We start from the raw sequence: 55,968 nt of genomic DNA on the forward strand, positions 1-55,968 counted from the left end.
TCCAGGCCATGGATGTCTCTGGTGCCTGGCGATTTAATCGAGGCTCCAGTGATGTTGTCTTGGTTTCATTAGACAATGGCATTGGCGATATCGCTGACAATGCTTCAGACATTCACGATGAAATCAGCCATGTCAATAATAAAACCGCTAAAAACAATAGGGACAAAAGACACCATGGACACCAAGCCATGAGCGTGATGTCAGCCAAGCATGACAGCCAAAACTTAGCTGGCATCGCTCCTGGCAGTGAATTGTGGGCCTACAACGTCTACGACTCTGGAACACAACTTTATGATGCGATTGAAGGAGCAAAAGCCGATCGAGCGAGCAATCAACGTCTAGTTTTTCAAGGTGGAATCCAAGGAGATTGGTGGTCAAACGGAGCCAGCCAAGCAGATATGCAAACTGCCATTGATGAAACGGAAGATTACGGATTCTTCGCAATGGCAGCAGGTAATTATGGCGATAAAACTAGCGTCGCAGGAATTGCTCAAGCCGAAGCGACCAATGGCAATGTTGCAAGTATTGGTGCTTTAGAGCACAGCGGAGCAATTAACGATGTCGATGGAATCACAAACTACGACAATCATGAACTTGCCGACTACTCCAACGCTGGAGCAAATTTAACTCTGGTTGCCCCTACAGATAGTCCTTCCATTAATGGTGATGGTGACATCACCGACTTCGGCGGCACGTCTTGCGCAAACCCAAATGTGGCTGGTGTTGCTGCTTTAGTTTGGTCTGAAAATACTTGCCTCTCAGGCAGCGACGTACGTGATCTTTTGACCCACAGCGCCATGGATCTTGGAGATCTTGGCCGCGACATCACCTTTGGCCATGGCTTGGTCAATGCAGAAGCCGCTGTTCGCCGTTCTCATGCACTTGCAGAGAACTATGAACTGGCAAGTTTCTACACCAACGATCAGTTCCTGGCCTGATTGATCAACAACCCATCACACACACAGCAGGGATCATCCCAATGGGGTGGTCCTTTGTTCATGCAACAGAACCTTAAGCAAGTGCGGGTTAGTTGCCGACGGAGAAAGAGTCGCTCGACACGGGGGCGTCATGACATCCTCGAAGCCAGCCCACAACATCACCGCCGCACGATTGAACCTTAAGCATGGATCGCAGCGCCTGAGTGGATCTAGAAAAGCAGGCTCAACGTAACAGCTCAGGACTGAGCCCCAGCAACCAAAGCATGGACTCCGATGAGCGGAACAAGCGTTCAAATGACGCGCAGCAGCATCGGAGGGTTGATTCAGATCAGAACCTCAACAACGCTGATTTCAGGCCATGTCAACGGTCAGAGCTGAATCGAGTCACGTTGTGAGCAAAATCACAGCTGTCGTTGATGTCAATCAACGCATCAACCTGCAATTAGAAGGATGGTGAAGTCTCCGGAGATTCAACTCCACAATACTCTCCTCCAATGTTCAACACCAATTCGTTTTTTCTGAACCAATTTAAATCCTATTTTCAAGCCCCGAGAGGACGACGCTTCCAAACAAACCGATTCAACAAAGCGGAGCGTCTCGACAACACCCGCGGCGAGCAATACGGCCAGAAAGCCAACGATTTCGTGTCAAGAGCACAGACCGGTTTCAACCCTCGACTTAATGATGAAGAACGCTTTGAGGGTGATGCAACACAGTGGTCAAAAGTTGGTCACGGGCAACCAAGTGAAGCAAAGCCATGGTCAAGATCATTCAGAAGCATTGGACTTGACAGGGATCCAATTGGGTTCAAAAGCGCAGGAAATACAGACTTCAAGAAGTCAGGCAAGGCCTCGAAAAGCTTAGGACAAGGCTTTGAGAAAGCAAATATTCAGGATCAGCGCGATCCGTTCAAAAGCAATGTCTTAATGCACAACAAAGCCAACGGAATAGAAACCGAAACAGAAGGAGGCGTTTTCCCTGAGCTCAGCCGAGGAATCATTGATGATCGTGTTGCCTGGAGAGAAGAGTCCAGCAATGGGATCACACAAGCTGGCATCGGTCGAAACAACCTCCAAACAAATCTCATCAGAGGGGAACATTTCTTTGACCGCAATCTGAACCTGGGTTCAGTATTCGGGCTACAACGCATCTTTGACGCATCAGGTGATGCATCCAAAAAGGAAGTCTTTGAAGATGGTGCACTGGAAATCAGCTACAACAGGAATTACCTCAATAGTCTTAAAAACGAAATCGCACCCACTATCAATTTCCCTGGGAGGGGATACGAATCAAGCCGGTTGTCAGCAACAGTTTCTGCAACCAAATCATCTACTGGCGAAGTAGTCGATCTTGGTAGCACTACTCTCAATCTAGATCAAAACAGCTTCTATGTGAACCTCAAGGATCAACTGGAAGCGTCTGACAACTTACTTGACCGGCGCAGCATATGGAATATTGACGTCAATATTGATGCAACCTACGACAACGGGCTCAACATCAATCTCGAAGAATTCAACGAAAATATCACGATGATTGATGCCCTGGATGTCGGAAGTGGTTATCGGGGAGATGTCACGGCTAACAATTTTACCTATCAAAACTACACCAGCACTTTCTTAGGCGATTGCTTCGGCTCCGGCAGAATTTATCACGGTCGTGGCGGCACAGATACAATCGTTCTGGATGGCATCAACAAAAGCGACATCCTTAAGTTCAACGGTAGTTCTGTCCACCAACTGGGGCAATCGGCAGCGGGCGGCGCGGCGCTTGGCGAACAAGCCTTCTACGGCGGCACTGTCTTCGACGTTCTCAATCTCAATAACGGAGACGAGCTCTATCTACAGGGCATTGAAACAATCTCCTGCGAAGATGGTGATATCCGGATCCGCGCCAATATGAGTGATTCCACCAAAGAGCAGTGGAACCTCCAGGCCATGGATGTCTCTGGTGCATGGCGCTTCAATAGGGGAAGCAGTGATGTTGTTTTGGCATCACTAGATGCAGGACTTGGCGACTTAGAAGATCATCCAACAGATGTGCATGATGAAATCAGTCACGTCGTCAATCAGACCAATAAAAACGATACTGGAACTCAACATGGACACAAAGCCATGAGTGTCATGGGTGCTAAACATGGCAATGGTGGAATTGCAGGAATTGCACCAAATAGCACTCTTTGGGCATTTACTGGTGGGGAATACAGGGATGGCCAAAGCCATCATCAAAATATTCAGGATGTCATTGGCCTGAGGGATGAAGACCAGAGGGTTGTATTTCAAGGTGGGTATCAGGGTGATCACTGGTGGAATACAGGCACTCACACAGAAGAGCAGATGCAAGCATCCTTGGATGCCACTGGCGAGTGGGGTTTTCATGCAATCGCATCAGGCAATTTCAGTGATTACAACAGTGTGTCGGGAGTTGCACAGGCAGAAAGCACCAATGACAACATTGCCAGCATTGGCGCACTTGAATTCACAGGCACTGAAGAAATTGATGGGATCACAAACATCACTGGCTACCAAATGGCTGACTATTCCAATCGTGGAGACAATTTGACTTATGTCGCACCGACAGATAGTCGCGCCATTAACGCCAACGGTGACATCAGCATCTACGATGGAACATCCTGTGCCAACCCCAATGCTGCTGGGGTTGCTGCTCTTGTCTGGAGTGAGAACACTGACCTTGTTGGCGGTGAGCTGCGCGAAATCCTGACCCAAAGTGCAATGGATCTCGGAGACGTTGGCCGGGACAACACCTATGGCCATGGCTTACTCAATGCTGAAGCAGCAGTCCGCCGTTCTCATGCACTTGCAGAGAACTATGAACTTGCAAGTTTCTACACCAACGATCAGTTCCTGGCCTGAGTGATCCACCACGTATTGGTCACATCGGCAAGGACCACCCCGATGGGGTGGTCCTTTTTCATTGCATCCTCGGAGCAAGGAAATACCATTTCCGCCCGCACGATTGAACCTTAAGCATGGATCACAGCGCCTGAGTGGATCTAGAGAAGCAGACTCGACGTACCAGCTCAGGACTGAGCCCCAGCAACCAAAGCATGGACTCCGATGAGCGGAACAAGCGTTCAAATGACGCGCAGCAGCATCGGAGGGTTGATTCAGATCAGAACCTCAACAACGCTGATTTCAGGCCATGTCAACGGTCAGAGCTGAATCGAGTCACGTTGTGAGCAAAATCACAGCTGTCGTTGATGTCAATCAACGCATCAACCTGCAATTAGAAGGATGGTGAAGTCTCCGGAGATTCAACTCCACAATACTCTCCTCCAATGTTCAACACCAATTCGTTTTTTCTGAACCAATTTAAATCCTATTTTCAAGCCCCGAGAGGACGACGCTTCCAAACAAACCGATTCAACAAAGCGGAGCGTCTCGACAACACCCGCGGCGAGCAATACGGCCAGAAAGCCAACGAGTTCGTGTCAAGAGCACAGACCGGTTTCAACCCTCGATCTGATGGTGAAACACACTTTGAGCGTGATGCAACACAATGGTCAAAAGTTGGTCGCGGGCAACCAGGTGAAGCAAAAACATGGTCAAGATCATTCAGAAGCATTGGACTTGACAGGGATCCAATTGAGTTCAAAAGCTCAGGAAATACAGACTCCAAGAAGTCAGGCAAGGCCTCGAAAAGCTTGGGCCAAGGCTTTGAGAGAGCAAATACTGAGAAGCAGCCAGATCTTTTCAAAAGCAATGTCTTAATGCACAACAAAGCCAACGGAATAGAAACCGAAACAGAAGGAGGCGTTTTCCCTGAGCTCAGCCGAGGAATCATTGATGATCGTGTTGCCTGGAGAGAAGAGTCCAGCAATGGGATCACACAAGCTGGCATCGGTCGAAACAACCTCCAAACAAATCTCATCAGAGGGGAACATTTCTTTGACCGCAATCTGAACCTGGGTTCAGTATTCGGGCTACAACGCATCTTTGACGCATCAGGTGATGCATCCAAAAAGGAAGTCTTTGAAGATGGCGCGCTGGAAATCAGCTACAACAAGAACTACCTCAGCAGTCTCAAAAACATCCATGCCCCTAAATTCAATCTCTGGGGGGGCATGAGCTTCAATTTGCCTGGCTCGGTATCGGCAACAGTTTCTGCCACCAAATCATCCACTGGCGAAGTTGTTGATCTTGGCAGCACCACTCTCAACCTTGATCAAAACAGCTTCTACGTGAATCTTAAGGATCAACTGGAAGCATCTGACAGCTTACTTGACCGACGCAGCACATGGAATATTGACGTCGATATTGATGCAACCTACGCCAACGGGCTCAACATCAATCTCGAAGACTTTAGTGAAAACATCACCATGATTGATGCCCTGGATGTGGGAAGTGGTTATCGAGGTGACGTCAGCGCAAATACATTCACGTATAACAATGTAAGCTGGGCCGATTCCTTCGACACCGGCAGGATTTATCGTGGTCGTGGCGGCACAGACACTCTTGTGCTCGATGACATCAGCAAAAGCGATATCCTTGAATTCAACGGTAGTTCTGTTAATCAACTGGGGCAATCGGCAGCCGGCGGCGCGGCACTTGGCGAACAAGCATTCTACGGCGGCACTGTCTTTGACGTTCTCAATCTCAACAACGGAGACGAGCTGTATCTGCAGGGCATTGAAACAATCTCCTGCGAAGATGGTGATATCCGGATCCGCGCCAATATGAGTGATTCCACCAAAGAGCAGTGGAACCTCCAGGCCATGGATGTCTCTGGTGCCTGGCGATTTAATCGAGGCTCCAGTGATGTGGTGATGGTTTCTCTTGATTCTGGCATTGGTGATATTGCTGGCAATGCTGATGACATTGACGATGAAATTGATCATGTCGTCAACAAAACAAGCAAAAACACTTGCGCCTTAGCCAAGGACCGTGATCATGGCCATCACTCAATGAGCGTCATGGGAGCGCGTCACGATTCGCAGGGAATTGCGGGGATCGCTCCAGGCAGCCAAATGTGGGCTTATCAAGTCTGGGATCCAGGCTTTCACGGAGCAATCGAAGATGCAAAAGCTGACAGAGAATCTCATGAACGGCTTGTGTTTCAGAATGGTGCGAGTTGGAGTCTTGAAGGGCGTTGGGGACCCAGTGGAAACACCGACTCGATTACCGAAGAACAAATGATGGAATCTCTGGCTGAGACAGAAGATTATGGATTCTTCTCAGTAGCAGCAGGAAATGACTGGTCCAGAGATGGTGTCAGCACTTACAATCTTGCACATTTCCAAACCGACTTTGGGAACATTGCGAGCGTCGGCGCTGTTCAGTTCACAGCAACTGATGAGATCGACAACATCACCAATGTTACCGACACTCAAATCGCTGGATATTCCAATCAAGGCGATGACCTGACCCTCTCCGCACCCACTGACAGCAGAGCTGTCAATGGAGACGGTGATATCAGAGACTTCGGTGGAACGTCCTGTGCCAACCCAAATGTGGCCGGTGTTGCTGCTTTGGTTTGGTCTGAGAACACCTCTCTGTCGGGCAGCGATGTGCGTGATCTTTTGACCTATAGCGCCATGGATCTTGGAGCTGCAGGTCGCGATGATGCTTTTGGTCATGGCATGGTCAATGCAGAAGCTGCAGTCCGCCGTTCTCATGCCCTTGCAGAGAACTATGAACTGGCAAGTTTCTATACCAACGATCAGTTCCTGGCCTGATTGGTCCACAACCCATCGCACACAGCAGCAAGGACCACTCCGCCGGGGTGGTCCTTTTTTAAATGCATCAGATTGGAATGCATCAAAACTCTCAGCCCAGCAAGAGTCAGTCTTCGACTGAGGAACAGTCGATCAGCACATGCCTGTCATGACATCCTCGAAACAAAGCAACACCATCACTCCCGCTCGATTGAACCGTGAACATGGATCACAGCGCATTACTGGATCTAGAGAAGCAGGCTCGGCGAAGCGGTTCAGGACTGACCGCCAGCAACCTGGTGGGGTGCTGGCAGCTGAACACCATCTGGGCCAAGGGACAAACCAAAGCCAGTGTCCTCAACGGCTGGCTGCTGCGACGCATCGGCGCCTGCCTTGAGATCAGCAATGGATCAGGCGATCGTCTTCAACTGCGCAACGCCGTGAACCTGTCAGGTCTCACCCTCCAGTTCACAGGCCCAGGCGAACTGAATGGCCGCCAACCACTGCTGAAATTCCGCTTTGAGCAAGTGGAACTGCTGCTCGGCCGCTTGACGCTGTTGAAGCGTGAATTGCCATCACCGGAAAAAGGTCGGGAGCCGTTTTTTGCCCTGATTAGCCGCAGCCAAGAGGGGTGGTTGGTTGCACGAGGCCGGGGCGGAGGGTTGGCCTTGTGGACCCTCAGGGATTCAGACGCTGCTCGGACCAGCCATCTTGAGCGGTCCAGCAACGGCGAAGGTGGGGATGGGGCTTGAGGTCGAGCTGCTCCACACGATCCAGGGCAATGCGCATGATCAGCAGATGATCGGAGATCGGCTCGTCATCGGCAACTTCTTGCGGCCAAGGCCCTTGCGAATGAAAGGGTTGACCAGGAGACGGCCAGGCCCAGACCATGCGACCGGACGGTGACAGGCGTTGCCAATGATCGAGCAACGTCTCCGGTTCCTGCTCAGCACTGACCAGAACCGCCGTGCCACGCAGACGAAACTGCTCTCTAGCCTTGCGGAACAGCCAGCAGAGTTCAACCCTCGGCTGACTCAGCAGCTCAGAAGGCTTATCACTGCGCACGTCGGTGAGCAGCTCCAGTTCTCCTGCAGAACTCCAACCTCGAAACACCAGGGTGCGCACGCGGGGCGTCCCGTCTGATGCAGCAGTGGCCAGCTGCAGCCAGGTGGCTCCAGGTGATCGTCCCTCACGTTGACGAGCTCCACGCACGACTGCGCGCCAGGGAGGCAGACTCATCACAGTGTCCTGATCAATCGGCATCATTCAGCCAGGGATCGAGAAATGCAAGTGGGCGCTGCATTGTTGCCGAAAATCCAAGGATGCCACGATCGCGGTAGACGTAGAGGAGGGAATCGTCGCTATCCAGCAGGAAGGTACCGCCGCGCTGCGTGATGAAGCGATCATCCGGCACGTACGTGCTCCAGTGACGGAGCACCTCATTCATGTTGCGCAGGCGAACCGTGGCCAGCTCAAATGGGCGCTGGAAACCCTCGCCGCCAGCCCGCCGGAACAGAGCGGCAGGAATCGGAGGCAGAACTCCTGTCGACACGGTTTCATCAGCATCAAAGCGTTGAGCCGCTGAACGGTCGCCGGTGTAGCCACGCAACACCTCGGCCAGAGTTCCTGGGGAACCAACGCCGGCACACATCAGCAGAAGCGATGGCCAGGGCCCTCCTGGAGCCTGAAGACCGGGAGATAGGCCAAGAGCCTGATGCAACTGGGAATCAGGCTCCACCTGAAGCAACTCCTGCGGCATCCCCGTAAACGAGCAGAAGCGCTCTGCCCCTGCCTGATCGCCAATCGCAATGGCGAGGGGGCGAATCCCTGCCTGTTCGAGCCTGGGCAGCGCAGGGACTAACGCCTGGGCATATTCCATCGAATCAAAGTCACCAAGCTGTGTCAGCAGCAGAATCAGACGCTTGAAGCCCTGATCATGGACTTGACTCTCTGCAATACGTTCCAACAGTGCTTCTGGTGCTTTCATGAAAGGGCTGTCAACAGTGCCTCGTAGAGGTCCGACCTGCATGACAGCATGGTCTGTTTGGCCCGCAAACGGTGAGCGATGACTCCCACTCTCCGACGAGTGGAGCTTGCCGACAAGCCGTGCTCTGTGCAGCGTGGGGACAGCACAGACAAGTCTGACCATGGGACGGGTCCAGAGGTTGGCAGCTCAGCGGCAGGTCACGCCCTACGAGCTGTCGCGCAACATCCTTCAGGAAGCTGGTTACGGAATCACGCGCAGGGAATCGAAGACCCCTGCAGGGCATCGAGGCTATGACGTGGTCTTCCCCTGCACGATTGATGGACAGCCACATCAGAAAATGATGCGACGAACATGGCTGATCGAACTGGCTGAACTGGTTCTAGAAGGATTCAAGCCAGAGGAGATTGCCGTCAACTATTTCAAACGAGAATTTGACTCATAAAACGAGATTGACTCATACCCCTCCCACGACATTGTTCAATTCAACCAGCGAGCAAGACAAACCTCATAATCATTCATGGAGGCATGATTTCAACGATCCCAAGCTAATATAAAAAGTGTTCGTACCACAAAAACTATCGAGAGCGATAAGCTATAGAAGACAATTAATTTTCAGAAACAATCAACTAAAGGGAAGTCCCATTACAGAGCCTTACAGCGACAGCACGTTTTTCTGAAAAAGACATTTTCTCTACATTGCTTTCTCGAATCACTTCATCAACGCAGTGATTGAAATAGCGCGCTTGATTCGCCATTGGAGAAATCTGAATTGCTCCATAGATCACAGCAAAGATGAAGAGCACTGGGTAAAGGTGTGCGTTGATCAGCTCACGTGCTTGTGACATTGATGAATCCATCACTAACTGCGCAGTAGCAACGAACACACCAACGCGTCAAGCAAAATAAACACCTTACACAGCCTGAAAGCCGAGGCCTAAGAAGGAATAACGTTGCAGCCGCCCCCCCCCCAAAACAGTCATCAGCTCTTGTCAAAGAGGGCAATCAACACGCCGGGCAAAACAGTCAAATCACAACATCAACACAGGAGTGATCTATCACTGTCAAGCCAAGTCCCCGAAAGCCGTCTGAGCTACTTCGATTCACCAATGTGAGCAAATGGGCAACCGAGTCTCATCTCCCTTGTCTCTGGACATGAAAACGGCTTTGATAACAATGTGTCACCCGGGAGCCCCCGCCGTGATCGGTCAAACCAGGATTTACTGTCACCAGGGACAAGAGTTTCGCCTTGTTGAGGTTCCATCTCAGGAGGCACCAGTGCAGATCCAGGAACTCACGGATCAAGGCTGGGAAATTGAGGCTGAAATCCCTGTTTGAATGGCTGCAAAAGATCGGAGACACTCACTTCAGAGTGTCAACTCCGAAAGCCAGCCCCCAAAACCAGACCTCGGAGCTGCCGTGATCAGCGGGGCTGGCTTTGGTCATCGTCGTCAAACTTCTGTACCGCCGAATCAATCAATCCCCTGGTATCGGTGTTCAAGGAAGCCACAACAAAAAACACCAGGGACAGCACCCCTGCGGCAACAATCACAACGACACTGAGATTGCTCATCTCAAGATTGCCGTAACGGAACGCGAGATAGATCATCGTGGGCGAACAGCTCGAACCCGATGGGCTCAAGCCCATTCTCTGGATCATCAATGTACGCGTGAACCGAAACGAACCGCTTCCCACAGAGGCAGGAGCACGGCCAAGCCACGCGTTGACACATCTGTACTACTCCACTAGAACAGGTGTATCAGCAGAGGATCCATGGCTCCGAGCTCCCCCTATGCACCGTTCAAGGCTGAGGAGTGGATGCGTGCGTCCCTGATCACCCCACGCAAACGATGCCAAGCCATGGTTGGATCCAGGATCCCAGCACCCAGGACACGAAACGGTTCCATGCCGACGAAAAAAGCTGGAAATGCGAGCCGAGGGTGTTCGTGGATTCAGGGCGACCTTTTCCAAACCAAGCACCATTGCTGAGCACACGCGTTCATCTGAGCCAGCACACTGCTGAACGCCTCTGGGGTGAACTCCTGCGCGTTGGTTGGATCCCATGTAGGCCTCAGTGGGCCGCTGACGCTGAATTCTGAGCAGTGAATCCTTGCCTGACACAGCGGTGTGGTCAGCCGAACTGGTAATGCTTACGAACGGGTTGATGAACCTGCCAGGTGCATGACAGTCCTGCTGGAAATTCAACAAGGTCACCAGCACCGAATCGAACCGGCTCACCGTTTTCAGGTGTCACCGTGACTTCACCCTCCAGCAGCAGACAGGTTTCCCGCTGGTCGTAATGCCAGGGGAACGAGCTGATTTCACAGGCCCAGACCGGCCAGTCGCGAACGCCAAGGGCCAGGATCACACTCTCCGGGCAGTTGGAGGTCACACAGATCATCGCGGGGTCGGTCGCGGCATCAGCAAACCATGATTACTCGGCGCCGGCCCCAGGCATCGAGCCTTGGCAATAGAACGCGTGATTGGCCAGCGATGATCGCTGCTGTGATCAAGTCTCTGCAAAAGCAGCCCATGATCGACTCTGGCGACTACGGCTATCCACCAAGCACCCGAAGACATGACTACGTACTCGTTTTGCTGCAGCTGCTCTGGCGCATGCGCTTTGACCTGCTGGTGCTGCTGTTGATCACTGTTCTCGTCCATCAGAACTGGATCCCCCGCAACTGGACCGCCAATGAAAGCGTGGTGCGGATTATGGGCATCGCCGCATCGATTTTTCTGGGCTTTCGCAACACCCAGGCGATCGGACGCTGGTGGGAAGCCAGGAAACTCTGGGGCAGCGTTGTCAATGTGAGCCGAAGCTGGGCAGACTCATTGCGGGCCCATCTCGATAGCAGCAGGCCGCCCGGACGTCAGGAACGTAAGTTATTGCGTTTGCAGGTTGCCATCATCTGGCAACTGAACTTTCAACTGCGCAACTTCTGGCAGCGAGACCTAAGGGAGATGCAAGATCAATTGCTGCAAGATCTGAAGTTGCCCAGTACCACCAACCTGCGCCAGCTGGGACAGCTGAGGGGGGTGTGGATCGGGGATCTGCATCGCCAAGGATTGACCGATGGATTCGGACGTCTACAGCTGATGCAAGTCGGCAACGCCTGCACCGATGCCATTGGTGGCTTGGAGCGAATCCGCAACACACCACTTCCAGCGTCTTACGCGGTTTTCGTCAGACTTCTGAATTGGTTATTCGTTCTGTTGCTGCTGTTGTACTTCCACGACCTGGGTCCTGACTCACAAAGTCGTTTTGGAAGTGTGGTGATCGTGGTGCTGTTCCTGATGGCGGAACGGATCGGTGCCTATGTGGAGGGTCCGTTTGACGCAGATTGCAGCAGCTTTTCCCTGCCCCTGGACAGCATCTGCCTCACGATCAGTCATGACCTGCTCGATCATGCGACCGATCACGTGCAACACCTCAAATCGGATGATCCCGTGCGCTGGACCTGAGCAGAACAGGGCAAGGTGGAAAACCACAGTTATGGTGCTCCCAGATATTGATTGCTGAATTCCCAGGCCACAGAACAGCGATACTGATAATTCAGGCCAGCGATGCCAATCCTTTTGCAGGTTGCATCGGTGATTGCCGCCCCTTCCGGAACTTTTGACAGCAATTTGTTCAGCGTCACCTCTCTGTTTCTTCCGCTACCAGAGATGGACAAATCAGTTGCAATCGCACCAGAACCAAAACCAAACAGAAGGAAGCTCAGCAGAATTGCACTTAGGATTCTCATGACCAACAGGACTGCTTTCCAAGAAATAGCCACACAGAGAAACATTGACCTGATGCTTGACACATCCTGATCAGGATTGGATTGCGCCTAGACAAGCCGATCATTGAACGTTGCTGCTCCTGTCTTGATCACTGCCCATGACTTGGATCAGGGAATGTTCGTCAGTGGGAGCTCATAAGATGAATGAAAGCCTGGACTTTTGATCAGCATGCCTTCCATTCTGGTTCAAATCACCATCCCGTTCGTTCTGGCCCTGTTCCATTTTGTTGGCCCCTTGCCCACCGACCTGGGTACTGATGCAGGACACCTGAGTCCTTGCCCAGGCCCTGAGCACTGTGCAAGCACCGTATGGAAGGTTGCCGATTCCTCCGCAGCGCTGAAACAGCTCTCTGAACGGATCGAGAACTCTCCACGCACCGAGATTATCGAACAGAGCACCAACTACCTGCATGCCACCTACAGCAGCAGGATCTTTGGTTTCGTCGATGACGTTGAACTTCATACCAACGATACGGTCACTCTGGAGGCACGCTCCATCTCGCGCCTCGGAGAGTCCGACCTCGGCGTAAATGCACAACGCCTGGAGAGCCTCTCCAAGACGGTTGAAACATCGGAAGCTTGAAAAAATAGTCTCTGTCGAGCAATCAATGCTCTAAACCTCACCAGCAAATCAACTGCCGGCACGAACGCATCCTGCTCATTGATGAAAGCCTGAATCTCCAATAGTTCAAGCTGAGATGATTCCAACGTCTCGCGCATAGGTCACAGTGCTCTAAGCATTGACACCAGTCTCAGCTTTATTGGTGGTCGGATCTATTGGAGAACCTGAACTTATCAGCTCAGCATCGATCAACATCAACAGAGTGCGTTGCTCAAAAGGGTTTCAACCTAATACAAACAGCTACACATTAATATTTCGCCTGACTCAATAAAGAATTATTCTGATTTACAGCTTGCCTGGAAGTGCATTGCTATTGAATAAAAAAGCAGATTTGACCGTGCCGTCACGCTTACCTTCTCGTCGCACATTTCTTCGCAATTCAATTGCCGGCATGGCATCGGTGCCATTTCTTACAGAACATTGGTCTCACGCAAGATCCACTCAAAATACACGTCAGAAAAAAATTGACCGCCAGAAGGTACTTGTTTTAGGAGCAGGCATGTCTGGATTGACAGCTGCCTTGGCACTACACAGAGCAGGGCATGACGTGAAAGTCATTGAATATCAAGATCGTGTTGGAGGTCGCTTACTATCCATACCTTTGAAAGGCGGACAATTTTCAGAAGCTGGCGGAGGACATTTTCGCTCAAATATGCCCTACGTTCTAAAATACATCGAGCATTTTAAGCTACCTCTTCTTAGCCTCAATGATGGCCTTCCACGCTATTTGTATGACGGCAAAACAGCAGAATCCGCTTCATTATTCAATTGGCCATTTGATTTAAACAAAAAAGAAAGAAACGTGACTGTTTCCTCTACCTTAAATCATTACCTGTTTTTAAATGGTCTGGATACTGATACCGTCCTTGCCGCTGAATGGCCTGATTTTGATACACGCAAACGGCTTGACAAGCTAACAATCGGAGAGATGCTCAAGCAAGTCGGAGCTTCGGATGCGTTTCTCAAGGTTCTCGACGCCCACGGGGGAACATTTACATCAAGCTCGCCCGCTTTAAGCACGATTCCTGACTTAGCTTACCATTTTGGTGATCAGAATCTTTTTCGCATAAAAGGTGGCAACGATCAATTACCAAAAGCACTAGCTCGAGAGCTTGAAGGGCACATTATTCTTAATTCTCCGGTGGTGGAGATCAGCCAATCCACCAACAAAGTAAACATCCGGGTTGCTGATGGACGTGAGTGGTCTGCAGATCACTTGATAACCACGATTCCATTTACAGTCTTAAAAGACGTTAAAGTGACCCCGAACTGGTCCTCAAGAAAAAGCAAGATGTTTAATGAAATGGAGTGGGATAAAACAGTAAAAGTAGTTGTTCAAACTAAAACGCCAAAATGGCTTAGCCATCATATTCACGGCTGGCCCCTTGCTGGCTCTGATCAACCATGGGAAAGAGTAATTGATATCACGGGCAACGAAGAAGGTGGTTACGGTAATACTTTTTTCTATCTTAATGGTGCAAACGCCGAGCGACTTCTCGCAAGACCACGTGCCATTCGTGCGCAGGAAATAGTTGATATGTTCAGAAAGGATATGCCTGATTTGTTTGATCAAGTAGAAATGATCAAGGAGTTTGCCTGGTCTGAGCAACCTTGGGTCAGAGGTTCCTTTGGCAGCCCTCCTGTTGGGGGAGCTTGGATGATCAACGAATGGGAAAAAGCAGAAGGCCGAATTTATTTTGCCGGCGATTTCACCACGATGAAGAGTGGATGGGTGGAGGGTGCAATTGAATCTGGATTACGAGCCGCGCGTCAAATCGATCCACAGGCAAAACCTGAGGCAGACCCATATTCTTGGCTAAGAACAAACGCGGAAGCCTGTTGAATGGGGGAGCAAAAGTTGTACGGAGAGAGTATGAGGATATTGCATAAACTGCATGATCTCCTATCCATTACGGACGCTCTCAATCCCTGACTCTCGTCGTACAACAAAACATATTGACCCTCCAAGAACACACGCCGATATTGACTTTATTCACCATACATTTCGATAATAGATATTACAACTGGGTGCCTGGTGAGTGGAACAGGTGTTGACTGAAATCAAACCCTGAGCAGACTCAATTCACATTCACTGTCAGTGCTCTCTAAGCGATGACAGCAATGTACTGCTCGACAGAGACAGCTCACTGCCTTGAATCCCTCCAGCCTTCGCAGATTCATCTTCACTCTGATCACCGGATACTTGGCGATCTTTGGAGTTCAGCAAATTCCCTACGAGTTTGAGAATCAGTGGCTTGTTCTGATCCCAGTCCTGATCGTTGTTTATATCATCACCGTGTGGCTGGATGGGATCTTTTTCAAAGATTCTGCTGTGACCACGACAACTGAGCCCAGAACAAAGAAAGTTCAAAAGCAATCATCGAACAAGGGTTTTGGCCAATAACCAGCCAACACTCACAACGGAACGTCAACCAGCTTGGTCTTGCCAATCAATGGCGATTGTGTGTCCATGCATACGACCGCATTCCGACAATGAGGAGAAGGTTGATCTGCGTCTAAGCCATGGGTGGCACGACGAGAAAACTCAGGGGCAGAGCTGGCACTCTGCCTCTTTTTCATGGGCGGCAAGCATAAACATCCAGAACCCGACCGAGATCGGTACTCCGGGTTCCAACCCGATGACAATGGGCCTCGGCGGGTGGAGTTCTTAAACCCACGTGAATCGTGAAATCGGCATTCACTCCACTCGCCAAAACAAAGAGACAGGTGGCCAGGCAAAGCAGTGCTGCGATCCACTTTGGCATTGCCTTGAATCAAAGCACTCGATTCTGCCCACTGTCGCCCACTCCCGGAGCGTCAGGTGAAAGCTCGTGGGGTTCAAACACCATGGAGAGTGCATTGAAAAGCCCCCGGTCTCGCCTCCGAGGGCTGATTGAGCACCCTGCACCCCATCACCTTGACGCATCAACACGAGGCTTAGATCCCCCGAAATGGGGATCTTGCCCAAAGATGATCAGAAGCTTTTCTGAAGCCACTTGACCCCACAACGCTTCGCGCACTAGTGCAGATGCACTAGCTGCCAAGTGATCCGTGGATGAATGGGACTACGTTGATGAAGGAGGGCTTCAGAACTGGAAGGGAGCCCGAATCTGCCTCACCTGTCAGCACTTCACCTACGGAGTAGATGCTCACTGCCGCAAGAAGGTGGCCTGCAAGCTCAGACAATAGCTGCTCCACCAGGGACACCACCTGACTAAACGCTGCCAACACTGGTGTCCAACCTGGCAAGACCAGGCTGGCTTGTGTCCAGAGTACGGCTGATCACAAATGGAAAATCACGTACCTCCAACGCTTCAATGATCAGGATCGAAACATTGGGTGATCCTCAAAGTGAATCAAGCCATTGCTGAAGTCTGATCTGAATGGCAACGCAACCAATCCAGATCACTAGTGATAATCGACGAAAACGCTTATCAGGAACCCGTTGCAGCCTTGAAAAGGCAAGAAGGAAGAGGCTTGAGCTCACCGGCAGGCATAAACAGAACAATTCGCCTTAGCCAATGGCTTGGTCTGAGTGACCATTTGGGTCAAACGACGACGCAGGGCCACACAGTCTTGGCACTGGCACGGCTCATCATCATGAACACTGGCATGAATCCGGACAGGCTGAAATCGGCTGCGCATGGGAAACGACCTTTTCTCTGTTGTGACGCGCTCTACGGCATCCGGCCAGCACTTATCACAAACCTGTGATTCTTATGCATGAACCGACGACGTGTAGGGGCCCATCAGAGGAGAGTCGCCATTCAGGACGCGATCAACTCGGCCAGATCTAGACCGCTCTGGAGGGCCCCCTCCGCCATGCCAAAACCAGATCCCGCAATCCAGTCGCCACAAAAACCCACACGGACTCGTCTGCACCACTGCAGTGCATTTGGCATTCCTTGGTCCAAGGGTTGTGCAGCTCCCCAGCGCATTACACCAAGTGAATGAGCGTTGGAGACCAACCCCTGTAGTGATGGCCAGGGCTGCAGAATCTCTGGCAACAGGCTCAGCAATCGCTGTTCCTGAACAGTCATCAACTGTGGCTGTGTTTCGGGTGTGATCAACGCACCATCATCAAGGCCATGCATCACCAGGCCAAGACCACCCTGTTGCTGTCGCTGAAGCACAATGCGTTCCACTCCGAATTGCTGCTGAGCGCGAGGCGTTAGCCAGATCTGCCGAGGCAATGAATCGGAATCCATCGCTGGAAACTGAACCATCAGATTCCAACGGATGCTCGCGTTGAGGTTGGCAATCCAGGCGAGTGCTTCATCAAGTACAGAATCGTGCCCCTCAGGGACAGCCTCACGCAGGGGCACATCTCTCCAACCAAGCATCGCTAACGAACGAGGATGTGCGAGGAGCGTTCCGCTCAGGATGAGTCCCCGGCCTCGAAGCCCACCCGGAAACACCCAGCGCTCATCAACCCTGGAGAGTGTCTGAATCCGCTCTCCAAAACGGGCGTCGACAGAATTTCCGCCATCAGAAAGCAACGTCTCCACCACGGTTGCCATCGTGGGGATGCCTCGCCAGCGCGGCCCTCGCAGCAGAGGGTGATCAGGAGGCGCAACAACGGCACCAAGATGGTCCAGGCCAACGACTGGATCGCGGTCAACGCGAACAACGCCACGTTGCTCAAGCGATGTCATCAACTCCCGCAGCTGCCCACAAGGCTCGGACTGAAAGCTCAGGGTCGGAGTTCCATGATCCAGTCGCCATAGAGGGGAGTCGCGTCGTCGCCTAGTCGCCGAGCGTCCTCCAGGTCCCCGACCAGCTTCCAAAATCTGAATAGTGCCGCACCAGCCCTTGCTCTTCAGAGCTGCCACCAACGCGCAACCGGAAAGCCCAGCACCGATCACAACAAGATCAACATCCCTGCCAGGCATGGAAACCAATGAAAACGTTTTGATTCTGAACGAGACAACAAAAAAAGACGGGTGGCGACCCGTCTTGACTCTCCCTAAGCGCTTCCCGGAGCAGAACTCCGTGCTCACCACTTATCGCGTAGATAGGGCACTGACGCCGTAGGAATCGATACTCAAATCATTGAACACAAAGCATCAAATTGAAAGCCTTGAAGCAAGCACAGTGCAGGCGCCTGAGATCGCAAAAGAAAACCGCAACAGCAACCAGACTGAAAGCAGCACCAGCACTAACAGCGCAGCCACCGCTTGAACCACGATCATCGACAGTGACTTGCCCGAAAGATGCTCTCTCGTGATCAGTCACTGCAGAGGCGGATTGAAGATGCAGAAATGCAATACCGATAGGGAGACGCTGATTAACAGGATCGCCTGAAAAGATCAGCCTCTTCAAAGAGCATGCGATCAAGACGGATGAACTTCCATATCCATGTTGATGCGTGCAAGTATAGAATTGATACGTTGAGCAAAGCGTGACCAAGCCTCAGTGAAAATCCTTCTCAAGGAGAGCTTCGACGAATGGCAGAAGATGATCAACCAATCAGATTGGGGGCACAAAATTTTAATCTGCTGCGGTCATAAACCAACAGCTATTTCCATAGCAACGCTGTTTGCCATTGACCCAGAATCCAAGACAGATCACTTGATCGGTGTCTGCACCTCTCAGAGCGAATGCCTTGAACTAATTCAACAATCCCACGATCCATTGTTGATCTTCATCAGCGGGCGATTGGACGACGGGTCAGGCATCAGTCTGATCAACGCCATCCACGATCAAGCCCTGAGCGCATCAGGCGAAGACCACATCACCGTCCTGACATTGAATACGGTCAATCCATTATCGCTCAAGGAAGCGATAAACTCAAGCGCAAATATTATCCTAACCCATCGCGGATTTGAAACACTTACAATTTATCACGTGCTTCATTCAGTCAAGGAGAAAATTAATTACGTTGACCCCTTGATTCACCACATTCTGGATCCCAGCCATCTGAGAAAGAGCAATCTTCTATCCAAGCGAGAGCTTAATGTTCTCGAATTAGTTTGCGACGGCATGACCAATCATGAAATCGGGAGTGAATTGCACATTGCAGATGTCACAGCACGACAACACGTGCAGGCAGTCATTAGAAAACTCCACGCAAGGAACAGAACAGATAGCGCCGTCAAAGCCATCAGAGAAGGATTGGTTGAATAATTGAAGTTCAACTCACAAAATCTGAGTCAAAAACGCTTGAAAGGTGATTAATGTCATATCGACCACAACAAAACGCTTTAAATCGATACCAACTACTTTTAAACAAAATATTAAAAACAAATTTGAAACCCCTGGCACGTTTTTCCATCCAATAATCCTCACATATTCAAAAAAAAGCCTCAACAAACTCTAGGTTCAAAATGATCGCAAGTTACTCATAACAATGAAAATGACAACTATGAACCAGCCTCAAGATTCTGAGCAGACGTCATCCTTCGCTCTTCGCTCGCCAAAAAGTCAGACCACATACCAACAAGAAAACTCAGTGTCGACAACGCACGAACCTGCTCCTGGGAACCAGGCCTGGTGTATTTGAAATCCATGAACATTTGATCAGCAACAGACTGCTGCTCTTTACAGCGTGAATCAATCGACATCAATCAGCCCCTTGCCTGAACGGAAGGCAGATCAGTGGACTGTGCCAGCACATCAATCACACTTGACGTCATTCCAGCGCCAGAAGCGACGAACACGTCATAGGCCTTCAAGCAGTCAATCATCGATAAGGCTATTAACTTCTGTAAAGAACTTTAGTCCATTTGTAAAGCTGTGTAACTAGGTGGTTTTGCTCCTCTTCTACACCCGGCGGCAGGGGGCGTCGGGGCCACTTCTGCCATCCCCCCCCCCTAAACAGATCAGGTCTTAGGGGCGAGGACTGATGCTGAGCTTTGTGGCTAGGTTTCGTGCTCGCATCTATCGGATATGACGCGCACGATTGCCATAAGCGGTGCCTCGGGCAAAACAGGCTTCCGTGTTGCCGAAGAAGTTCTGGCTGCGGGCGATCAGGCCAGGCTGCTCCTGCGCCCTGAATCCCAGATTCCAGCATCACTAGCAGGCTGTGAGCAGCACCGGCTCAGCCTGATGGATGCCAACGCCTTGGACAACTCTCTACGCGGAGTAGATGCTCTGGTGATCGCGACAGGAGCCCGCCCATCCGTTGACCTGACGGGGCCGATGAAAGTCGATGCTTGGGGCGTCGAACGCCAGATCGAGAGCTGCAAGCGTGTTGGCGTCAACCGGGTAGTCCTGGTGAGTTCCTTATGCGCAGGGCGTTGGAAACACCCTCTCAACCTGTTTGGATTGATCCTGGTTTGGAAGCGTGTGGGTGAACGCAATCTGGAGAACAGCGGGCTCGACTGGACAGTGATCAGACCCGGTGGGCTGAACGAGCGCGAAGAAGACCTGGAAGGGGAGGGCGTGGTTTGGACTGGAGCTGACCAGCAGGAAAGCGATTCAATTCCTCGCCGTCTGGTTGCACGCTGCTGCCTCGAAGCCTTGAACACCTCCGATTCAATCGGCAAAATCCTTGAGGTCACTAGCTCAAAGCAACAACCTGTGGTGAGCTTGCAGGAAGCGATTACCAGCTGCTGAGCCTTCGGATTCAACCCAACCCCGATAGGGGCCAGGCTGCAGAACGCAAGGCATGATCATGATCTTCACCTTCGTCGAGTAGATCTGTGCCCTGGAAGCCAGCAGAAGCCTGGACCAGCCTCACCCCTAGAGCAGGACGACGTCACTTCCGTTTGATTTTGCAAGGGGGGCGCGGTGCTGAACGCTGGGTGGAGCTGGCTTCACTGCTGGATCCGCAGGTGCGACTTAGGGAGAGCTGGAAGCAGCTTCAGGACAAATCGCAATGGCAGAGCGGCTGGCAGCCCATTCCCTCTAATGACTCAGACGGAGTCTGAAACCAAGGGTTTGGTGGCAATCACAGCGAAAAAAGGATCTCCCTTGGCACCGACCCAACCAAGAGGGCCCGTTTGCTGCGTCTGTTCAGCAACAAGCTCAGGCTTGGGCCATCCCTGAGCCATCATCACCTCCGCCACGTAGCGCAGATGATCGCCGTCACCGCCATCGGTCCAGATCTGAGGTGCCTTCGTGAAAAACATGCGATTACTGAAAGCGCAGATGACCTGCCCCCTTGGTCGGGTGATGCGCAGCAGCTCAGCGGCCACCGCTTCGGGCTGCTGCAGATACTGCCAGCCGGCCACGATCAACGTGCAGTCAACACTGGTGTCGTCGAGCGGCAGTATCTGATCACGGTTGAGGTTCTGCACCCAGTGACGGTCGAGTCGCGGATTGGCCTGTAACTCCTCAGCATTCAGGCCATGACCGATCACCTGCTCGTAGCGCTGTTGCTCCGGCAGGTGACTGACCCAGCTGCTCATCAGATCCAGCACAACGGCACAACTGGGAATGCGCTCGCTGTAGAGCTGCGTCAAGCGCAAGCGGAACGCTGCATCGAGATGCTGAACAAAACGGGGATCGCTGTAGAACAGCGCATCATCGCTGTCATCGAGCTTGAAGCGCTCATTGTCGTTCAAGACCTGCACGACCACGGGTAAATCCTTCTGTCCAAGGGAACCGGAACCTAAAGAAACCAGCGACGAAGCGCGTCTCTAGAGGCTCACCAACACGCAGCTGGTACAGGTTTGTTGTTGATTAAAGAGACAGGCTCTCCAGCAGTTGCTTCTGAGACCGCTGTCCAGTGATCGCATGGGCGGCCATCGCTCCACTGGCGGCGACAGGCGGAATACCAATACCGGGGAAGGTGCTAGCACCGCACTGAAGAAAACCTTGCAGGGGTGTCTGCACACCCGGGAACAAACCTTTAGCAGCCGACAGCGCTGGTCCATAACTGCCCTCATGCACTGACAGGAAATGACGGTGGGTCAGAGGCGTCCCCTCCATCACGATTCGGCAGCGACTGCGCAGATCTGGGATGCGCTGCTCAAGCACCTGCCAAAACACCGAACAACGCTGCTCACGCTGCTGGTCATAAGCAGACGTGGACCGTTCCAAACCACGCCAATGAAACCAAGGTTCATTGGCCGGTGTATAGGCATGCAGAACGTGCTGACCAGGAGGAGCCATCGATGGATCCAACGCCGAAGGAATCGACACCACCACGGCATTGCGTTCGGCATCAATCCCCCGTGTCCAGTCTCCAACCCACACCGTGTGAATGGGCAGATCCTCCAGGCCAGTGGCATCAAAGCCCAGATGCAGATGAAGAAAGGAGGCGCAGGCGGGAGTCTCCAAACGTTGACGGCGCCAGGAGGGTGATGTTGCTTCAGGCAACAGCTTTGCCGTACTCCAGGCATCAGCATTGCTGACCACATAATCCGCAGCGAACTGTTCACCGTTGACCAGTTGGACGCCGACAGCCCGATCACCATCCAGCAAAACTCTCTTCACACGGGCGCCAAGGCGCAGGCAGCCGCCATGTTTCTCAAGTCCACGCACCAGAGCCTGCACAACAGAAGCACTCCCGCCCTTAGGAAAATCGAGGCAGGCCTCAGGTTCAAACCATTCACCGAACAGTGTTGCCATCGCAGCCGCATTGGTATCGGCCATGGGCATTCCACTGATCAGAAAGCAGAGCAGATCAACCCAATGGCGGAGGAAGGGATCCTGAAGGTGGCGGTCCACCAACGGACCGAAGGCTCCGCTGAGATGGCGCAGTGCCGGCAGGTGGGGGAGCAAGCGACCGCTGCGTCGCAGGAGTGGTCCAAGACCATCGAGTCCACCCGGCGGTAGTGCCAACAGCGGCAGTGCGTCCGCCGCCGCTGCGATGGGCTGCAACACTTCAGCGAAACGACGCCACTCCTCAACCACCGCCGTTCCACGCAGATCAGCGACAACCTGTTCGAAGCCATCAGCGCCAACCCCGATGCGCAGATGCCCTTCAGGAAACAGCACATCCCAGTCCCGATAGGGAATCACATCCAGAGGTTCATCCAAGGCCTTGAGAATCTGAGCCAACGGGTTGCTACTTGGCCATCGGCCCAGTCCGCTCCAGAGAGAAGGGCCTGATTCGAAATGATATCCCTGCCGCTCAAAGCCATGAGCAGCACCACCCGGATGGCCATGAGCTTCGAGAACCATCACCTCGTGACCGGCCCTGGCACACAAGGCAGCACAACAAAGACCACCGATACCGCTGCCGATCACGATCACCTCACACTTGGTGGTCATGGTGTGATCCGCTCGGTGACTGGTCAGTTCATAGCGGGTCGGAGCTGAATTCCGACACATGAACACTGGCTGTCATCAATAAAGCCAACCGGGATCAGCCAAAAACTGCTTCAGTGATCGCAGAGAACGTGTTGAAGCATTGATCGCTCTGCCACTGATTCTGCTCGGCTTGGCCTGGCTTCAGGAACTGGTTGATCAATTGTTTTTCGGCGGTCGCTGGAACCTGGCAATGGGGCCTGGAACACCCTGGTGGACCTTATTCACAGCACCATTTAGCCACCAAGGTTTAGGCCATCTCATCACCAATAGCCTGGTGTTCCTTCCGCTCAGCTATCTGGTGCTAGCAAGGAGCCAGAAGGCCTATCTGAGCGTTTGGATCGCAGTGTTTGTGCTGGAGATTCCGATCTGGTTGTTCTGGCCGGTAGGCGCCCATGGATTATCGGGTGTGGTGTACGGACTACTGGGCTATTTGGTGCTGATCGGTTGTCTGGAAAGGCGACCTTTATCAATTTTGCTGAGCATCATTGCCCTGCTGCTCTACGGAAGCGCCTTACCAGGATTACTCCCGTGGGCATCTCCCGCTGGAGTGAGCTGGATCGGACATGCATCCGGCTTCGTAGCCGGATTAATGGCCGCGCTTGCGGTCTATCGAGCACCAGCTCAGCTGGATGTCTGATCTCCATCTGCGCCGTCTTCAGCAGCCTGGATTTTGAACAGAAAGCGACTGGAAAGACGAACCGCAAGAACGGAGGCAGCAGCTCCGTAACCGATAAAAGTGGCGGCCTGACCAAAGCTCCCTTCTTGATAAAGATCTGCGTGGAGAAGCAACCAGTCCACGAGTGAGGAAGCCGTGCCCCAAACCACGACCCAGACCGAGACGTAAATCACTCCCCTGGAGGTGTTATTCAAGACGAGAGAGCATGCGCTGGGTCAACGCTAAGCGAACCTCAGTCACGTCTCAGCCAGGAATCGGCCCCCGCGAACCAATCACCGAGGTCATCAGCCTCGGGGCTCTGCAGCTGGTCAGGTTCTGCACTGCCGAGATCAAGACCATCGAGAAGGCAGTCGATACCTTCAAGAGGGCCTGCTGCAAGTTGTTGTCGGCGTGCACGACGAAGCCATGATGAAACCGTGCGATCTCGATCGGCGAATTTCTGGAGGTAAACACGATCCGACAGACTGACACTGGAACCCTCAGCCATTCGCCGCAGGATTGACTGCAGTTTTAGACGGGTGCTGGTGGTGAGCATGGACCGAACGCTCCGAACTGGCGACGTTATGGCTTGTCATAGCGACAACAATGCCAACGATCAAATCTATTTGCGCAAACAGACAAGACAACAACCAATGGCTACAACCATGTCAGTGATGAACCATTCGAGGAGAGTCAATGAGTGATCAGGAACAACAAAGGCCTGTCGTGATCCAACAAGGGGGCAACGGGATCGGTCTTGTTCTTGCTGCATTGATCGTGGGTGGTGCCATTGTCTATGCCGTCAACATTTGGTCCAATACTCAGCAACAGAAGCTCAGAGTGCCCGCAGAAGCGATCCAGAAAGGCGTTGAATCTGTCAAGGAAGCGATCAAACCAGGGTCTTGAACGAGGCTCATTGAGCAGGTGCTTAGGAGAAAACATGCAGACAATGCAAAAAGCCATGCAATAAAAAGTTCTGAAATGATCAAGCCCCTTACATAAAACATCTAATTTCAAATCAGCCATCCGCACATGAAGAGATTTGTTGCCATCGTTCTTTCAATCTCAACCCTGTTAGCAGGTTGTACGGCATCGGATCGGTTTGAAGAAAAAACATTTCTGAGCAATGGACCTTACCAACAAGGGACCATCAGTATCGACAGATCAAAACTGCAGACAGTCGTGACATGGTGCAGCCCAACTCTTCTGCAAATGGCGGTTTACGACAATGTTCAAGAAAGCTACCCCACGGAGTACACGCAATTGAAAGGGAAGGACCATCCTCTACAAATGTCTGTCACTGTTTTTCCACAAGACTTACCGTTCAGCTATGCCGCGGAGTACAGCAAACCAAAAGATGTCACCAGTATCTGCAGTCCTGCAAGCATCCAGACAACCCTAAGCACTGAGACGGGCAATTCACCGACTCTCAATAAAAATCTGGGGCAATCATTTGAGGTAAGAAGCGATAAAATGGTGGCCGTGAAAGTGGACTGCAACGCATGCAAAGCTGGCTATTCAGAACTTGACCACTTCAATGGCCCGGATTATGGAAAGGAAGGAGGAGTAGCATTAATCCCTGCGGGAGAAGCTTCAGACGTGATAGGAGAATGCAAGGACAATATTTTCTCGATTCAGATCAACCCAGCGAATTAATCATAATCCGAGGCAACGATTGAAAGCAATTACTCGCACAACAGATAGCAGTCAGCACCGAAAGACATACAACCCAAAAAATCAACGGCCATCAAAGGCCTTTAACACCTTATCAAGCACAATGATGTTCCGCATGTGCTGAACCTCAGTTAGTCCGTTCACCTTCATAAACTCAGCGAGACGGTCAGGAAAATCTATAATTTCGCGACCGGTATCAACAAATTGACGAAAAGCCTTAAGCAACTCATCCTTATTATCAGCACGCTGAATAGCACAGCAGCACCAATTGATTGCCGCATGTTCCTGAAGCTGATATTCTCGGAGCTGATGCTTTAAGGTATTGATCGTTGCTTTTGTTTTTCTTGCATAAAAAGCCCATGCCAAACTAAGAAAGGCCAGAATAATTGTTTGTACCACGCACGCAAGGCGACTAGATCAAGACTAATCAAGCCGGAACGGAGTGTCAAAACAGATCAGCAGTTCATCAACAGAATCGACAAATCAAACAACGCCTGGGGCACGGAATAAAGACCAGCAACCCAGCATTAATGCCAAGCCAATCAGGTCACAAAAGACATTCAGACCCAGCACAATCTAGACTGTTGTCTTATCAGACTTTAATGTGTAAACTACGAACTAATTCAACATAGCTCTGTGAAATATTTACTTCTGCTTGGCCTACTGTTTGTGATCGCAGTTTTGGGAGCTTATTTGAATGGTCAAACAGATACCCCAACAGAAAACCAGGACAATGTTAGAGGAATCTCTGAGTTGCGATTCACAACTTAGCGACAGCAAGGCCTCAGGCCCTTAGGCCTGAAATCCCATAAGCCAATTTTCTTGCTAACAATTTCCAGCTCTTGTGCGAGGCATGTTCAGGCGTCTTGGGGCATGGAATCGTCTGTTATTGAGCAACGGTTTTCTCTTCAGAGGAAGTCCCATCAATCACCAGTGACTTTTGATTCGACTCTTGCTCTTCAGCCGATTCCTGAAACACGATGTCGATTTCAGCAACCCAAGCAATAATCGCAATTAGACCCACAACGGTGCCGATCCATAAAGCAGTCCGTCGACTCGACATGCGGTTAAAGGCCTAGTGCGTTGAGACTAGTGCCAAAAGACAAGCTGCCAATGCTCGGGACAGGCCTTGTAGCAGTTTGGCCAGGCGTACCAGAGAGAAAAGCCAAGAGGCAGGCTATGGGAGCAAATCAAACCACATAATCAAAACAAAGAAAACAGCCGCAGAAGACAGAGCTGTTGACAAGAATGAAAGCAACAGCGTATCGCTCAATCCATGCTGAACATCATATTCAACAACAGTTGACATGGGCTATTAATGAACCTTCTACTTGAATAGCGGCCAGCGAAAAGTCGAGCCTGAGCACAGACTGAGAAATTAATGAATGTTTTTGATCGGCATTACCTACGATTCACAAGCATAATAGAATAAGCATTAACACATAACAGTTAAACAACGTCCGATGATTCAGAAGAAAATCGATTACAACCTGACTTGGTCAAGGTCAAGGTCAAGGTCAAGGTCAAGCAACAATACAAATGAACAAGGATTCCTGCTGATCGATTATTTGCAATAGACCGCAATCAAACTTCTCTCGAATCAACATAAAGCCTGAAGGCCCTGATCTCACCCACCTTCCATCGATTGTTGATGGCTGTGCTGACGAAAAAGATCACTGGCCTCATCAATCTCAGTGATTTCAGCATTCTTCTCCATGCTTTCGTCTTGACGACGCTGCTGCTGCTCACGCTCCTGTTGCTGCTCTTCCCTGCGAACAGCCCGTGCGTAGGCGTCGCTTGAATCAGAACCGGTTCGGCGCTTTTCCGAGCTCATGAACCCACAGTTCGAAGCTCTGCCAATCTCTCATCCCAGGCACGGCGCTGCAATCATGGCTGTCGACCCCAGGGCGTGATGAACAAGGGCGAAAGAGCCAGAGTGATCCTCGATCGGCTGAACGAGCAGTACCCCGAGACGCCGATTCCCCTGGATCACAGCGATGCCTTCACGCTGCTGATCGCCGTTCTGCTCAGTGCTCAGTGCACCGACAAAAAGGTGAATGAAGTCACTCCAGCCTTGTTTTCTGCTGGGCCAACGCCCGCTGCCATGGCAGCACTCGACGAAACAGAGATCCATAGCCACATCCGTCAGCTGGGACTGGCGAAAACCAAAGCGCGCAATGTGCACAAACTCGCCCACATCCTGGTGAATGTCCACGACGGAGCAGTGCCACAGAGTTTTGAAGAGCTTGAAGCTCTACCGGGTGTCGGTCATAAAACCGCCAGCGTGGTGATGGCGCAGGCCTTCGATGTTCCCGCCTTCCCAGTGGACACTCACATACATCGTCTGGCCCAACGCTGGGGGCTGAGCAAGGGCGACAGCGTTGTGAAAACGGAAGCCGATCTCAAGGCTCTCTTCCCCAGGGAACACTGGAATCGACTGCACCTACAGATCATTTTCTACGGCCGCGAGCACTGCACCGCTCGCGGCTGCGATGGCACGGTCTGCAAGCTGTGTCGAGAGCTCTATCCGAAACGCCGCAAGCCGGTGATTTGGCGTAAACCCTGATGCAGGCCCAACACATCACTCCACCGATCGCCCTCACCATCGCAGGAAGCGATTCAGGAGGAGGTGCCGGGATCCAGGCCGACCTGCGTGCGTTTATGGCTTTCAGAGTTCATGGCTGTAGTGCCCTGACCTGCGTCACTGCGCAAAACACTTGCGGAGTGTCTCGAGTGGATCCAATCCCGCCCGCAGGCCTGGAATCACAGCTGCGAGCCATCCAGAACGACCTACCTGTCGATGCACTGAAAACTGGGATGCTGCTGAATACCGAACTGATTCAAACCACTGCTGAACTACTCCGGCACTGGACCATTCCCAAGGTGATCGACCCTGTGATGGTGAGCCGCACAGGTGCAGTACTGCTTGAAGCTGACGCGATCGCGGCGCTTCGCTACGACCTGCTGCCGCTGGCAACCCTGCTCACCCCGAATCGCCATGAAGCCCGTCTGCTCAGCGGCCATGAGCTGAACAACGACAGTGACACCGAGAAAGCAGCCGCCGTAATCCACGCTCAGGGCCCCGCAGCAGTTCTGATCAAAAGCGGCAGTGATCGATCCATGGGTGGCCGGGATTTGCTGTTTAACGGCCAACCCCACTGGCTTGAAGAAGGAAGGTGGGTGGACACGCCAAATACCCACGGCACAGGCTGCACGCTGTCAGCAGCCATCACCGCAGGACTAGCTCTTGGCAAGGATCTCGACGAGGCGATTGCGCTGGCACGTGCGTACGTCAAACAAGGCCTGATGCAGGCCCTAGCCATCGGACAGGGTCAGGGACCGATCTGCCACTGGGTGGAAATCAGAGACATTAAAGAAAGTGATTGAGAACAAAAGTCAATGTGCTGTTACATTGCTCAACATTCGCATCGGTTCCATGAGTCAGCAGCAGGCAACCAACAAGTGGTTTCAGGATTCAGCCGCCCGCGCCATCCATGAACAACAGCTCGAACAGGTGGAACGTTTCAACGGGCGTGCCGCCATGTTGGGCATCGTGATTGGCGTCTTGACTGAAGCCATCACAGGTCAGGGAATCGTCCATCAGATCGGACTCGGACCACTCGTTGATGGATACGTCGCCTGCAGCGCCAAATATCTTCCCTTCTGTTTCTGACTCGCGTGCAGACCTGCAAGTCTCAGTCCGCCTGCAGGTCTCACTCCTAGGTTGAAGTCAGTCGACCCAGAGGCATGGCTCGCAAGCGTCGCAAACTGAGCAAGGAGATGGAGGCTGAGATCAAGGCAGCCGAGAAGAAAGTGGAATTTGTCTCGGCGATGATCAGAGACATCCGCGAGGAAGACGTACAAAACGAGTACGCGGAAGCCTTTGCCCAGGTTCATGCCGCTTGCACCCACCTGGCAGCGCTTTACGTCACCGAGGGGGTGACCGAAGAAAGCGAGGGAACTCTTGCTCTCTACAAAGGCCTTTTGGCGCGCTTCGAAGAGGAATACGAGCTCTGAACTTGAGCCGCAGGTCACAGTGCCACCCATGGCCGAGCCGCTGGAAGCCGGTACAACCGGTGCATCAAGTACATCCAAGCCATGGCAGACCAGGGCCCAAAGACCCCACAAAGCTCGGACCCACGTTGGTTCGTTCTGATGATGGCCAGCCGCTGGCCGCTGGCTGTGGTCATTGCCGCATGGGCCATTGCCGTGGCTGCCATTCAGATTCTTCGCCAACCGATTCCCATTGGCTTGCCACTCAATCAGCCATTTCCCGTGCGGCTCGTCGGTGGCATCACCGTCGACAAACTCTCTGCACCGGTCAGCGTGAAAGGCGAGGAGCCCCTGTCGATCGAAGCTGTCAAGGTGTTACCCGTCAGTGGTGACGTGGGAGTCCCCAAAGGTGTAGCTGTGACTCAACCAGTCAATGTCGAGGGCGGAGTCTCCGTGGATGGTTCCGTCACGGTGGGAGAGGTCACCGCTCCTGTCAGCGTGAATGGCCCCGAGGGAGGCCCAGTGCTGGTCGGCACTCCCGACGGGGAACTGCTGAATGTGACCGGAGGAGTGAAAGTGGATTCTGTTGGAGGCAAGATCAACGTGCAGCTGCGCGATGCCGCCAAATCCGTCCTGCCAATCCCCTGACGCAATGCCCACGCCTTTGGACCGCGAGTTGAAATCTCTCAAACTGGCGGTGGTGGGGCATCAGGAATGGGTCACCTTTCTGGAGGTCGATGCACTGCCCAGGCCTGGCAGAATCGGCAGAGCATTCCGAGACCTCGAAGAACCGGCCGGTGCCGGACCTGTGATTGCTGTCCAGCTGGCACGCCTCACTGGTCAAAGAGTCCTCTTTTTCACAGCACTCGGCCGGGATGCGATTGGCCAACGCAGCGAACAGCGCCTCAGAGAGCTAGGCATTGAACCGGTGGTTGCCTGGCGCGACAAGCCCAGTCGCCGTGGAATCAGCCTGATGGATCCCAGCGGTGACCGCGCGATCACGGTCATTGGAGAGCGTTTGATGCCTACGGCTGAAGATGAACTCGGATGGGAAAGACTTGCCGACTGCGACGGCGTTTTCGTCTCGGCTACCGACTGCGATGGCCTCCGCCAGGCTCGCCAGGCAAAGGTCCTGAGTGCAACACCACGGCTGGGCCTCTCGGTTTTACAGCAAGCATCCGTGCCACTGGATGCCTTGATCGGCAGCGGTCTGGACCCGGGTGAACAGGTTCCCGACAACTGTCTTCATCCTGCACCCACCGTTCGCATCGCCACGGAGGGTGAGGCCGGAGGCCTGATGATTCCCGGCGGACGTTTTGATGCTGTGGAACTGCCAGGCCAGATGGTGGAGACCTATGGATGTGGTGACAGCTTTGCCGCAGGTGTCACCGCAGGACTAAGCGCAGGTTGGAGCACCCATCAGGCCGTTGCGCTTGGAGCGCGCTGCGGCGCAGCCTGTGCTACACGCTTCGGGCCTTACGGCTGAAGCAGATCCGTTCGGCGTCCGAAAAGATCAGCAACGAACACCCCTCTTGATTCAACGCGTTTTCACTGATGCTCACATTGATGCATCAGGCTCACATTGAGAAGAGGTGGAAGAAATCATTCAAATGTGATTTGGCAGCGGTAGCGATAGCCCCTGCCTGTTCCAATTCTGATGCAGGATGTGTTTGTGATAGTTGCACCCTGTGGCACTTTTGACATGAGGTTGTTCAATGTCACCTCTTCGCTTGTGTGACCGAGTCTGATCAAGGTTTTGGGCTCTGCTTGAACCACGGGAACGCAAGCAAGCAAACCCATGAGAAGCTTTATCGAGATCGACTTGAAGAGGATTTTCGACAACACCACAAATCGCTGCTAAGACTCTTGAATAACAAGTTCGGCATCATAAACGGATGAAATTTGAATTCACAAAGGAGGAATTTGATGAAATAATTGCTGCTGCCAAAGAGGCAAGGATTCGCTGGAAAAAAGCCAGAACATTATGGAGAGTGGGACATCACGCTTATCTCAAGCACAATGAACAGGAGCTTGAAGAAAACATCGAACGATTTAAGCAAACTGAAAAAATGCTGATTGATCGCTACAAAACCGTCACTGGCGAAGACTGGCATCGGTGAGTCTTGCAACGGCAGGTTGGATCAACTCAGGAATGCCGGTGCCAAAACTCTGGCACGCAGCAACCAGTCATCGACACGCTCAATGGAAGCTGCCTTGGCCTTTCCCACTTCGACATCGCGATAGAGATCAGCGATCTTCCATGCGCTGGTGCGTGGATCATCACCAGAACGCGGGATCAAATGCAGATGAAGATGTCGGGCACCCTCTCCAAAGGCAATGGCATAGACGCGATCGCAGCCTGTGACCTCACGAATTAACTGGGAGGCTCGTTGCACAACATCGCCCCACTGCCGCGCTTCGTCGGGGGCAAAGTTCATCGGACCACCAATGTGTCGCCGGGAATCCAACAGACACCAGCCGGTCAAGGGAGCAGGGCAAGGATGATGTCGCAGCAACCAGAGATCACTTCGCCAAACCTCATGGGACGTCAGCTCAGCCTCGTCGCCATGCAAGGAACAGATTGCGCAGGAGGCTTTCGGCTCCAGAGAAACCATGGACTTGAGGGAACGACCTGAGCTCACTCTGTCTGCGTCCCAGAAAAGGAGGGGGTTTTCGATGGCAATGGGCTCTATAAATCAGGGAAGAAGAAGGGCTTGCCTTCATGTCCATCCGTATTGGCATCAATGGCTTCGGACGCATTGGGCGTCTTGCCTTCCGACAGGCCATGGCCTGCCCCGACGTGGAAGTGGTTGCCATCAACGACCTGATCGAACTCGACTACCTCGCCTACCTTCTTCGCTACGACTCAACGCATCGTCGATTTCCGGGTGAAATCAAAGTCATAGATGGTCATTTGATGGTGAATGGAAGCCACATTCGCGTCACTGCCGAACGGGACCCTCGCCAGCTGCGCTGGGGTGATGTGGGAGCGGACTACGTGCTGGAGAGCACTGGATTCTTTCTGACCGACGACACAGCCCGCCAACATCTGGAGGCAGGCGCCAAACGCGTGGTGATGAGCGCTCCCTCCAAGGACGACACTCCGATGTTCGTCATGGGAGTGAATCACAACTGCTATGCAGGAGAGCAGATCGTGTCGAACGCAAGCTGCACGACCAACTGTTTGGCACCACTCGCCAAAGTGGTGAACGACCACTACGGCATCGTCAGCGGCCTGATGACCACCGTGCATGCCACTACGGCAACCCAGAAGCCTGTGGACAGTCCCTCTCTGAAAGATTGGCGGGGTGGACGGGGAGCCGGGCAGAGCATTATTCCCAGCTCTACGGGTGCCGCAAAAGCGGTAGGCCGCGTAATTCCAGAACTCAATGGGAAACTCACGGGCATGGCCTTCCGAGTACCGACACCTGATGTCTCCGTAGTCGACCTGACCGTGAATCTAGCCAAACCAGCCAGTTACGAAGAGATCAAAAAAACAATGAAAGACGCCTCACAGAACGGCCTATCAGGCATCCTCGGCTACACCGAGGATCCGATCGTTTCCAATGATCTTTTAGGAGAAAGCTGCACCTCAGTGTTTGACGCAGGAGCCGGCATGGCACTCAATGACCAGTTCATGAAACTAGTGGCGTGGTACGACAACGAATGGGCCTATAGCTGCAAATGCATTGACCTGATGCAACACATGGCCAAGCACTCCGCCGAGTGAACCTTCTCAGGTCTTTCAGCGCAGCTCAGTTCCGAAAAGAATAATGAGCTACTTCTTGGCGGTGGCAACTTGCTTTTGTTGATCTAGAAGATTAGCCAAAGATTGTTGACAAGTCCAACGAAGTGGAACCCAGGCGGCAGTCTTGGAGAGTTCGTCCAATAAATCCATCTGGTCGAAAAGCTGTAAATCAACACAAGCCCAGGCAGCCGCAATTCTCGACTTGGTGTATTGAGGAGTTGTCTCCGCAAGAGCTGACCTAATCAAATCACCTTTCTCTTGTATTTTGCGCAAACCTATGATGCAAGTTAAATAATAATGAGTGACATAATCAGACCATAATCTTTCCTGCATACTTTCAATCAAATTCAAACATTGATCACGCTCAATTCGCATCATACTGGCCGCAGCTCCATATTGTCGAGCCTCATCACGGTGACTGAGATTTTGCTCAATCTCATCAGGATTATCACCACACTGCCACTCCTTCTTTATATCCAACAACAGAGGATTATCCCGCAAAAGCTGTTTTAATAAAACCTGATTCTGTGGCTCAGAGACTGAGTTGTTGGCATCAACAATTTGAAAGAAACTTTTAGCTCTCAACGACATGGATACCGGAGCACGAATCAAATCAGGAAGAAGAGCTTCATCACCAGAGTCTCCAATATCGATAACCGCGGAACGCCGCTTACCAGCAACAAGATCAGTGAGACATGCCAGCAAGGGCTTCATCAGCTCGACTTCACCGTAAAGCAGTGCTATGCAGGCCCTAGCTGCACCAGAAACCAAGAGACTTTCGTGATCGCATAAACCGCCAATCCGCTCCTTTGACTGAGCACTTTTAATACGAAGCCTCGTGAAAAGCTGAATCACCGCACGTGCTTGTGTGACTTCTCCATCCAACAGATTGAGAAGATGATTTTCCTCGTCTTCACTTGGCGACCAGCCAATTCTGATCAGTGCAGATAAGGAATTAATCACTGCCTCCGTATCAGTACACCTCAGGACTTCAACCAATGCAGGAATCGCCTTTGCATCCTTCCTTCTACCCAGTGCTTCGACAGCCTTACGTCGAGTTATCCTATCGAACAATTCATCAACTTTGAGATCACTAGTCGCCCTGATCAAAGCATCAAGAGTTTCATCGCAATCACACAAGCCTAATCTGGTGGCCGCAAAATAGCGATCAGCAGGTCTTTCAACAGAGTCTGTTTTGGCGAACAATAAATGAAGTGCATCAGACTTTGATATTCCTTGAACCAAAACATCGAATCGCTCTGCCATACCCCTACAACATTAAACAAAGAACCTTAAACTATCGCCAAGCCAAGGGAAGAGAAAACATTCAAGCAAAGGCGTTACAGTTTTTAATTACATCTTCTCTCAAAACAATAACTCGGAAAAACAATACTGTTGCCAGCTTAATCAGACTGGCTCAAACCCTCTTACTTAAACCAACAACAGCAAAATCACAGGAGACTCCATATCACTAGAGAAACAAAAAGCGATCTTGAATGAAACAATCAAAAAGATTACTTGGCACGATGGTCAACCAATTCAATAAGATGAGCATCATGCTTATTACAGAAATCAGAAACACACTCTCGCAAAATATGCCCAATAGAAACCCCTTCGGTATAACAGAGAAGTTTTAAATTCTTATGGAGTTCATCGCTGAGCTCAAACGTGACTCGTTTCATCTAAAGACAGCGGACATAATTAGGAGCGTAAAAAAGAAAAAGCCCTAATCCATTTATCCTAGATCTTTTAACAAGAAATGGATTCAGAAAGCTATTCAGTTTACAAAGCTCAACAGCGACGACCCATGGTGCAAGCAAATATTGCAATCACAAGCTTGATGGCAATCAGAGAATCTCAGAGCAGTAAATTGATGGAAACATCCAGGAGCCCAATGTCTAAGGCTGCGCTGCATGCTTTTATTGACAGAGCAAGAGAGGACCAGACATTCCGAGACCAATTAGCCGATCTCGGACCGCAACAAATCATTGATTATGCGGCTCGCAATGGGTTCATGTTCTCCGACGAGATTAAAGGCCGGTTCATCAATCGCTGGGCTGGTGTTTACTTCTGCCCTCAAGCCATTGAGGTTGGCACCCTTTGCCCCAAACTGGTTCCTGAAGGTTACAAGAATTTGATACATTATGCCCAATCAACCTGCAGCTCTTCAGAACTCAAAGAAGAAGAGCGTGATTTCAGATCGGGGCATAAATACTAATCAAATCGGTTCAAACTGAAGGTCTTAAGCCATACCTTTTCGGCAAGTCGGCTGATCACACTTAAGTTCAAAGTCAGGCTTAAACGCAACTAAAAAATAAAAGTCCCTCAAACCCACTGCCTCGAGCCGCCTAGCATCACGACTGCGCTAAAACACAACAAAATCAACATTATGGCATCCAATATGCCGTAAATCACAGCCCAGTCTCTCTGTAAAAACTTTTATTTGGAACGACAATTTATGCAATAATTGCACCCAAACTTCCACGAAGACCATCGACTTGACAATTGACTTCTCGCCCATTCAACAGGTCAAAGCTATCTATTTTTTAGCATTTAATATCCGCGATAAGCACTCATTGTTGATTGTTGATTGTTGATTGTTGATTACTGATCTGACAGAAAGCCAACAAAAAACCCCCTCGTGAGAGGGGGTTTTCCGATTCAGCTCAAGCTGAATCTCTTAGAGACTTCAGCCTCAGGCTGTCTCGATCAACCGATGGCGGGAGCTTGCAGAGCCACAGGTGTGGACTCAGCAGCAGCCAGGTCGAGGGGGAAGTTGTGAGCGTTGCGCTCGTGCATCACTTCCATGCCAAGGTTGGCGCGGTTCAGCACATCAGCCCAGGTGTTCAGGACACGGCCCTGACCATCAAGGATGGACTGGTTGAAGTTGAAACCGTTCAGGTTGAAGGCCATGGTTGACACGCCCAGGGCGGTGAACCAGATGCCGACAACGGGCCAGGCAGCCAGGAAGAAGTGCAGGCTACGGCTGTTGTTGAAGGAGGCGTATTGGAAGATCAGGCGACCGAAGTAACCGTGGGCAGCCACGATGTTGTAGGTCTCTTCCTCTTGGCCGAACTTGTAGCCGTAGTTCAGTGAATCGTTTTCGGTGGTCTCGCGGACCAAGGAGGAGGTCACCAGTGAACCGTGCATGGCGGAGAACAGTGAACCACCGAAGACGCCAGCCACACCAAGCATGTGGAAGGGGTGCATCAGGATGTTGTGCTCGGCCTGGAACACCAACATGAAGTTGAAGGTGCCGGAGATGCCCAGGGGCATGCCGTCAGAGAAGGAACCCTGACCGAAGGGGTAAACCAGGAACACGGCGGAGGCAGCAGCCACAGGTGCGCTGTAAGCAACGCAGATCCAGGGGCGCATGCCGAGGCGGTAGGAGAGTTCCCACTCGCGACCCATGTAGCAGAAGATGCCGATCAGGAAGTGGAAGACAACCAGCTGGTAAGGACCGCCGTTGTACAGCCACTCGTCGAGAGAAGCAGCTTCCCAGATGGGATAGAAGTGAAGGCCGATGGCATTCGAGGAGGGCACAACAGCACCAGAGATGATGTTGTTGCCGTAGATCAGGGAGCCAGCAACGGGCTCACGGATGCCGTCGATGTCGACCGCGGGAGCGGCGATGAAGGCAATAATGAAGCAAACGGTGGCTGCAAGCAGACAGGGAATCATCAGCACACCGAACCAACCCACATAAATGCGGTTATTGGTGTCGGTGACCCACTGACAGAAATTTTCCCAACTGCCGCGGCGACCGCTGCGGATTGCAGTAGCCATGAAAGAAATGAGAACGGAGATGAACCAGGCCTTCCAATTGGTCGGCGAAGATTCGAACCAAGGCTATGGAAATGTCGACTCGTGACCTGGCAATCACATCATTCGAGTCAACTCGCAGCATTGATTCATGACAACTTCATGAAGGCTTCATGAACAAACTTGAAGCAGCTCCGATTGCACAAGCTCAGATCGTCTGAGTCATGCAGTTGTGCAGCTGTTGCGTGCCTGGATCCACTCACGGGCCTGCTGAGCAAACCCAGCGAGATTGAGGCGCTCCTGCTCTGCAGCACGCGCCACTAAGAGTGGTGCCTGTCGCTTGAGCTCCTCCAGATCGGGCTCTGCAACGCCCGCATTCAGCGCCATCCAGTCGGCCATGGAAACGCCCACCACCCTGGTTAGGTAAGCAGCGCTCAACCCTTGCATGGCACCTGCTGCAATCCAGCTGGCTCCATCAAGCTTGGCGAGTCCGAGCAACGCCTGACCGCTCAATTCCACAACGCCCTGAGCCAGGGCGGCGCTACCCAGCTGCCGGGCAACAACCTGGAGCACCTCGGCACTCCAGGGACAGCTCCAGATCGTTGCCATCTCCTTCACCATCAGTCCATTGCCCACGGCAACAGCCAACAGATCAACAGAGGGAACAGGTGAAGCGATGACAACCCCAGCCACGATCCACTGACTGCGCTGCAGCAGCAGGCGGAATCTCTCCCTTCGCAGCGCTTCAAGATCAGCCTGCCAGCGCTGATGCAGGTTGCTAAGCAGGCGTTGACGCGTGGCCTGTCGCACCCGTTCCGAACGCATCAGCTGTTGACGGACCGGCTGGAGCACACCACGAAGCTCCATTACTTCACCGGACCAAGGGAGCAGGCATGGATGCCAGCGCTCCGGCAATTGACAGCGCAAAGCCTCCAGATGGTCGTCAGCAGACCTGTCGACTGACGACTGCAGAAGAAGCCAAACCGGACGATCCGCAGGCAGCTGGTCCAACCAGAGCAAATCCGCAGCCCGCAGAGGCAGGGGAAGAACATGCAACAACACATCCAGCTCCTGAAGATCGTCAGGCCAGCACCAGGCCGAGGAGGTCACCGGTAGTGGGTTGGCCAGACAGAGATCGAGCGAGCTCACTCCCGCCAACGCCTGCTGCAACTGGACAGTGGCGGGAACTACGGATCCCTCAGTGGCCACAACACCGAGCGTGAGCGGCGCATCAAAACCTTCGATTCGTCGCAGCTCAATTTCACGGGGAGAGCGCAATCCCTGCAGTCCCAACGCCAGCTCAAGCTCCGCGAATTGCTTCAACACCACCTCACAGCGCTGGATCCAACCTTTCAGGGATGCCGGCTCGCGAAAGCTGGGTTGCTGCGGGGGCCTGGACAGCCACCAAAGACCTGCAGCAGCAACAGCAATACCCAACCCACCACCTGGAACGTGCAACACGTCCGCCAGAAGCCACTGACCGGTTCCGATCACGCCCACCGACAGCAGCAGAGGCCTGATCAAACCGGATGTCATGGTTCCATCACCCAGCGACAGGGAGCGGATCAATTGCACCGGTAACTGCACTGGGATCCTCCAGATCTGGCCTTCTTAGCTCACCAACAGTGATACAGCCCAGAGAATCCGCAGCCTGCAATCGATCAACAACTCGGTCGTGTCTGTACCAGCCGAATTCTGCAAGCGGGCTAGGCGCTGGCATCGACGGCAGGGGATCACCGCAACGCCATTGGAAACAGTCCAGGTCACTGTCAGAAGCACGGTGATGCGTCACACTTGCGCCTGACTCCAGGCCCCGGGCCATGACTGATTCCTACAGCGATTCCCGCCATCAGGGCGGACAAGGTGACAACGGCCGCGATAGCGGTCGTGGAGGCCGCGGGGGACGCGGCCAGGGCAACCGTGAGGGCGGTGGCTTCAGAATCAGGCTGAGCGATAACGAAATGCGCTCCGCACGAGCTCTCCAGGAGGCCTTCAATCTCCGCTCGACTGTTGCCGTGCTCGGCTTCGCAGTGCGCACACTTGGCCAGATGCTCGACGAGGGGAAGCTGGAGGAGCTAGTAGCCCAGCAACGTGCCCAGGGCAACCGTGGAGGTGGCAGCCGTCGTGATGATGACCGTGGTGGACGGCGTGAGGGTCGTGGAGAAGGCGGTCGAGGATCCCGACCGGATCCCTTCGCGCGCCCTGCCAAGCCCCAGCCCCCTGCTCCGGAGCCTGAGCCTGAAGAGGTTGCTGAAACAGCAGCTGTTGCAGAAGCGGACTCAACTCCTGAACAACCGGCAGATGATGAAGGAGCAAACCAGGACAGCACAGCTGAGGCCTGATTAATGGGGCTGCCTCGTGTTCTTTCGGGCGTCCAGCCGACGGGCGCCCTTCATCTGGGCAACTGGCTGGGAGCGATCCGCAATTGGGTTGATCTTCAGAAGGATCACGACACTTTTTTCTGTGTCGTCGACCTGCATGCCATCACGGTTCCCCATGATCCGGATCGATTAGCCCAGGACACCCTCAGCACGGCAGCGCTTTATCTGGCCTGCGGCCTGGATCCCGATCACTCAACTGTTTTTGTTCAGAGCCAGGTGGCCGCCCACAGCGAGCTCTGCTGGCTACTGAACTGCGTCACTCCTCTGAATTGGCTGGAAAGGATGATCCAGTTCAAAGAAAAGGCGGTCAAACAAGGCGACAACGTGTCTGTGGGTCTGCTCGACTACCCCGTGCTGATGGCAGCGGACATCCTTTTATATGACGCTGATCTGGTTCCAGTCGGTGAAGACCAGAAGCAGCACCTTGAACTGGCTCGTGACATCGCTCAACAGCGCATCAATGCCCGGTTCGGCAAGGTTGAGACCCCCGTGCTCAAGGTTCCCAAACCACTCATCCTCAAGGAGGGCGCCAGGGTGATGAGCCTGACGGATGGCCGCAGCAAGATGAGCAAGAGCGATCCCAATGAGGGAAGCCGCATCTCTCTGCTTGACCCACCAGAACTGATTGCCAAGAAAATTAAGCGGGCCAAGACAGACCCTGAGCGTGGCCTGGAATTTGACAATCCCGATCGTCCCGAGACCGACAACCTGCTGGGGCTCTACGCCATTCTCAGCGGCAAAGGACGAGACGTCGTGGCCCAGGAGTGCATCGAGATGGGCTGGGGCCAGTTCAAACCCCTGCTGGCGGAAGCCACGATTGCTGCTCTCGAGCCAATTCAGGAGCGCTACCACCTGCTGATGGACGACCGCGCTCAACTGGAGATGGTCCTGCAGAAGGGACACGAGCGGGCGGGCACCGTTGCTGACTGCACTGTCAGAAGGACGCGGGAAGCCATGGGGTTCCTCAGCGCCAGCTAATCAATCCCAAATCAATTAAAAAGATTCGCTAATACTTAAAGCCCGATGAGAGCGCCAAGTGCGTCAAAGAGCACTCATGCGATGGGTTGCGCGCCATCAGGTCGGTCTCGCGAGTCCAGCGTCGAGATTTAACTGAGCTTTTTTGCCTAGGCATATCAACGGCAACGCGTCAAGAGCGCGCTCGGGGCCCTCGCCATCAAGCCATGGCATTGACGATGGTGGCGGCTCCTTTGTTTGGAGTTAACTCGGTTGCTGCATCGATTCACCCAACGGATTCACCCCCTTGCCCAGGCCGCGCCAAAAGCCATCGGTCTTGGCTCAATCGGAATGGGGCTGGCGCTTTCCCTGGGACAGAGCCTGCAGGCTGAGCGCTCCAGCGAACGCAATCAGCAGAACCGCATGGTTGCTGAAGCCCTAAAGCCGCAACGATCCGCGAATACCACAGCTGACAACATCAGCGCGGCGACCGTCTCCAGCCAATCGGCATCGCATTACGCAATCACCCCTGAACGTCGCGCACTGCTCAATACCATTCGCTTTGCTGAAGGCACCTGGAAGGACGGCAAGGATCTTGGCTACCGCATCCTGTATGGAGGAGGCCAGTTTCAGGATCTCTCTCGCCATCCGGAACGTGTGGTCGTCAAGAGATATTCCAGTGCCGCAGCAGGGGCTTATCAATTCCTGCCAACCACCTGGCATGAAGTAGCCCATCGGCTTGACCTGCCCAGCTTCGCGCCTGAGCACCAGGACCAGGCAGCACTGCATCTCGTTAAAAAGCGTGGCGCCTTGCAGGAGATTGATCGAAATGGCCTCACCAAAGCAGCAATGAACCGGCTCGCACCGGAATGGGCTTCCTTTCCAACCCATGCCGGCCAAAGCGCTTACGGACAACCCGTCAAAAGCCATGCCGAACTTGTGGCCTTCTACGTAAGCAATCTGAGCCAGCTGCGACAGGGTGCCTAATGGCGCTCCAGGTGATAGGAGTAGAGGCCAACACCCCAAGCCAGAAAGGTCATCCAGAGGAACGCGAAACACGCGCCGAAAGAGCACAGACCTCCATCACCAGCTGATGCCAGGGAGCCATCGCTTTCATCGAAACGGCGACAGGCTCAGATGAGGCTTGCAGCAGAGAGCGCGTGGCTGCGATCGAACGCTTTCCGTCAGCAAGACGTTCGGCCAACTCCAATCGATCAGCTGAGGAAAGAACACTGTCAGGACAATGCTCAAGTATTGCCTGACCCCTGGTAAACCAGTGGTCGAAATCAGCAAGTAACGAAGCGAGGAGTGATCTCAGCAAGTCACCACCTTCAACATCAGAGGACAAGTGAAACGAGCCTCATTCTTTGGCGAGAGTACATCCACCAATAGGATGCTCATGGCTTGCCAGCTGCGGCAACAGCCTTCGATCAGATCTCAGGAATCACGCCTCCATGCCCGTCGTCACTCTTCCAAACGGAACCACCAAAAGTTTTGACGGGCCAGTCACCATCGCAGACGTAGCAGCGTCAATCGGACCTGGCCTGGCTAAGGCAGCTGTCGCAGGAGTGGTCGATGGTGAATCCTTGGACATGGCTATGCCAATCGAGAAGGATGTCGACTTACGTCTCTTAACAGCAAAAGATGCCGAAGGAATTGACATCATAAGACACTCATTTGCCCACCTCGTAGGGCATGCAGTGAAACAGCTCTACCCAGAAGCTCAGATGGCCATCGGACCTGTCATTAAAGACGGATTTTATTACGATATTGCTTATGACAAACCCTTCACTCCGGAAGACTTAGAAGCCATAGAACAGCGAATGAAAGAGCTGATTGCAAAAGACTACGAAGTCAATGTTGAGGTCGTGAATCGCAATCAGGCAAAACAAGCATTTAAATCCAGAGAAGAGCCCTACAAACTGGAAATTGTTGAAGAAATACCCGACGGCGAAACAATCAAGCTCTATCACCATGAGGAATACACAGACATGTGCCGTGGGCCACATGTCCCTAATACAAGTCACTTACGACATTTCAAGTTAATGAAAGTGTCTGGAGCTTATTGGAGAGGTGATTCCAACAACCAAATGCTGCAAAGAATCTATGGAACAGCCTGGAGTACAGAAAAAGAACTTAAATCGCACTTAAAAAAACTCGAAGAGGCCGAAAAAAGAGATCACCGACGTCTTGGCCGCCAGCTTTCACTGTTTCATATTCAGGACAATGCACCTGGCATGGTGTTTTGGCACCCACCAGGATGGGCAATCTATCAAAAGCTCCAGCAATATATACGTAGACGGCTGAGGGAAGCTGGCTACCAAGAAATCAGTACTCCTCAGATTGTTGATAGAACCTTGTGGGAAAAATCGGGACATTGGGACAAGTTTAAAGAAGACATGTTTACAACCTCATCTGAAAACAGAGACTACGCGGTCAAACCTATGAACTGCCCGTGCCACGTTCAAATTTTCAACCAGGGATTGCGTAGTTATAAAGACTTACCAGTCAGACTTTCAGAATTTGGCTCATGCCACAGAAACGAGCCATCAGGAACATTGCATGGACTGATGAGAGTCAGAAATTTTGTTCAAGATGACGGGCATATCTTCTGCTCAGAAGATCAAGTTCAGTCCGAAGTATCAAACTTCATCGATCTCGTCTTTGACGTCTACAAAACACTTGGGTTTGACACAATTTCAATCAAATTATCAACACGTCCCGAAAAGAGAGTGGGTAGCGATGAAGTTTGGGATAAATCCGAAAAGGCACTACAGGATGCCCTAGAAAACAAAAATTTGGAGTGGGAGTTATATCCAGGGGAAGGAGCTTTCTATGGCCCCAAAATTGAATTTTCTTTGCAGGACTGCTTGGGCAGGGTGTGGCAATGCGGAACAATCCAGGTTGACTTCTCAATGCCTGACCGTCTGGATGCAAGCTTCATTGGGGAAGATGGATCTCGACATACACCTGTGATGCTTCATAGAGCAGTTTTAGGTAGTTTTGAACGCTTCATCGGCATTCTGATTGAAAATTATGCTGGTGAATTCCCGTTCTGGCTTGCACCCGAACAAATCAGAATCCTTCCAGTGAGTGATGACGCAAGAAACTTCTCCAAAACAGTCCAGAAGAAGTTACTGAATCAAGGTATTTCCGCCACGGTTGACGAATCTGGTGAGCGCCTTGGCAAACTAATCCGCAACGGAGAAAAAGCCAAGATCCCAGTACTGGCTGTTATCGGAGCTAAAGAGACTGAAAACAACACTGTCAGCCTTCGAAGCAGAAAAAATGGAGATCTCGGGGAAATATCAATCAACGAATTGATTGATTATTGCAATCAAGCTAACAACAATAAATCAGAAGACCCTCTTGCAACAGCAGTGCACTCATGAAACTGAGTGACTTAAATCGATTAAGAACTGCGCCAGTTCTAAGTGCATCTGAAAAGGCCTTAATGGCACCCGAACTTCAGGAGCAGATGACTCTGTATCGATGGTTCACCGCTGGAATCATGGCGTTAACGGCTGATCAGGCTGTTCAATCACTTCGCCAGCTTGAGCAATATCAGGCCTGGCCCGCTCATGACCTAATTGCTGATCCAAAACTTGATGGACCGGTTTATCTCAAAGCCAACCAGCAGACATTGACCGCCAGATTGCGCATCGAGCATGGTCTTGGGGAAGGAATCCTGATCAGCGGTCATGGCTATGACAACACTGAGCCAAGCGTGACCTGGGGACCGCTGCCCCTCGATTTCTTCGATTCGACGAGCTGACGCTTCTCCATCCTTGGGCTGGGTTGATCTAATTGGTTGCCGAGTTGCGACGTGAGCTCCAGCCTGAAGTTAGAAGGCCTGATCCGCAGCCATGGCAGCCAAGACCTACCTGGCAGGCGATCTTGGAGGCACAAAGACACTCCTCAGCATCTACAGGGAGGTTGATGGGCAGCTGAAGAAAGAGCACAGCCGCCGCTACAAATCAGCCGATTGGCACGATCTCGAGTCGATGCTCAAGCATTTTCTAGATCAAACACCTGCCGAGCTTCCAAGACCAACCACGAGTTGTATTGCCGTTGCCGGGCCTGTGCATCAGGGCAGCGCAAAGCTCACCAATCTGCCCTGGCAGATGAGCCAGACATCTCTATGCGCTGCAACGGGGTTGCAAGATCTGGAACTGGTCAATGACTTCGCTGTACTGGTGCATGGGCTTTCCCATTTCAGTCACGAACAGCAGGTGGTGCTGCAGACTGGACGGGACCGCTCAACTCCCGCACCTGCCGGAGCCGAAAACGGACCTGTGGCCATTCTCGGTGCGGGAACCGGCCTCGGCATGGCGCGCGGACTGCCCACGCCAAACGGTTGGCTTGCCTTACCCAGTGAAGGCGGGCATCGGGAATTTGCACCGCGAACCGAGGCGGAATGGGAATTAGCTCAGTGGCTTAAACAGGACCTTGGACTGCCACGTTTGTCCATCGAGCGGATAGTCAGTGGCACAGGGCTTGGGCATGTGATGAATTGGCTGCTTCATCGTCAGACGGGGATCCAGCATTGTCTGATGGCTCACGCCCACGCCTGGCGCACCCTGTCTGCCGATCAACCGGGCTATCAAGATCTCCCGTTCTTCACAGGCAAAGCAGCCGCAGACGGTGATCACTTAGCTAGCGAAGCACTGAAACTCTGGCTTGGAGCCTATGGATCCGTCGCTGGAGACCTGGCACTCCAGGAGCTCTGCATCGGAGGGCTCTGGATCGGAGGAGGAACGGCCCAGAAGAACCTGGTTGGCCTTAGCTCCAAGCAGTTTCTGGAGCCAATGCGTTCCAAAGGACGGTTTCGTTCTCTGATCGAGGGTTTGACCATCCGTGCGGTGATTGATCCGGAGGCCGGATTGTTTAGCGCTGCTTGCCGTGCACGTCATCTCTTGGAGTCGGGTGGGACACTGGCCTGAGTAGAGCAGCAGGGATGGCGCAGCCGCGCATAGGCCAGACCGTGGTGGTGGATGTACCAGCCACCACCGCCAACATCGGGCCAGGCTTTGACTGCCTTGGCGCCGCACTGGATCTCAACAATCGCTTCACGATGCGACGCATCGAAGGCCATGGAGAGCGTTTTGAGCTGATTATCGAAGGGCAAGAGGGATCACACCTGCGAGGAGGTGCTGAAAATCTCGTGTACAGAGCCGCTCAACGCGTCTGGAAAGCGGCTGGAGAAGAACCATTTGCCCTTGAAGCAAGGGTACGTCTTGCCGTGCCTCCTGCAAGAGGACTGGGCAGCAGCGCCACGGCAATCGTGGCAGGGCTTGTAGGAGCCAACGCACTCGTTGGAGAGCCTCTGAGTCGGGAGAAACTGCTGGAGCTTGCGATCGATATCGAAGGGCATCCCGACAATGTTGTGCCCTCGCTGCTGGGCGGCCTCTGCATGACGGCCAAGGCCGCCTCACAACGCTGGAGGGTTGTGCGCTGCGAATGGATGAATAGCGTTAAGGCTGTTGTAGCGATTCCAGCGATACGGCTGAGCACTAGTGAAGCCCGTCGCGCCATGCCCAAGGCTGTTCCAGTGAGCGATGCAGTGGTCAATCTGGGTGCACTGACTCTGCTGCTCCAGGGTTTGCGCACCGGGAACGGCGACCTGATCTCGGATGGGATGCACGACAGGCTGCATGAGCCCTATCGCTGGCGATTGATCAAGGGCGGACAGGAGGTCAAAGAAGCCGCTCTGGCGGCAGGAGCCTGGGGATGCGCCATCAGTGGAGCCGGTCCAAGCATTCTGGCCCTCTGCTGCGAAGAGCATGGTGCCGCCGTGAGCCAGGCGATGGTGAAAGCATGGGAGTCCGTGGGTGTTGCCAGTCGCGCACCGCTGCTCAGCCTTCAAACAGCAGGCAGTCACTGGCAGCCCAAGGATGCAGGCTGAGCCCATAGCTGGGTAGAAGTACTCAGGAGAGGCCCCGGAGCTGATAAGTTCAATCACAATCTTGGGAGTTCCATGGACGCCAACCTGCCGCTGTCGGCTGCGTCCGACGCAGGGTTCCCCTGGCTCTCGCTGATCGTGCTGCTTCCTGCAGCTGCAGCGCTGTTGATGCCGCTTCTCCCAGGAGAAGATCAGAACACTTCACCGATTCCACGCAATCTCACGATTGCCGTCCTGCTGGCTGATCTCGGTCTGATGATCGTTGCGTTCAGCCGTCACTACGACCCGCTGGACAGTCAGCTTCAGCTCGTGGAACGGGTCAATTGGGTGCCTGCGATCGGCCTGGAGTGGTCCCTTGGAGCCGACGGACTGTCAGCTCCACTCGTTGTGCTCAGCGGTCTGGTCACGCTGCTAACAGTGGCCGCCAGCTGGAACATCACGCATAAATCCAGGCTCTATTTCGCACTGCTGCTTGTGCAGGCCTCTGCTCAGGCCCTGGTGTTTCTGTCCCAGGACTTCCTGCTGTTCTTCCTTGCCTGGGAGCTGGAACTGGTGCCGGTTTACCTGCTGATTGCCATCTGGGGCGGTCAGAACCGTCAGTACGCAGCAACCAAATTCATTCTCTACACAGCTCTGGCATCTCTGTTGATCCTGATCAGTGGCCTGGCCATCGCCAATTCCGGAGACAGCTTCACACTCAACATGACGGAAATGGCCCAGCGCTCCCCCGGAGGCAGCTTCGGCCTGCTCTGCTACCTGGGCTTCCTGGTGGGATTCGGCGTGAAATTACCGATTTTCCCCCTGCATACCTGGCTTCCGGATGCCCACGGTGAAGCGAATGCTCCGGTCTCAATGCTGCTTGCAGGCGTTCTGCTCAAAATGGGCGGTTACGCGCTGCTGCGCTTCAACGTACAGATGCTGCCCGAAGCCCATCTGGTGCTGGCACCGGCTCTGATCATTCTCGGAATCGTCAACATCGTTTATGGCGCTCTCAACGCTTTCGCCCAGGACAACGTGAAGCGCAGAATCGCCTGCAGCTCAGTCAGTCATATGGGTTTTGTGCTGGTGGGCATCGGCGCCGTCGATGCGCTCGGCCTCAGCGGAGCCATGCTGCAGATGATCAGTCATGGTCTGATTGCTGCAGCGATGTTCTTCGTCACAGGCTGCTTCTACGAACGCACCAAGACTCTCTCCATCCCCAACATGGGAGGCCTGGCCAAAGCCCTACCGATCACATTCGCCTTTTTCCTTGCCAGCTCTTTAGCCTCACTGGCCCTACCGGGCATGAGCGGCTTCATCAGCGAAATCACAGTGTTCCTCGGCATCACCAGTCAGGACAGCTTCACCACCTTTTTCAGAGTCACGACCATCGTGCTGGCAGCTATCGGGCTTGTCCTCACGCCCATCTACCTGCTGTCGATGTGCCGGAGAGTGTTTTTCGGACCACGAATTCCCGCACTCGCTTTCGTGAAGGACATGCGCCCTCGCGAAGCGGTAATCGGACTCACCCTGCTTGTCCCCACACTGGTGATCGGATTCTGGCCTCGGATCGCCATGGATCTCTATGAGGCATCCACCGATGCCCTTGCCTCCGATCTGGCAAGTCACACGGTTGTTGCTGCCCGTGCCCTTCTCCCCACCGGCTGATCACCCATGAGTACCCCAGAACTGCTGCGCGGCAAAGGTCTTCCTCGCTTTGAGGCCATCGACGCTGAGCAGGTCAACAAGGAGATCCCTGTCCTGCTGACCACGCTGAACGATCAGCTGGAGACTCTGGAAACATCGCTGCAGCAGCGCCTCGCGGCAGCCTCACCCCTGAGATGGGACGAGCTGATGCCCAGCCTGCATCAGCTTGGTGAGCGGCTGCGCTGGAGCTGGGGGGTGGTGAGTCATCTCACCGGTGTCCGCAACACCCCTGAGCTGCGTGAGGCCCATGCAAAACAGCAACCCGAAGTGGTGCGCTTCAGCAATCGCCTCGGCCAGAGCCAGGTGCTGCACGAAGCTCTCAGCAAACTGAAAACATCCCCCGCTCAACCGCTGGACGGCACACAAACACGCATCCTCGATGCTGAGCTTCTCTCGATGCAGCATCGCGGAGTTGGCCTGAGAGGACATGAGCAGGCTGATTTCAACAGCACCAGTGAGCGGCTCGCCGCTCTCTCGACCAGTTTCAGCAATCACGTACTGGATGCCACGCAGAGCTGGAGTCTGGTGATCCACAACCGTGATCAGCTTCAGGGGGTTCCAGACCGTGCCCTGGCGATCCTCGCTTCAGCTGCAGCAGAAGCCGGGGATCAATCAGCTGATGGTTCAGCACCAACCGCTGCTGAAGGCCCCTGGCGTCTGGGTCTGGACATGCCGCGCTACATCCCGGTCATCACCCACGCCAAGGACCGAAACCTGCGTGAAACCCTCTATAAGGCACACGTGAGCCGGGCCAGCCATGGCGATCTGGACAACGCACCCCTAATCGAGGAAATCCTGCAGCTGCGGCGTGAGCAGGCATCACGGCTCGGGTACTCCAACTGGGCGGAGCTCAGCCTTGCCTCAAAAATGGCGGATGATGTTCCAGCTGTTGAGTCACTGCTCGAAGAGCTGAGATCTTCAGCGATGCCTGTGGCTCAACAGGAACTCCAGGAACTGCGTGAATGCGCCTTGAGCCATGGTGCCCTAGAAGCCGATGCACTGGCGCCATGGGATGTGAACCACTGGGCAGAGCAGCTGAGACGCGAACGTTTCGATCTCGATCAGGAAGCTCTGCGTCCCTGGTTTCCTCTCCCCCAGGTGCTCGAGGGGCTGTTCAGCCTCTGTGAACGCTTATTCAGCATCCGTATCAAGGCCGCAGACGGTGAGGCACCCATCTGGAATGAGGATGTGCGCTTCTTCCGAGTGATGGACTGCAGCGGCGAGAATCTGGCGGCCTTTTATCTGGACCCTTTCAGCCGTCCCGCTAGCAAACGCGGCGGTGCATGGATGGATGAATGCCTGAGTCGTCAACGCAATGCCGACGGTGATCTCACCCTGCCGGTGGCTTACCTGATCTGCAATCAGACACCTCCCTCAGGAGACACACCCAGCCTGATGAGCTTCGAAGAGGTGGAAACCCTTTTCCATGAATTCGGTCATGGCCTCCAGCACATGCTCACCACGGTTGAGCATCCGGAAGCAGCTGGGATTAACAACGTGGAATGGGACGCCGTGGAGCTTCCAAGCCAGTTCATGGAGAACTGGTGTCTCGATCGAAGCACCCTGATGGGGATGGCACGCCACTGGCAGACGGAAGAGCCTCTACCAGAGGCCGACTATCAGAAGCTCTGCAGCAGCCGCACCTTCATGCAGGGGAATGGCACGCTTCGACAGGTCCATTTCGCTTTGACCGACCTGCGCCTCCACAGCCAATGGACCCCGGAGCTGAAGATCAGTCCGGATGCATTCCGTCGCCGCATCGCTGAAACCACCAGCGTGCTGCAACCGGTGGAGGAAGACCGCTTCCTCTGCGCCTTCGGCCATATCTTTGCAGGCGGTTACGCCGCTGGCTATTACTCCTACAAATGGGCCGAGGTGCTCAGCGCCGATGCATTTGCCGCCTTTGAGGAAGTGGGTCTGGAGAAAGACGATGACGTCGCTGCCACAGGTGAACGTTTCCGCAACACCGTCCTCAGCCTGGGTGGCAGTCTGCGGCCTGCCGAGGTCTATCGACGTTTCCGCGGCAGGGACGCGACCAGCGCTGCGCTCATCCGCCATACCGGTCTGGCGGTCTCGGCGTCCTGATCAGAATGAGGCCTGAGCCATGGCAGACAATCTGCTCAGGCTCAGTGCAACCTGGGGCCATTCCGCTGACGACGGCACCGATCTAGCTCCTCTGATTGCGCTGGATGAAGCACTGGAGCAGAGCAGCTTGCGGCGCGGGATCAGTCGTGATGCGTTTCTCAAAGAGCTGCTCAGCGATCTGCACCATCAACGTTTGATCCCGCTGTTACTAATGCTTCCAAGGCGTTGGCGCGGACAAAGCGCCAGCCTGCCGGAACATCTGCGCAGCTTGGGAAGCCTGCTGGAAAACAATCTTTTCAGCCCATTGTTAGGGGCGACCCTGGCCGATGATCTGCAGCACATCCTGCCCGCAGTCTCCAAACCCTCAGCAATCAATGCCCTTGATCGCTGGTGTCAACGACAGATCTCCATCAGCCCAGAACAGTCCCTGGCACTGCCGCAAACCCTCGAAGCTCTTTGGTCCATCACGGCAGACGCCATTGAGAAATTGCCGGTCATGAAAAAGGAAACCTCTGGAACTCTGGCGAAGATCAGTGCCATGGGTGGGGTTCTGACCTGGAGCAACTGCGGACTCCCCAACGTGCAGGCAGAACCTGAGCGGCGGCGCAACAGTCTGCTGGCACAGATCCTCAACGTGCTGGGGAGTAACCGACTGCCCAGAGCAGGGACTACATCCGAATTGTTCAGGTTCGAGGGAGTCAGCAGTGGTCGTGCGTTGCTGAACCACCTCCATAACAAGGGCTGGCAGTCTCGCGCCCGCTTCCGGTCCAGCGTCGCCACTTTCGGCCTCGGTGCCAGCACTTTCATCGGTGAGCAATGGAAACAGATCCCGCTGGGAGTGCCGTATCGCACCGGTCTTCTCGATCCAAAAGGAGAAGAGATGCAGGCGCTGATGCCCCACTGTTCCGTGGAGATGGAACTGCAGCCTCCTGGCAGCTCACCGGTTCTATTGCAGTACTACCAGGGCGCTGAAGGATTAAATGGCTGGGCAGGCCTGAATGAGCTGCATCGTCCCTGGCAGAACGAACGGAGCAATGGCACCGTTGCCTATCAAGCCACCGAACTCAGCGGCGAACAACTGGAAGAGACCCTCGATCTCTGCGAACTCATCGGAGCCGTCCACAACAACGAAGCCCAGTTCAGCCATCTCCATATGGGTGGATACGGAGCGTTGGGTTTCTGCATCGATTCCACAGCACTGGTGGAGCAGGCGATGACGGGACGCACCAATCTGTTCCCACTTGCACTCGGAGACCTTTGGCGTCAGCGATTGCACCGACAGTTGCAACAGCAACTGGATGCGGGCCTGCAAGCGACCGACGACAGCGTGAACCGCTACCGACTTGCCCTGGACGAGCTGCCCCAGGACCTCTTCCATGACAACCAATCTCGCCCCGAGGCTCATCGAAGATTGAAAGCGAGCCAGCCACGACACAGCCCTTTCGCGCTGGTGCGCGCTCTCAACGGGGAGTTCTCAACGGAGGACTGAGCGCTGAACGCTCCAGCTCCCTGCAGATGGCCTCAACCACCGAGCTGCGGAACGCCGTTGAAAATGGGCCGGAAGAGCCGTTGTGACTCATCCCCTCGATCATGTATCGCTGGATTGCGTGATGTCGTTGCCAACGATTCCAGTTGGAGAGTGGCAGCAGGGGAAGACGACCGGGATAGGCGATCCGCCCCAGGGCAGCCACGGGATCATGGCTGCCTAACACCATGGCCACGTCATTGAGGGACTCAAGCGCGCCGTTGCCGCTGAAGACACCACAGACCGTAATCACCTGAACTCTCACACGACAGAGCTGCTGAAGAATCTCAGCGATCCCGATCGCCATCTCTCCACCACCGCTGTAACCGACGAGGACGATGCGAGAAGCCTGGTGGGGCCGAAAGCCGATCGAATCGAGGCGGCGGGCGATCTTCAACGCCAACTCGTAGTTCATCACCGGGCCATAACGGCGATCCGAGGAGATTCCAACCTTGATGACGTTGTTCGCCTGCACACAGAAGGCGCAGATGAAGCGAACCAGACCATTGGGGTGATGCTCCTGCAGGGCAAATAAGCGCTGCCAGAACCACCCGGCGAAGGTGGTCGAACGCAGTCCCGCGTTGGTGATCGTGTAAGCCTCGATCCCTTTCACCAGCATCGTGTCATCCGCAATCGACTCCTGCAGACAGCTCAGGAAGTCGCTCACACGCGGTGGATGGCTCTCTTCACTCTGGTGAATGCCATCAAGGTAGACGACAAAGTGACGATGCTCAGCAGAGCCCTCGCTGCCCGATGCAAATAGGCGGCTGGGGTCTGGAAGACCATGCATCCAGCCTTCCCAAAAGACGAAATCGACCATCACCGAATAGACGCCAACTAGTGCGACCACCACGACCAGCACGATCCCGAACCAGGTCAGCAGCTCCAGCAGCGATTCCGGTTGCAACAGTGAGGTTGCATCCCGACGGACAGCAGTCAGGCCGAGCAGGCCGAGCATGGCAACACAGACCAACGCCACCACCAGCCAACGGCGCACATGCCGAAGACGACGACGTTGATGCTGGACAGCTGCTTCGGTTTCTACGGGGAGAGACCCTGTCATGGCGACGTCAGGGCTGAAACCTCTGTGGCGAGCATGGCGTAGCTAGTGCGCCAGCGCTGCGCAAACAGCAAGCCAACCAGCAGCAGGGCGAGCACAAAACCAGGAAGCGCCACCACCAGGCTTGTCTCCAGGGGGATGTTGTAAACCGCCTGAAGCAGCAACATCACGTTGAGATGGATCCAAGCCAGCAGAGTCACTGCAATCAGATCACTTACGTAAGGAGCAGCCGCCAGCACGTAAAACAAACCGGGCCACATGGCGGCACCCATACGATTGGCAAAGGTGATCGGTTGCAGAGGAACACCTTCGAGAAGCATCAGCATCAGGCTGTGACAAAGGATTCCGAGCAGAAAAGCCAAGCTGAGCACCAGGGCATCCACGATCATGTGCATCAGGATTTGGATCGGTGTCAGTCGGTTGGCGAGCAACGCGAACAGATGCGAGGCAGACATCGACAATCCAACGCCAACTAGCAGACCGACGCCGGTGTCCATGGCCAGCAGAAGCTGACCCATGGACTGCAGAAATGCCAACAGCTGGTCAGCCATCGGCTTCAGGCCTGACGCAGATGGGGACGATTAACGATCCAGATAACGATGATCGAGAGCACGGCGCAGTAGAAGCACCAGACCGAATTGAAAGTTGCGCTGTAAGTGGCCCACGTGAGGAAGATCGACACGAAAATGAGCACACCAAAAAGCTTCACAGCCTTGTCGCTGACTGCCAGAAGCGGCAGGACAATAAAGCCCCAGTACACCAACTCACCAACGGGTTCCGTGTTGACGAAGTTGTGAAGGATGCTGTGCAGATCAGAAATGTTGTAAATAAGTCGACCATTGCTGTGTACCGCTGGCTGAATCGCCGGCGGGTTGAAGAGCATCGGCACATAGAAGGCGATGCCGAGAACAGTGGCCACGATCGCGACCCATTTCAAGCGTCGTTGTAATCCCTTGGAGTCCGTACTTCGGCTGATCGACCATGCGCTCCAAGGGATCCAGATCATCCAAAAGCAATAGGCGAAAAAGAGAAAACCGAGGCCACCAATCGTTGCGAGGGGCTCGATGCCGCCATTGTCGATCGCAGTCCATTCCAGCCCCTCGACAAATTGCTGAACCCCGAAGAAGAACGGCACCAGGGCGAGAGGCTTGTAATCAGGGCGCTCATGACGCGTAGCCAGATGATGCGAATAAAGACCAAGAGGAACGAGCACGGCTGATGCCGTAAAACTTGCCGAAGCCGAAAAACACATGCGCGGCAGGACATGGATGACATTCAAAGTGTGCCCATCAGCACAGAACATGTCACTGTTCGTGCACCAATCAGTCACTCAGAAGCGTTCTCAGCAAAACATCAAGCGATCGGGGATGCGACATCAACTGCTGATGGGTCAATACAGGAACTCTGCTTACGAGTCCTACTGGCAGATGGGCTTGCCACCCCGGGACAACCATCAAATCCCAGCGACAGTAATAACTGACGCAGTCCAATCCCTTGAGCATCTGCACATCAGCGTTGAGAGAACGCAACAGAGGACTGCCTCGTTTCATGTCGGCAAGCCCGGCGCACAGCCATGAGGGAATCCATTGAGCCGTGATAGTTCCCCGCTGCGGACTGCCAACACTGACAAAACGATGGGTGCGTTGGGCACCACCTAGCTGCTGTAGCCAGACACGCCCGATGATGCCGCCCATTGAAAAACCAAGCAGGTCCACCTCCACGTCATCACCCCAGTGCTCACGGATATGAACGTCGAGCTGCTCCGCCAGGTTGCGCAAAGGAACAGCCCCCAGGCGGTGTGGGAGATGGGGCACCAACAGTGGTACGTCATGCACCTCCAAAAGACGGACCAATCGTCGAAATAGATGAGGCGTATCCCAGAGGCCATGCACCAGAACCAGCGGTCGCCGTGATGAAGAAGGCACCGTGGTGGTCATATCAGAACGGCTTGCGGCGCCAGCGCTCAAGGCTCACCGTACCCGCGAAACCTGGAATCGGAGCATGACATTTGCTCAGCCAAAGATGCATCGGCAACGCCCCATAGATCTCCTCAAGCTCCTCAAACATGCGTTCACTAAAATGCTCGAGGGTAAGGCAGCTGATCTCTTCAGCAAGGCGCTGCAGAGCCTGAACTCCCAGGCTGTAATCAGCGGTTGCCGCCAACGAATCAGCAGAGGCAGAGTGGCTCAGATCAAGATGCAGCTCTAGATCAACACGGAACCACTGACCGTGTTCACGCTCATGGTCAAGGACCCCAACATGGGCCCAGAGGCGGAGATTATCGACTCTGATGATGTCCAGGGGATGGGTAACGTTGCTCATCCCTCCAAATCCACATGGCTGAAGCGACGCGCACCCGAGGCATAGTCGGCAGCGATGTGGCCGTCACCACGTAATCGATAGCGATAGGTCACCAGCCCCTCTAAACCCACAGGACCTCTTGGAGGCAGGGTCTGAGTACTGATACCCACTTCTGCGCCGAATCCGTAACGGAAGCCGTCGGCAAATCGCGTGGAACAGTTGTGATAAACACCGGAGCTATCGACTGAGCGCAGGAATCGCTCCGCCGTAGAGACGTTCCGGGTTGCGATCGCCTCGGTATGGCGTGAGCCATAGCGACGGATGTGCTCAAGAGCTGCCTCAAGATCATCCACAACACGAACAGACAGGGTTAATGCCAGATATTCCGTGCCCCAGTCCTCGTCGGCCGCGGCCTCACTGATCCCGAGGGCACAAGCTCCTGGATCGCCGAGCAGCCGCACACCTTCGGTCTGGAAGGCGGGGATGGCCTTCGCCAGGAAAATCCCGGCGATATCGGCATGAACCAATAGCGTCTCGATTGCGTTGCAGGCAGCCGGATACTGCACCTTGCTGTCCAGGGCAATGGTCACAGCCTGATCAGGGTCCGCCTCGGCATCTACATACAGATGACAGACCCCATCGGCATGGCCGAGCACGGGAATGCGGGTGTTGTCTTGAATGAAGCGCACCAGTTCGTTACTGCCCCTGGGGATAATCAGATCCACCAATCCCTCAAGGCGCAGCAGTGCAAGGCTGTCTTCACGGGTGGTGAGCAGAGCGAGGGCTTCGGGAACGACCGACGTGGCAGCGAGTCCCTCTTGCAGTGCTGCCATGACTGCCTTGTTGGTGCACTCGGCTTCACGTCCACCCTTGAGGATCGCCCCGTTGCCGGACCGGATCGCCAGTGAGGCGATCTGGATCACAGCATCCGGTCGGGCCTCGAAGATCACACCCACGACCCCGAGAGGGACGCTGACGCGTTCAAGCACAAGACCGTCATCAAGCTCCCGGTGTAACTGACGTCGGCCGAGGGGGTCA

General features: G+C 53.6%; 63 protein-coding genes (1 of these 63 only partly in view). 36 read left to right on the forward strand and 27 right to left on the reverse strand.

The features are described 5' to 3' along the window. From DXY31_RS03335 to DXY31_RS03355, 5 genes are all read left to right on the forward strand, one after another. Positions 1-938 (forward strand): S8 family serine peptidase (locus tag DXY31_RS03335; RefSeq protein ID WP_206749786.1); only part of this gene is annotated, 938 nt, incomplete at its 5' end. A gap of 494 nt (positions 939-1,432) precedes the next feature. Continuing rightward, positions 1,433-3,808 (forward strand): S8 family serine peptidase, encoded by a 2,376-nt coding sequence (locus DXY31_RS03345; protein WP_114992146.1) that lies wholly within the window; start codon positions 1,433-1,435, stop codon positions 3,806-3,808. Positions 3,809-4,420: 612 nt separating this feature from the next. Beyond that, positions 4,421-4,666, forward strand: a complete 246-nt coding sequence (locus tag DXY31_RS16730; protein ID WP_170953526.1) for a hypothetical protein — start codon at positions 4,421-4,423, stop codon at positions 4,664-4,666. Then, complete coding sequence (locus DXY31_RS03350) at positions 4,666-6,630, forward strand: S8/S53 family peptidase (RefSeq protein WP_170953527.1); 1,965 nt, start codon at positions 4,666-4,668, stop codon at positions 6,628-6,630. Before DXY31_RS16730 ends, DXY31_RS03350 begins: the two co-directional genes overlap by 1 nt. Positions 6,631-6,833: 203 nt before the next feature. Beyond that, entirely contained in the window at positions 6,834-7,361 is a 528-nt protein-coding gene (locus DXY31_RS03355) for a hypothetical protein (RefSeq protein WP_114992148.1), read from the forward strand. Here DXY31_RS03355 and DXY31_RS03360 read toward each other — a convergent pair. Both DXY31_RS03360 and DXY31_RS03365 read right to left on the reverse strand, forming a co-directional pair. Next, positions 7,288-7,848, reverse strand: a complete 561-nt coding sequence (locus tag DXY31_RS03360; RefSeq protein ID WP_244279503.1) for a pyridoxamine 5'-phosphate oxidase family protein — start codon at positions 7,846-7,848, stop codon at positions 7,288-7,290. The genes DXY31_RS03355 and DXY31_RS03360 overlap by 74 nt on opposite strands. Positions 7,849-7,861: 13 nt before the next feature. Further along, the gene (locus tag DXY31_RS03365) at positions 7,862-8,596 is read right to left on the reverse strand and encodes a peroxiredoxin-like family protein (RefSeq protein ID WP_114992293.1); all 735 of its coding nucleotides are present in this window, start codon (positions 8,594-8,596) and stop codon (positions 7,862-7,864) included. Between the two features lie 160 nt (positions 8,597-8,756). Here DXY31_RS03365 and DXY31_RS03370 point away from each other — a divergent pair, with 160 nt between their 5' ends. Then, entirely contained in the window at positions 8,757-9,038 is a 282-nt protein-coding gene (locus DXY31_RS03370) for a hypothetical protein (protein WP_114992150.1), read from the forward strand. Between the two features lie 184 nt (positions 9,039-9,222). Here the strand turns inward: DXY31_RS03370 and DXY31_RS03375 are convergent, their stop codons facing one another. Together DXY31_RS03375 and DXY31_RS03380 are read right to left on the reverse strand one after the other, a co-directional pair. After that, a complete protein-coding gene (locus DXY31_RS03375) occupies positions 9,223-9,480 on the reverse strand; it encodes a hypothetical protein (protein ID WP_244279505.1) in 258 nt (85 codons plus the stop codon). Positions 9,481-10,016: 536 nt separating this feature from the next. Beyond that, on the reverse strand, positions 10,017-10,202 hold the full coding sequence (locus tag DXY31_RS03380) for a hypothetical protein (RefSeq protein WP_114992152.1): 186 nt from the start codon (positions 10,200-10,202) through the stop codon (positions 10,017-10,019). A 242-nt stretch (positions 10,203-10,444) separates the two neighbouring features. Between DXY31_RS03380 and DXY31_RS03385 the strand changes: the two genes are divergently transcribed. Next, on the forward strand, positions 10,445-10,693 hold the full coding sequence (locus DXY31_RS03385) for a DUF1651 domain-containing protein (RefSeq protein ID WP_114992153.1): 249 nt from the start codon (positions 10,445-10,447) through the stop codon (positions 10,691-10,693). Positions 10,694-10,725: 32 nt separating this feature from the next. Here DXY31_RS03385 and DXY31_RS03390 read toward each other — a convergent pair whose 3' ends face one another. Next, a complete protein-coding gene (locus DXY31_RS03390) occupies positions 10,726-10,995 on the reverse strand; it encodes a cupin domain-containing protein (RefSeq protein ID WP_114992154.1) in 270 nt (89 codons plus the stop codon). Positions 10,996-11,024: 29 nt separating this feature from the next. Here DXY31_RS03390 and DXY31_RS03395 point away from each other — a divergent pair, with 29 nt between their 5' ends. Beyond that, complete coding sequence (locus tag DXY31_RS03395; RefSeq protein ID WP_244279507.1) at positions 11,025-12,059, forward strand: bestrophin family ion channel; 1,035 nt, start codon at positions 11,025-11,027, stop codon at positions 12,057-12,059. Between the two features lie 29 nt (positions 12,060-12,088). Here the strand turns inward: DXY31_RS03395 and DXY31_RS03400 are convergent, their stop codons facing one another. Continuing rightward, positions 12,089-12,388: a hypothetical protein gene (locus tag DXY31_RS03400; RefSeq protein WP_114992155.1), complete on the reverse strand. Its 300-nt coding sequence runs from the start codon at positions 12,386-12,388 to the stop codon at positions 12,089-12,091. A 163-nt stretch (positions 12,389-12,551) separates the two neighbouring features. Here DXY31_RS03400 and DXY31_RS03405 point away from each other — a divergent pair, with 163 nt between their 5' ends. Beyond that, positions 12,552-12,965 (forward strand): DUF1499 domain-containing protein, encoded by a 414-nt coding sequence (locus DXY31_RS03405; protein WP_114992156.1) that lies wholly within the window; start codon positions 12,552-12,554, stop codon positions 12,963-12,965. A gap of 331 nt (positions 12,966-13,296) precedes the next feature. Then, on the forward strand, positions 13,297-14,847 hold the full coding sequence (locus tag DXY31_RS03410) for an NAD(P)/FAD-dependent oxidoreductase (protein ID WP_244279509.1): 1,551 nt from the start codon (positions 13,297-13,299) through the stop codon (positions 14,845-14,847). Positions 14,848-15,580: 733 nt separating this feature from the next. Here the strand turns inward: DXY31_RS03410 and DXY31_RS17305 are convergent. Then, complete coding sequence (locus DXY31_RS17305) at positions 15,581-15,769, reverse strand: hypothetical protein (protein ID WP_137024885.1); 189 nt, start codon at positions 15,767-15,769, stop codon at positions 15,581-15,583. Between the two features lie 286 nt (positions 15,770-16,055). Between DXY31_RS17305 and DXY31_RS17825 the strand changes: the two genes are divergently transcribed. Then, positions 16,056-16,193, forward strand: coding sequence for a hypothetical protein (locus DXY31_RS17825; RefSeq protein WP_371639039.1), 138 nt, complete (start codon positions 16,056-16,058; stop codon positions 16,191-16,193). A gap of 578 nt (positions 16,194-16,771) precedes the next feature. On the opposite strand, the gene DXY31_RS03430 is transcribed toward DXY31_RS17825, so the two are convergent. Continuing rightward, positions 16,772-17,896: an NAD(P)-binding protein gene (locus DXY31_RS03430; RefSeq protein WP_114992160.1), complete on the reverse strand. Its 1,125-nt coding sequence runs from the start codon at positions 17,894-17,896 to the stop codon at positions 16,772-16,774. Between the two features lie 523 nt (positions 17,897-18,419). Between DXY31_RS03430 and DXY31_RS03440 the strand changes: the two genes are divergently transcribed. From DXY31_RS03440 to DXY31_RS03455, 3 genes are all read left to right on the forward strand, one after another. Next, entirely contained in the window at positions 18,420-19,130 is a 711-nt protein-coding gene (locus tag DXY31_RS03440) for a response regulator transcription factor (protein ID WP_114992162.1), read from the forward strand. Positions 19,131-19,892: 762 nt separating this feature from the next. Beyond that, a complete protein-coding gene (locus DXY31_RS03450) occupies positions 19,893-20,561 on the forward strand; it encodes an SDR family oxidoreductase (RefSeq protein ID WP_114992164.1) in 669 nt (222 codons plus the stop codon). Positions 20,562-20,647: 86 nt separating this feature from the next. Beyond that, a complete protein-coding gene (locus DXY31_RS03455) occupies positions 20,648-20,875 on the forward strand; it encodes a TIGR02450 family Trp-rich protein (protein WP_114992165.1) in 228 nt (75 codons plus the stop codon). On the opposite strand, the gene DXY31_RS03460 is transcribed toward DXY31_RS03455, so the two are convergent. Together DXY31_RS03460 and DXY31_RS03465 are read right to left on the reverse strand one after the other, a co-directional pair. Continuing rightward, positions 20,861-21,526, reverse strand: coding sequence for a methyltransferase domain-containing protein (locus DXY31_RS03460; protein ID WP_114992166.1), 666 nt, complete (start codon positions 21,524-21,526; stop codon positions 20,861-20,863). The genes DXY31_RS03455 and DXY31_RS03460 overlap by 15 nt on opposite strands. A gap of 103 nt (positions 21,527-21,629) precedes the next feature. Then, positions 21,630-23,165 (reverse strand): NAD(P)/FAD-dependent oxidoreductase, encoded by a 1,536-nt coding sequence (locus DXY31_RS03465; protein WP_114992298.1) that lies wholly within the window; start codon positions 23,163-23,165, stop codon positions 21,630-21,632. A 139-nt stretch (positions 23,166-23,304) separates the two neighbouring features. Between DXY31_RS03465 and DXY31_RS03470 the strand changes: the two genes are divergently transcribed. After that, the gene (locus DXY31_RS03470; RefSeq protein WP_114992168.1) at positions 23,305-23,841 is read left to right on the forward strand and encodes a rhomboid family intramembrane serine protease; all 537 of its coding nucleotides are present in this window, start codon (positions 23,305-23,307) and stop codon (positions 23,839-23,841) included. Here DXY31_RS03470 and DXY31_RS03475 read toward each other — a convergent pair. After that, positions 23,826-24,074, reverse strand: coding sequence for a hypothetical protein (locus DXY31_RS03475; RefSeq protein WP_114992170.1), 249 nt, complete (start codon positions 24,072-24,074; stop codon positions 23,826-23,828). The two genes, DXY31_RS03470 and DXY31_RS03475, sit on opposite strands and share 16 nt — an antisense overlap. Before the next feature lie 38 nt (positions 24,075-24,112). Next, the gene (locus DXY31_RS03480; protein ID WP_114992173.1) at positions 24,113-24,415 is read right to left on the reverse strand and encodes a hypothetical protein; all 303 of its coding nucleotides are present in this window, start codon (positions 24,413-24,415) and stop codon (positions 24,113-24,115) included. Positions 24,416-24,555: 140 nt separating this feature from the next. Here DXY31_RS03480 and DXY31_RS03485 point away from each other — a divergent pair, with 140 nt between their 5' ends. Then, complete coding sequence (locus DXY31_RS03485; protein WP_114992175.1) at positions 24,556-24,765, forward strand: hypothetical protein; 210 nt, start codon at positions 24,556-24,558, stop codon at positions 24,763-24,765. A 126-nt stretch (positions 24,766-24,891) separates the two neighbouring features. Then, on the forward strand, positions 24,892-25,515 hold the full coding sequence (locus DXY31_RS03490) for a hypothetical protein (protein WP_114992177.1): 624 nt from the start codon (positions 24,892-24,894) through the stop codon (positions 25,513-25,515). Between the two features lie 81 nt (positions 25,516-25,596). Here the strand turns inward: DXY31_RS03490 and DXY31_RS03495 are convergent, their stop codons facing one another. The 3 genes from DXY31_RS03495 to DXY31_RS03500 all read right to left on the reverse strand — a co-directional run bounded on the left by DXY31_RS03495 (position 25,597) and on the right by DXY31_RS03500 (position 27,367). Then, complete coding sequence (locus DXY31_RS03495) at positions 25,597-25,932, reverse strand: hypothetical protein (protein WP_114992179.1); 336 nt, start codon at positions 25,930-25,932, stop codon at positions 25,597-25,599. Between the two features lie 487 nt (positions 25,933-26,419). Continuing rightward, entirely contained in the window at positions 26,420-26,557 is a 138-nt protein-coding gene (locus DXY31_RS16735; RefSeq protein WP_206749787.1) for a hypothetical protein, read from the reverse strand. Between the two features lie 603 nt (positions 26,558-27,160). After that, positions 27,161-27,367, reverse strand: coding sequence for a hypothetical protein (locus DXY31_RS03500; protein ID WP_114992182.1), 207 nt, complete (start codon positions 27,365-27,367; stop codon positions 27,161-27,163). A 78-nt stretch (positions 27,368-27,445) separates the two neighbouring features. Between DXY31_RS03500 and nth the strand changes: the two genes are divergently transcribed. The 7 genes from nth (at position 27,446) to DXY31_RS03540 (ending at position 31,646) form a co-directional block, all read left to right on the forward strand. Then, entirely contained in the window at positions 27,446-28,099 is a 654-nt protein-coding gene (nth, locus tag DXY31_RS03505) for an endonuclease III (protein WP_114992184.1), read from the forward strand. Next, positions 28,099-28,920 (forward strand): bifunctional hydroxymethylpyrimidine kinase/phosphomethylpyrimidine kinase, encoded by an 822-nt coding sequence (gene thiD / locus DXY31_RS03510; RefSeq protein WP_170953530.1) that lies wholly within the window; start codon positions 28,099-28,101, stop codon positions 28,918-28,920. Before nth ends, thiD begins: the two co-directional genes overlap by 1 nt. Positions 28,921-28,969: 49 nt before the next feature. Beyond that, positions 28,970-29,206 carry a high light inducible protein gene (locus tag DXY31_RS03515; protein ID WP_066908462.1) on the forward strand — a complete coding sequence of 79 codons (237 nt, stop codon included), beginning with the start codon at positions 28,970-28,972 and terminating at the stop codon, positions 29,204-29,206. Between the two features lie 74 nt (positions 29,207-29,280). Beyond that, positions 29,281-29,550: a hypothetical protein gene (locus tag DXY31_RS03520; RefSeq protein WP_066908243.1), complete on the forward strand. Its 270-nt coding sequence runs from the start codon at positions 29,281-29,283 to the stop codon at positions 29,548-29,550. An 81-nt stretch (positions 29,551-29,631) separates the two neighbouring features. Further along, the gene (locus DXY31_RS03525) at positions 29,632-30,174 is read left to right on the forward strand and encodes a hypothetical protein (RefSeq protein ID WP_066908246.1); all 543 of its coding nucleotides are present in this window, start codon (positions 29,632-29,634) and stop codon (positions 30,172-30,174) included. Between the two features lie 4 nt (positions 30,175-30,178). Further along, the gene (locus DXY31_RS03530) at positions 30,179-31,012 is read left to right on the forward strand and encodes a PfkB family carbohydrate kinase (RefSeq protein WP_114992186.1); all 834 of its coding nucleotides are present in this window, start codon (positions 30,179-30,181) and stop codon (positions 31,010-31,012) included. Positions 31,013-31,421: 409 nt separating this feature from the next. Beyond that, positions 31,422-31,646, forward strand: a complete 225-nt coding sequence (locus DXY31_RS03540; RefSeq protein WP_114992192.1) for a hypothetical protein — start codon at positions 31,422-31,424, stop codon at positions 31,644-31,646. A gap of 21 nt (positions 31,647-31,667) precedes the next feature. On the opposite strand, the gene DXY31_RS03545 is transcribed toward DXY31_RS03540, so the two are convergent. Next, on the reverse strand, positions 31,668-32,141 hold the full coding sequence (locus DXY31_RS03545; protein ID WP_114992195.1) for an HIT family protein: 474 nt from the start codon (positions 32,139-32,141) through the stop codon (positions 31,668-31,670). 107 nt (positions 32,142-32,248) lie between these two features. Here DXY31_RS03545 and gap point away from each other — a divergent pair, with 107 nt between their 5' ends. Then, complete coding sequence (gene gap, locus DXY31_RS03550) at positions 32,249-33,256, forward strand: type I glyceraldehyde-3-phosphate dehydrogenase (protein WP_114992197.1); 1,008 nt, start codon at positions 32,249-32,251, stop codon at positions 33,254-33,256. Between the two features lie 48 nt (positions 33,257-33,304). Here gap and DXY31_RS03555 read toward each other — a convergent pair whose 3' ends face one another. Then, entirely contained in the window at positions 33,305-34,540 is a 1,236-nt protein-coding gene (locus DXY31_RS03555) for a HEAT repeat domain-containing protein (RefSeq protein WP_114992199.1), read from the reverse strand. A 628-nt stretch (positions 34,541-35,168) separates the two neighbouring features. Here DXY31_RS03555 and DXY31_RS03560 point away from each other — a divergent pair. Continuing rightward, the gene (locus DXY31_RS03560) at positions 35,169-35,492 is read left to right on the forward strand and encodes a Nif11-like leader peptide family natural product precursor (protein ID WP_114992304.1); all 324 of its coding nucleotides are present in this window, start codon (positions 35,169-35,171) and stop codon (positions 35,490-35,492) included. Positions 35,493-35,983: 491 nt separating this feature from the next. Here the strand turns inward: DXY31_RS03560 and psbA are convergent, their stop codons facing one another. The 3 genes from psbA to DXY31_RS16740 form a co-directional block, all read right to left on the reverse strand. Then, complete coding sequence (gene psbA / locus DXY31_RS03565; protein ID WP_114992202.1) at positions 35,984-37,060, reverse strand: photosystem II q(b) protein; 1,077 nt, start codon at positions 37,058-37,060, stop codon at positions 35,984-35,986. Positions 37,061-37,258: 198 nt separating this feature from the next. After that, positions 37,259-38,623 carry a YcjF family protein gene (locus tag DXY31_RS03570; protein ID WP_114992204.1) on the reverse strand — a complete coding sequence of 455 codons (1,365 nt, stop codon included), beginning with the start codon at positions 38,621-38,623 and terminating at the stop codon, positions 37,259-37,261. Next, positions 38,580-38,858, reverse strand: coding sequence for a hypothetical protein (locus DXY31_RS16740; RefSeq protein WP_170953532.1), 279 nt, complete (start codon positions 38,856-38,858; stop codon positions 38,580-38,582). Before DXY31_RS16740 ends, DXY31_RS03570 begins: the two co-directional genes overlap by 44 nt. Between DXY31_RS16740 and DXY31_RS03575 the strand changes: the two genes are divergently transcribed. The 3 genes from DXY31_RS03575 (at position 38,857) to DXY31_RS03585 (ending at position 41,358) form a co-directional block, all read left to right on the forward strand. Then, the gene (locus DXY31_RS03575) at positions 38,857-39,378 is read left to right on the forward strand and encodes a hypothetical protein (RefSeq protein WP_114992207.1); all 522 of its coding nucleotides are present in this window, start codon (positions 38,857-38,859) and stop codon (positions 39,376-39,378) included. The genes DXY31_RS16740 and DXY31_RS03575 overlap by 2 nt on opposite strands. 3 nt (positions 39,379-39,381) lie before the next feature. Next, entirely contained in the window at positions 39,382-40,395 is a 1,014-nt protein-coding gene (gene trpS, locus DXY31_RS03580) for a tryptophan--tRNA ligase (RefSeq protein ID WP_114992209.1), read from the forward strand. A 249-nt stretch (positions 40,396-40,644) separates the two neighbouring features. Continuing rightward, the gene (locus DXY31_RS03585) at positions 40,645-41,358 is read left to right on the forward strand and encodes a glycoside hydrolase family 104 protein (RefSeq protein ID WP_114992211.1); all 714 of its coding nucleotides are present in this window, start codon (positions 40,645-40,647) and stop codon (positions 41,356-41,358) included. A 49-nt stretch (positions 41,359-41,407) separates the two neighbouring features. Here DXY31_RS03585 and DXY31_RS03590 read toward each other — a convergent pair whose 3' ends face one another. Beyond that, the gene (locus tag DXY31_RS03590) at positions 41,408-41,719 is read right to left on the reverse strand and encodes a DUF2605 domain-containing protein (RefSeq protein WP_114992213.1); all 312 of its coding nucleotides are present in this window, start codon (positions 41,717-41,719) and stop codon (positions 41,408-41,410) included. A gap of 106 nt (positions 41,720-41,825) precedes the next feature. Between DXY31_RS03590 and thrS the strand changes: the two genes are divergently transcribed. From thrS to DXY31_RS03625, 7 genes are all read left to right on the forward strand, one after another. Then, positions 41,826-43,763 carry a threonine--tRNA ligase gene (gene thrS, locus DXY31_RS03595; protein ID WP_114992216.1) on the forward strand — a complete coding sequence of 646 codons (1,938 nt, stop codon included), beginning with the start codon at positions 41,826-41,828 and terminating at the stop codon, positions 43,761-43,763. Beyond that, complete coding sequence (locus DXY31_RS03600; RefSeq protein WP_114992218.1) at positions 43,760-44,146, forward strand: DUF1824 family protein; 387 nt, start codon at positions 43,760-43,762, stop codon at positions 44,144-44,146. Before thrS ends, DXY31_RS03600 begins: the two co-directional genes overlap by 4 nt. Before the next feature lie 91 nt (positions 44,147-44,237). Beyond that, positions 44,238-45,314, forward strand: coding sequence for a glucokinase (locus DXY31_RS03605; protein ID WP_114992220.1), 1,077 nt, complete (start codon positions 44,238-44,240; stop codon positions 45,312-45,314). A 14-nt stretch (positions 45,315-45,328) separates the two neighbouring features. Next, on the forward strand, positions 45,329-46,276 hold the full coding sequence (gene thrB / locus DXY31_RS03610; RefSeq protein WP_114992222.1) for a homoserine kinase: 948 nt from the start codon (positions 45,329-45,331) through the stop codon (positions 46,274-46,276). 72 nt (positions 46,277-46,348) lie between these two features. Beyond that, positions 46,349-47,920, forward strand: coding sequence for an NAD(P)H-quinone oxidoreductase subunit 4 (locus DXY31_RS03615; RefSeq protein WP_114992225.1), 1,572 nt, complete (start codon positions 46,349-46,351; stop codon positions 47,918-47,920). 6 nt (positions 47,921-47,926) lie between these two features. Then, positions 47,927-50,044 carry a M3 family metallopeptidase gene (locus DXY31_RS03620; protein WP_114992227.1) on the forward strand — a complete coding sequence of 706 codons (2,118 nt, stop codon included), beginning with the start codon at positions 47,927-47,929 and terminating at the stop codon, positions 50,042-50,044. A 19-nt stretch (positions 50,045-50,063) separates the two neighbouring features. Next, a complete protein-coding gene (locus tag DXY31_RS03625; protein WP_114992230.1) occupies positions 50,064-51,533 on the forward strand; it encodes an ArgR family transcriptional regulator in 1,470 nt (489 codons plus the stop codon). Here DXY31_RS03625 and DXY31_RS03630 read toward each other — a convergent pair. The 6 genes from DXY31_RS03630 to DXY31_RS03655 all read right to left on the reverse strand — a co-directional run. Next, a complete protein-coding gene (locus tag DXY31_RS03630; protein ID WP_114992232.1) occupies positions 51,505-52,632 on the reverse strand; it encodes an alpha/beta hydrolase in 1,128 nt (375 codons plus the stop codon). The two genes, DXY31_RS03625 and DXY31_RS03630, sit on opposite strands and share 29 nt — an antisense overlap. Next, a complete protein-coding gene (locus DXY31_RS03635; RefSeq protein WP_114992234.1) occupies positions 52,629-53,180 on the reverse strand; it encodes a hypothetical protein in 552 nt (183 codons plus the stop codon). The genes DXY31_RS03630 and DXY31_RS03635 overlap by 4 nt, the downstream gene beginning before the upstream one ends. A 5-nt stretch (positions 53,181-53,185) precedes the next feature. Continuing rightward, positions 53,186-53,881: a DUF6629 family protein gene (locus DXY31_RS03640; protein WP_114992306.1), complete on the reverse strand. Its 696-nt coding sequence runs from the start codon at positions 53,879-53,881 to the stop codon at positions 53,186-53,188. A 70-nt stretch (positions 53,882-53,951) separates the two neighbouring features. Further along, a complete protein-coding gene (locus tag DXY31_RS03645) occupies positions 53,952-54,566 on the reverse strand; it encodes a triacylglycerol lipase (protein ID WP_114992237.1) in 615 nt (204 codons plus the stop codon). Between the two features lies 1 nt (position 54,567). After that, entirely contained in the window at positions 54,568-54,951 is a 384-nt protein-coding gene (locus tag DXY31_RS03650; RefSeq protein WP_114992239.1) for a dihydroneopterin aldolase, read from the reverse strand. Next, on the reverse strand, positions 54,948-55,968 hold the 3' portion of the coding sequence (locus DXY31_RS03655; protein WP_114992241.1) for a glutamate-5-semialdehyde dehydrogenase. Its footprint extends 296 nt past the window's final position; the window shows 1,021 of its 1,317 coding nt (coding positions 297-1,317); its start codon lies off the right edge, out of view; its stop codon occupies positions 54,948-54,950. The genes DXY31_RS03650 and DXY31_RS03655 overlap by 4 nt, the downstream gene beginning before the upstream one ends.

The sequence above is a fragment of the Synechococcus sp. UW179A genome, from assembly GCF_900473965.1.
Lineage (GTDB): Bacteria > Cyanobacteriota > Cyanobacteriia > PCC-6307 > Cyanobiaceae > Synechococcus_C.

Bases quoted from the DNA above. Each gene is read 5' to 3' on its own strand.
- DXY31_RS03555 (WP_114992199.1), bottom strand. From the start codon at position 34,540: ATGGCAGAGCGATTCGATGTTTTGGTTCAAGGAATATCAAAGTCTGAT.
- DXY31_RS03540 (WP_114992192.1), top strand. From the start codon at position 31,422: ATGAAATTTGAATTCACAAAGGAGGAATTTGATGAAATAATTGCTGCT.
- DXY31_RS03525 (WP_066908246.1), top strand. From the start codon at position 29,632: ATGGCAGACCAGGGCCCAAAGACCCCACAAAGCTCGGACCCACGTTGG.
- DXY31_RS03615 (WP_114992225.1), top strand. From the start codon at position 46,349: ATGGACGCCAACCTGCCGCTGTCGGCTGCGTCCGACGCAGGGTTCCCC.
- DXY31_RS03465 (WP_114992298.1), bottom strand. From the start codon at position 23,165: ATGACCACCAAGTGTGAGGTGATCGTGATCGGCAGCGGTATCGGTGGT.
- DXY31_RS03400 (WP_114992155.1), bottom strand. From the start codon at position 12,388: ATGTTTCTCTGTGTGGCTATTTCTTGGAAAGCAGTCCTGTTGGTCATG.
- DXY31_RS03575 (WP_114992207.1), top strand. From the start codon at position 38,857: ATGACTGATTCCTACAGCGATTCCCGCCATCAGGGCGGACAAGGTGAC.
- DXY31_RS17305 (WP_137024885.1), bottom strand. From the start codon at position 15,769: ATGCCAAAGTGGATCGCAGCACTGCTTTGCCTGGCCACCTGTCTCTTT.
- DXY31_RS03385 (WP_114992153.1), top strand. From the start codon at position 10,445: ATGCCAAGCCATGGTTGGATCCAGGATCCCAGCACCCAGGACACGAAA.
- DXY31_RS03360 (WP_244279503.1), bottom strand. From the start codon at position 7,848: ATGAGTCTGCCTCCCTGGCGCGCAGTCGTGCGTGGAGCTCGTCAACGT.
- DXY31_RS03645 (WP_114992237.1), bottom strand. From the start codon at position 54,566: ATGACCACCACGGTGCCTTCTTCATCACGGCGACCGCTGGTTCTGGTG.
- DXY31_RS03545 (WP_114992195.1), bottom strand. From the start codon at position 32,141: ATGGTTTCTCTGGAGCCGAAAGCCTCCTGCGCAATCTGTTCCTTGCAT.
- DXY31_RS03515 (WP_066908462.1), top strand. From the start codon at position 28,970: ATGAGTCAGCAGCAGGCAACCAACAAGTGGTTTCAGGATTCAGCCGCC.
- DXY31_RS03350 (WP_170953527.1), top strand. From the start codon at position 4,666: ATGCACAACAAAGCCAACGGAATAGAAACCGAAACAGAAGGAGGCGTT.
- DXY31_RS03600 (WP_114992218.1), top strand. From the start codon at position 43,760: ATGAAACTGAGTGACTTAAATCGATTAAGAACTGCGCCAGTTCTAAGT.
- DXY31_RS03450 (WP_114992164.1), top strand. From the start codon at position 19,893: ATGACGCGCACGATTGCCATAAGCGGTGCCTCGGGCAAAACAGGCTTC.
- DXY31_RS03520 (WP_066908243.1), top strand. From the start codon at position 29,281: ATGGCTCGCAAGCGTCGCAAACTGAGCAAGGAGATGGAGGCTGAGATC.
- DXY31_RS16730 (WP_170953526.1), top strand. From the start codon at position 4,421: ATGGTGAAACACACTTTGAGCGTGATGCAACACAATGGTCAAAAGTTG.
- DXY31_RS03430 (WP_114992160.1), bottom strand. From the start codon at position 17,896: ATGCCTGGCAGGGATGTTGATCTTGTTGTGATCGGTGCTGGGCTTTCC.
- DXY31_RS03500 (WP_114992182.1), bottom strand. From the start codon at position 27,367: ATGAGCTCGGAAAAGCGCCGAACCGGTTCTGATTCAAGCGACGCCTAC.
- DXY31_RS03395 (WP_244279507.1), top strand. From the start codon at position 11,025: ATGATTACTCGGCGCCGGCCCCAGGCATCGAGCCTTGGCAATAGAACG.
- DXY31_RS03490 (WP_114992177.1), top strand. From the start codon at position 24,892: ATGAAGAGATTTGTTGCCATCGTTCTTTCAATCTCAACCCTGTTAGCA.
- DXY31_RS03625 (WP_114992230.1), top strand. From the start codon at position 50,064: ATGGCAGACAATCTGCTCAGGCTCAGTGCAACCTGGGGCCATTCCGCT.
- DXY31_RS03650 (WP_114992239.1), bottom strand. From the start codon at position 54,951: ATGAGCAACGTTACCCATCCCCTGGACATCATCAGAGTCGATAATCTC.
- DXY31_RS03345 (WP_114992146.1), top strand. From the start codon at position 1,433: ATGTTCAACACCAATTCGTTTTTTCTGAACCAATTTAAATCCTATTTT.
- psbA (WP_114992202.1), bottom strand. From the start codon at position 37,060: ATGGCTACTGCAATCCGCAGCGGTCGCCGCGGCAGTTGGGAAAATTTC.
- gap (WP_114992197.1), top strand. From the start codon at position 32,249: ATGTCCATCCGTATTGGCATCAATGGCTTCGGACGCATTGGGCGTCTT.
- DXY31_RS03380 (WP_114992152.1), bottom strand. From the start codon at position 10,202: ATGATCTATCTCGCGTTCCGTTACGGCAATCTTGAGATGAGCAATCTC.
- DXY31_RS03560 (WP_114992304.1), top strand. From the start codon at position 35,169: ATGTCTAAGGCTGCGCTGCATGCTTTTATTGACAGAGCAAGAGAGGAC.
- thiD (WP_170953530.1), top strand. From the start codon at position 28,099: ATGCAGGCCCAACACATCACTCCACCGATCGCCCTCACCATCGCAGGA.
- DXY31_RS03620 (WP_114992227.1), top strand. From the start codon at position 47,927: ATGAGTACCCCAGAACTGCTGCGCGGCAAAGGTCTTCCTCGCTTTGAG.
- thrS (WP_114992216.1), top strand. From the start codon at position 41,826: ATGCCCGTCGTCACTCTTCCAAACGGAACCACCAAAAGTTTTGACGGG.
- DXY31_RS03365 (WP_114992293.1), bottom strand. From the start codon at position 8,596: ATGAAAGCACCAGAAGCACTGTTGGAACGTATTGCAGAGAGTCAAGTC.
- thrB (WP_114992222.1), top strand. From the start codon at position 45,329: ATGGCGCAGCCGCGCATAGGCCAGACCGTGGTGGTGGATGTACCAGCC.
- DXY31_RS03630 (WP_114992232.1), bottom strand. From the start codon at position 52,632: ATGACAGGGTCTCTCCCCGTAGAAACCGAAGCAGCTGTCCAGCATCAA.
- DXY31_RS03635 (WP_114992234.1), bottom strand. From the start codon at position 53,180: ATGGCTGACCAGCTGTTGGCATTTCTGCAGTCCATGGGTCAGCTTCTG.
- trpS (WP_114992209.1), top strand. From the start codon at position 39,382: ATGGGGCTGCCTCGTGTTCTTTCGGGCGTCCAGCCGACGGGCGCCCTT.
- DXY31_RS03480 (WP_114992173.1), bottom strand. From the start codon at position 24,415: ATGCTCACCACCAGCACCCGTCTAAAACTGCAGTCAATCCTGCGGCGA.
- DXY31_RS03405 (WP_114992156.1), top strand. From the start codon at position 12,552: ATGCCTTCCATTCTGGTTCAAATCACCATCCCGTTCGTTCTGGCCCTG.
- DXY31_RS03485 (WP_114992175.1), top strand. From the start codon at position 24,556: ATGAGTGATCAGGAACAACAAAGGCCTGTCGTGATCCAACAAGGGGGC.
- DXY31_RS16740 (WP_170953532.1), bottom strand. From the start codon at position 38,858: ATGGCCCGGGGCCTGGAGTCAGGCGCAAGTGTGACGCATCACCGTGCT.
- nth (WP_114992184.1), top strand. From the start codon at position 27,446: ATGAACAAGGGCGAAAGAGCCAGAGTGATCCTCGATCGGCTGAACGAG.
- DXY31_RS03355 (WP_114992148.1), top strand. From the start codon at position 6,834: ATGGATCACAGCGCATTACTGGATCTAGAGAAGCAGGCTCGGCGAAGC.
- DXY31_RS03530 (WP_114992186.1), top strand. From the start codon at position 30,179: ATGCCCACGCCTTTGGACCGCGAGTTGAAATCTCTCAAACTGGCGGTG.
- DXY31_RS03390 (WP_114992154.1), bottom strand. From the start codon at position 10,995: ATGATCTGTGTGACCTCCAACTGCCCGGAGAGTGTGATCCTGGCCCTT.
- DXY31_RS03640 (WP_114992306.1), bottom strand. From the start codon at position 53,881: ATGTGTTTTTCGGCTTCGGCAAGTTTTACGGCATCAGCCGTGCTCGTT.
- DXY31_RS03370 (WP_114992150.1), top strand. From the start codon at position 8,757: ATGGGACGGGTCCAGAGGTTGGCAGCTCAGCGGCAGGTCACGCCCTAC.
- DXY31_RS03605 (WP_114992220.1), top strand. From the start codon at position 44,238: ATGGCAGCCAAGACCTACCTGGCAGGCGATCTTGGAGGCACAAAGACA.